Annotated in this window: 46 protein-coding genes and 2 pseudogenes (2 of these 48 running past the window's edge); 21 read left to right on the top strand and 27 right to left on the bottom strand. The window is 73.4% G+C overall.

All coding sequences use genetic code 11. The features are described from left to right. The 10 genes from ACFYNX_RS04440 to ACFYNX_RS04395 form a co-directional block, all read left to right on the top strand. Positions 1 to 2418, top strand: partial view of a nitrate- and nitrite sensing domain-containing protein gene (locus ACFYNX_RS04440; RefSeq protein ID WP_388657522.1) — the 3' portion only. It extends 885 nt beyond the left edge of the window; only the last 2418 of its 3303 coding nucleotides appear in the window; its start codon lies off the left edge, out of view; its stop codon occupies positions 2416 to 2418. Positions 2419 to 2425: 7 nt separating this feature from the next. Next, the gene (locus tag ACFYNX_RS04435; protein WP_026057603.1) at positions 2426 to 2839 is read left to right on the top strand and encodes a roadblock/LC7 domain-containing protein; all 414 of its coding nucleotides are present in this window, start codon (positions 2426 to 2428) and stop codon (positions 2837 to 2839) included. Positions 2840 to 2945: 106 nt separating this feature from the next. Then, positions 2946 to 3494 carry a DUF742 domain-containing protein gene (locus ACFYNX_RS04430; protein ID WP_388657520.1) on the top strand — a complete coding sequence of 183 codons (549 nt, stop codon included), beginning with the start codon at positions 2946 to 2948 and terminating at the stop codon, positions 3492 to 3494. Then, entirely contained in the window at positions 3475 to 4056 is a 582-nt protein-coding gene (locus ACFYNX_RS04425) for an ATP/GTP-binding protein (protein ID WP_015036414.1), read from the top strand. The genes ACFYNX_RS04430 and ACFYNX_RS04425 overlap by 20 nt, the downstream gene beginning before the upstream one ends. 151 nt (positions 4057 to 4207) lie before the next feature. Beyond that, positions 4208 to 5248, top strand: a complete 1041-nt coding sequence (locus ACFYNX_RS04420) for a serine/threonine-protein kinase (protein ID WP_388657517.1) — start codon at positions 4208 to 4210, stop codon at positions 5246 to 5248. Continuing rightward, entirely contained in the window at positions 5238 to 5714 is a 477-nt protein-coding gene (locus tag ACFYNX_RS04415) for a hypothetical protein (RefSeq protein ID WP_388657515.1), read from the top strand. The genes ACFYNX_RS04420 and ACFYNX_RS04415 overlap by 11 nt, the downstream gene beginning before the upstream one ends. Before the next feature lie 526 nt (positions 5715 to 6240). Then, positions 6241 to 6813, top strand: coding sequence for a hypothetical protein (locus tag ACFYNX_RS04410; RefSeq protein ID WP_388657512.1), 573 nt, complete (start codon positions 6241 to 6243; stop codon positions 6811 to 6813). A 96-nt stretch (positions 6814 to 6909) separates the two neighbouring features. Beyond that, the gene (locus ACFYNX_RS04405; RefSeq protein ID WP_365549293.1) at positions 6910 to 7698 is read left to right on the top strand and encodes a hypothetical protein; all 789 of its coding nucleotides are present in this window, start codon (positions 6910 to 6912) and stop codon (positions 7696 to 7698) included. 32 nt (positions 7699 to 7730) lie between these two features. Then, positions 7731 to 8582, top strand: a complete 852-nt coding sequence (locus ACFYNX_RS04400; protein WP_388657509.1) for a PP2C family serine/threonine-protein phosphatase — start codon at positions 7731 to 7733, stop codon at positions 8580 to 8582. Continuing rightward, the gene (locus tag ACFYNX_RS04395) at positions 8579 to 10147 is read left to right on the top strand and encodes a protein kinase (RefSeq protein WP_388657506.1); all 1569 of its coding nucleotides are present in this window, start codon (positions 8579 to 8581) and stop codon (positions 10145 to 10147) included. The genes ACFYNX_RS04400 and ACFYNX_RS04395 overlap by 4 nt, the downstream gene beginning before the upstream one ends. 70 nt (positions 10148 to 10217) lie before the next feature. On the opposite strand, the gene ACFYNX_RS04390 is transcribed toward ACFYNX_RS04395, so the two are convergent. From ACFYNX_RS04390 to ACFYNX_RS04375, 4 genes are all read right to left on the bottom strand, one after another. Next, positions 10218 to 10421, bottom strand: a complete 204-nt coding sequence (locus ACFYNX_RS04390) for an acyl-CoA carboxylase subunit epsilon (protein WP_125663683.1) — start codon at positions 10419 to 10421, stop codon at positions 10218 to 10220. 16 nt (positions 10422 to 10437) lie between these two features. Next, complete coding sequence (locus tag ACFYNX_RS04385; protein WP_388657504.1) at positions 10438 to 12021, bottom strand: acyl-CoA carboxylase subunit beta; 1584 nt, start codon at positions 12019 to 12021, stop codon at positions 10438 to 10440. 257 nt (positions 12022 to 12278) lie between these two features. Further along, entirely contained in the window at positions 12279 to 16148 is a 3870-nt protein-coding gene (locus ACFYNX_RS04380; RefSeq protein WP_388657501.1) for an endo-alpha-N-acetylgalactosaminidase family protein, read from the bottom strand. A 130-nt stretch (positions 16149 to 16278) separates the two neighbouring features. Next, positions 16279 to 16788, bottom strand: a complete 510-nt coding sequence (locus ACFYNX_RS04375) for a hypothetical protein (RefSeq protein WP_125663676.1) — start codon at positions 16786 to 16788, stop codon at positions 16279 to 16281. A 226-nt stretch (positions 16789 to 17014) separates the two neighbouring features. Between ACFYNX_RS04375 and ACFYNX_RS04370 the strand changes: the two genes are divergently transcribed. Then, positions 17015 to 17626 carry a YceI family protein gene (locus ACFYNX_RS04370; protein ID WP_388657498.1) on the top strand — a complete coding sequence of 204 codons (612 nt, stop codon included), beginning with the start codon at positions 17015 to 17017 and terminating at the stop codon, positions 17624 to 17626. A gap of 108 nt (positions 17627 to 17734) precedes the next feature. Here ACFYNX_RS04370 and ACFYNX_RS04365 read toward each other — a convergent pair whose 3' ends face one another. Next, positions 17735 to 18892 (bottom strand): serine hydrolase domain-containing protein, encoded by a 1158-nt coding sequence (locus tag ACFYNX_RS04365; protein ID WP_365549276.1) that lies wholly within the window; start codon positions 18890 to 18892, stop codon positions 17735 to 17737. A 168-nt stretch (positions 18893 to 19060) separates the two neighbouring features. On the opposite strand from ACFYNX_RS04365, the gene dnaN reads away from it, so the two are divergent. Next, positions 19061 to 20164, top strand: coding sequence for a DNA polymerase III subunit beta (dnaN, locus tag ACFYNX_RS04360; RefSeq protein WP_388657496.1), 1104 nt, complete (start codon positions 19061 to 19063; stop codon positions 20162 to 20164). Positions 20165 to 20241: 77 nt separating this feature from the next. Here the strand turns inward: dnaN and ACFYNX_RS04355 are convergent, their stop codons facing one another. From ACFYNX_RS04355 to ureA, 7 genes are all read right to left on the bottom strand, one after another. Further along, positions 20242 to 21597 (bottom strand): hypothetical protein, encoded by a 1356-nt coding sequence (locus tag ACFYNX_RS04355; RefSeq protein ID WP_388657493.1) that lies wholly within the window; start codon positions 21595 to 21597, stop codon positions 20242 to 20244. A gap of 51 nt (positions 21598 to 21648) precedes the next feature. Beyond that, positions 21649 to 23265 (bottom strand): citramalate synthase, encoded by a 1617-nt coding sequence (cimA, locus tag ACFYNX_RS04350; protein WP_388657490.1) that lies wholly within the window; start codon positions 23263 to 23265, stop codon positions 21649 to 21651. Between the two features lie 282 nt (positions 23266 to 23547). Then, positions 23548 to 24879, bottom strand: a complete 1332-nt coding sequence (locus ACFYNX_RS04345; protein ID WP_388657487.1) for an MFS transporter — start codon at positions 24877 to 24879, stop codon at positions 23548 to 23550. A gap of 75 nt (positions 24880 to 24954) precedes the next feature. Next, entirely contained in the window at positions 24955 to 25500 is a 546-nt protein-coding gene (locus ACFYNX_RS04340; RefSeq protein WP_388657841.1) for a TetR/AcrR family transcriptional regulator, read from the bottom strand. A 125-nt stretch (positions 25501 to 25625) separates the two neighbouring features. Beyond that, on the bottom strand, positions 25626 to 26642 hold the full coding sequence (locus tag ACFYNX_RS04335; protein ID WP_388657484.1) for an agmatine/peptidylarginine deiminase: 1017 nt from the start codon (positions 26640 to 26642) through the stop codon (positions 25626 to 25628). 12 nt (positions 26643 to 26654) lie between these two features. Continuing rightward, positions 26655 to 28337 carry an urease subunit alpha gene (locus ACFYNX_RS04330; RefSeq protein ID WP_365549259.1) on the bottom strand — a complete coding sequence of 561 codons (1683 nt, stop codon included), beginning with the start codon at positions 28335 to 28337 and terminating at the stop codon, positions 26655 to 26657. Continuing rightward, complete coding sequence (gene ureA / locus ACFYNX_RS04325) at positions 28337 to 29065, bottom strand: urease subunit gamma (RefSeq protein WP_388657481.1); 729 nt, start codon at positions 29063 to 29065, stop codon at positions 28337 to 28339. The genes ACFYNX_RS04330 and ureA overlap by 1 nt, the downstream gene beginning before the upstream one ends. Before the next feature lie 158 nt (positions 29066 to 29223). On the opposite strand from ureA, the gene ACFYNX_RS04320 reads away from it, so the two are divergent. Further along, the gene (locus ACFYNX_RS04320) at positions 29224 to 30648 is read left to right on the top strand and encodes a cytosine permease (RefSeq protein ID WP_365549253.1); all 1425 of its coding nucleotides are present in this window, start codon (positions 29224 to 29226) and stop codon (positions 30646 to 30648) included. Positions 30649 to 30651: 3 nt separating this feature from the next. Here ACFYNX_RS04320 and ACFYNX_RS04315 read toward each other — a convergent pair whose 3' ends face one another. The 4 genes and pseudogenes from ACFYNX_RS04315 to ACFYNX_RS04300 all read right to left on the bottom strand — a co-directional run. Continuing rightward, positions 30652 to 31740: a branched-chain amino acid aminotransferase gene (locus tag ACFYNX_RS04315; protein WP_365549250.1), complete on the bottom strand. Its 1089-nt coding sequence runs from the start codon at positions 31738 to 31740 to the stop codon at positions 30652 to 30654. Between the two features lie 261 nt (positions 31741 to 32001). Continuing rightward, positions 32002 to 33042, bottom strand: coding sequence for a 3-isopropylmalate dehydrogenase (locus ACFYNX_RS04310; protein ID WP_388657477.1), 1041 nt, complete (start codon positions 33040 to 33042; stop codon positions 32002 to 32004). Positions 33043 to 33123: 81 nt separating this feature from the next. Then, positions 33124 to 33261, bottom strand: coding sequence for a hypothetical protein (locus ACFYNX_RS04305; RefSeq protein WP_365549309.1), 138 nt, complete (start codon positions 33259 to 33261; stop codon positions 33124 to 33126). 333 nt (positions 33262 to 33594) lie between these two features. Continuing rightward, a pseudogene (locus ACFYNX_RS04300) lies at positions 33595 to 33705 on the bottom strand (LysR family transcriptional regulator); the annotation flags it as partial. 53 nt (positions 33706 to 33758) lie between these two features. Between ACFYNX_RS04300 and ACFYNX_RS04295 the strand changes: the two are divergent. Together ACFYNX_RS04295 and ACFYNX_RS04290 are read left to right on the top strand one after the other, a co-directional pair. After that, positions 33759 to 34100 carry a PadR family transcriptional regulator gene (locus ACFYNX_RS04295; protein WP_383433645.1) on the top strand — a complete coding sequence of 114 codons (342 nt, stop codon included), beginning with the start codon at positions 33759 to 33761 and terminating at the stop codon, positions 34098 to 34100. Then, on the top strand, positions 34097 to 34882 hold the full coding sequence (locus tag ACFYNX_RS04290; protein WP_388657474.1) for a hypothetical protein: 786 nt from the start codon (positions 34097 to 34099) through the stop codon (positions 34880 to 34882). Before ACFYNX_RS04295 ends, ACFYNX_RS04290 begins: the two co-directional genes overlap by 4 nt. Positions 34883 to 34913: 31 nt before the next feature. Here ACFYNX_RS04290 and ACFYNX_RS04285 read toward each other — a convergent pair whose 3' ends face one another. Next, entirely contained in the window at positions 34914 to 35450 is a 537-nt protein-coding gene (locus ACFYNX_RS04285; RefSeq protein ID WP_365549238.1) for a GNAT family N-acetyltransferase, read from the bottom strand. 117 nt (positions 35451 to 35567) lie between these two features. Here ACFYNX_RS04285 and ACFYNX_RS04280 point away from each other — a divergent pair, with 117 nt between their 5' ends. Next, positions 35568 to 36446, top strand: coding sequence for an alpha/beta fold hydrolase (locus tag ACFYNX_RS04280; protein WP_388657471.1), 879 nt, complete (start codon positions 35568 to 35570; stop codon positions 36444 to 36446). Positions 36447 to 36533: 87 nt separating this feature from the next. Then, positions 36534 to 37334, top strand: a complete 801-nt coding sequence (locus tag ACFYNX_RS04275; protein ID WP_388657468.1) for an inositol monophosphatase family protein — start codon at positions 36534 to 36536, stop codon at positions 37332 to 37334. A 481-nt stretch (positions 37335 to 37815) separates the two neighbouring features. On the opposite strand, the gene pruA is transcribed toward ACFYNX_RS04275, so the two are convergent. Beyond that, positions 37816 to 39447, bottom strand: coding sequence for an L-glutamate gamma-semialdehyde dehydrogenase (pruA, locus tag ACFYNX_RS04270; RefSeq protein ID WP_365549229.1), 1632 nt, complete (start codon positions 39445 to 39447; stop codon positions 37816 to 37818). Between the two features lie 34 nt (positions 39448 to 39481). After that, entirely contained in the window at positions 39482 to 40408 is a 927-nt protein-coding gene (locus tag ACFYNX_RS04265; RefSeq protein ID WP_388657465.1) for a proline dehydrogenase family protein, read from the bottom strand. Between the two features lie 190 nt (positions 40409 to 40598). On the opposite strand from ACFYNX_RS04265, the gene ACFYNX_RS04260 reads away from it, so the two are divergent. Next, complete coding sequence (locus ACFYNX_RS04260) at positions 40599 to 41711, top strand: helix-turn-helix domain-containing protein (protein WP_365549225.1); 1113 nt, start codon at positions 40599 to 40601, stop codon at positions 41709 to 41711. Positions 41712 to 41792: 81 nt separating this feature from the next. Here ACFYNX_RS04260 and ACFYNX_RS04255 read toward each other — a convergent pair whose 3' ends face one another. The 7 genes from ACFYNX_RS04255 to ACFYNX_RS04225 all read right to left on the bottom strand — a co-directional run bounded on the left by ACFYNX_RS04255 (position 41793) and on the right by ACFYNX_RS04225 (position 52337). Beyond that, entirely contained in the window at positions 41793 to 42368 is a 576-nt protein-coding gene (locus tag ACFYNX_RS04255) for a TetR/AcrR family transcriptional regulator (RefSeq protein WP_388657461.1), read from the bottom strand. A 92-nt stretch (positions 42369 to 42460) separates the two neighbouring features. Further along, a complete protein-coding gene (gene serA / locus ACFYNX_RS04250) occupies positions 42461 to 44050 on the bottom strand; it encodes a phosphoglycerate dehydrogenase (protein ID WP_365549219.1) in 1590 nt (529 codons plus the stop codon). 236 nt (positions 44051 to 44286) lie between these two features. After that, on the bottom strand, positions 44287 to 45288 hold the full coding sequence (ilvC, locus tag ACFYNX_RS04245) for a ketol-acid reductoisomerase (protein WP_365549216.1): 1002 nt from the start codon (positions 45286 to 45288) through the stop codon (positions 44287 to 44289). Between the two features lie 95 nt (positions 45289 to 45383). Next, positions 45384 to 45911, bottom strand: a complete 528-nt coding sequence (gene ilvN / locus ACFYNX_RS04240) for an acetolactate synthase small subunit (RefSeq protein ID WP_125663775.1) — start codon at positions 45909 to 45911, stop codon at positions 45384 to 45386. 37 nt (positions 45912 to 45948) lie between these two features. Continuing rightward, complete coding sequence (locus ACFYNX_RS04235) at positions 45949 to 47790, bottom strand: acetolactate synthase large subunit (protein WP_388657456.1); 1842 nt, start codon at positions 47788 to 47790, stop codon at positions 45949 to 45951. A gap of 246 nt (positions 47791 to 48036) precedes the next feature. Beyond that, positions 48037 to 50874 carry a putative bifunctional diguanylate cyclase/phosphodiesterase gene (locus ACFYNX_RS04230; RefSeq protein WP_388657453.1) on the bottom strand — a complete coding sequence of 946 codons (2838 nt, stop codon included), beginning with the start codon at positions 50872 to 50874 and terminating at the stop codon, positions 48037 to 48039. A 497-nt stretch (positions 50875 to 51371) separates the two neighbouring features. Then, positions 51372 to 52337 (bottom strand): 2-hydroxyacid dehydrogenase, encoded by a 966-nt coding sequence (locus ACFYNX_RS04225; RefSeq protein WP_388657451.1) that lies wholly within the window; start codon positions 52335 to 52337, stop codon positions 51372 to 51374. Between the two features lie 75 nt (positions 52338 to 52412). On the opposite strand from ACFYNX_RS04225, the gene ACFYNX_RS04220 reads away from it, so the two are divergent. The 3 genes and pseudogenes from ACFYNX_RS04220 to ACFYNX_RS04210 all read left to right on the top strand — a co-directional run. Continuing rightward, positions 52413 to 53414, top strand: a complete 1002-nt coding sequence (locus ACFYNX_RS04220) for an aldo/keto reductase (protein ID WP_365549206.1) — start codon at positions 52413 to 52415, stop codon at positions 53412 to 53414. Between the two features lie 227 nt (positions 53415 to 53641). Then, positions 53642 to 54784, top strand: a complete 1143-nt coding sequence (locus ACFYNX_RS04215) for a PQQ-dependent sugar dehydrogenase (RefSeq protein ID WP_388657448.1) — start codon at positions 53642 to 53644, stop codon at positions 54782 to 54784. A gap of 26 nt (positions 54785 to 54810) precedes the next feature. Further along, a pseudogene (locus tag ACFYNX_RS04210) lies at positions 54811 to 54885 on the top strand (DUF6191 domain-containing protein); the annotation flags it as partial. A 156-nt stretch (positions 54886 to 55041) separates the two neighbouring features. Here ACFYNX_RS04210 and ACFYNX_RS04205 read toward each other — a convergent pair. Then, positions 55042 to 57381, bottom strand: the 3' portion of a protein-coding gene (locus tag ACFYNX_RS04205; protein ID WP_388657445.1) for an ATP-binding protein. The gene runs 702 nt beyond the window's last position; the window shows 2340 of its 3042 coding nt (coding positions 703-3042); the start codon falls outside the window, past its right edge; it ends in the stop codon at positions 55042 to 55044.

Below are 57381 nucleotides of genomic sequence, written 5' to 3'. Positions count from 1 at the left end.
GAGGGCGCCAAGCAGATGCAGGCCGCCGACGTCGAGCCGCCCAAGGGCAAGGACGGCTCCGTCTACTCCGGCGTGGCCGCCGCGATCGGCACGGCCAAGAGCCCCGAGGGCATCAGGGACCTGAAGGCCAGGGGCATCACCCCCGAGACCTGGATGGCGATCGCCACCGCCAAGTTCGAGGGCTACAGCGAGGTCGAGAAGGCCCTCGTCGACAAGGCCGTGACCGAGGCCGTCGCGATCTCCGACGACGCCAAGTCCGACGCCTGGCTCAACGGCGCCGTCGTCGTCGTCGCCCTGCTCGCCGCGTTCGTCCTGGCCGGGATGATGGCCCGCCAGATGAGCCGCTCGATGCGCACCCTGCGGACCGCCGCCTTCGGCATCGCCGAGCAGCGCCTGCCGATGCTGGTCGACCAGCTCTCCCGCACCGAGCCGGGCCGGGTCGACACCCGCGTCCAGCCGATCCCGATCGACTCCCAGGACGAGATCGGCGAGGTCGCCCGCGCGTTCGACCAGGTCCACCGCGAGGCCGTCCGGCTCGCCGCCGAGCAGGCCATGCTCCGGGGCAACGTCAACGCGATCTTCACCAACCTCTCGCGCCGCAACCAGTCGCTGATCGAGGGCCAGCTCACCCTCATCACCGACCTGGAGAACAACGAGGCCGACCCGGACCAGCTCGAGAACCTCTTCAAGCTGGACCACCTGGCGACCCGCATGCGCCGCAACGGCGAGAACCTCCTCGTCCTCGCCGGCGAGGAGCCCGGCCGCCGCTGGGACCAGCCGGTCCCCCTGGTCGACGTCATGCGCGCCGCCTCCTCCGAGGTGGAGCAGTACGAGCGCATCGAGCTGGCGGGCGTCCCGGAGGCCGAGATCCACGGCCAGGCCGTGACCGACCTCGTGCACCTGCTCGCCGAGCTCCTGGAGAACGCCACCACGTTCTCCTCCCCGCAGACCAAGGTCCGCGTCACCGCGACCCGTCTCCCCGACGGCCGCGTGATGGTCGAGATCCACGACAAGGGCATCGGCCTCACCGCCGAGGACTTCGCGGACATCAACCACAAGCTGGCCAACCCGCCGACCGTGGACGCCGCCGTCTCGCAGCGCATGGGCCTCTTCGTGGTCGGCCGGCTCGCCGACCGGCACGGCATCCGGGTCCAGCTCCGCCCCTCGGGCGAGCAGGCCGGGACGACCTCGCTCGTCATGCTGCCGGACGCGATCACGCACGGCGGTGGCGGCGAGCAGCCGATCCAGGACGACTTCACCGTCTCCCAGATCATCCCGGAACAGCAGCAGCAGCCGCAGAACGCCTTCGAGGCCGCTCCCGCGCAGCCGATGCTGACCGCGGCCGACCTCGGCTTCGACGACTCCCGCTACGAGCAGCAGCCGGACGGGGAGCAGCCGACCCTCGACCCGGTCAACCGCTCGCTGCGGCGCGAGGGGCGGCGTGCCGCCCTGGGCGACCGGGCGCAGAACGGCGACCGTCCGCTCTTCCGCGACGAGGCGGAGCAGCCGCAGGGCGAGTACGGCCAGGCCCGGGAGTACGGGCAGGAGCAGGCCGTCCAGGGCCAGGAGTACGCCCAGGAGCAGCCGCAGGGCCAGGAGTACGCGGCGGAGTACGCCCCCGCGCAGGAGTACGGCCACCAGCAGCCGCAGCAGGAGTACGGCCAGGAGTACGCGGCCGGCTACCCGCAGCAGGACGGCTACGGCGGCACCCCCCGGGCCGACGGCTACGGGAGTCCTCAGCAGGGCTACGAGGCGTACCCTCAGCAGGGCTATGCGGAAGCTTCGTACGGAACTCCGGAAGCCGAACACCAGCAGTACGAGCAGGCGTTCGATCCCCAGTCCCACCAGGCGGAGTGGCCGGACCAGAACGCCTATCAGGGCGGTTACGCGCAGGAGTACCGGACCGAACCGGAATCTGCCCAGGCCGCTCCCGAACAGGCCGCCGACCGCGTAGGCTTCGACCGTCCGGGTCCGACTCCTCCGAATCCCGCCCCGGACGCCGGCCACGCGCTGACCGACGCCGGACTGCCGCGCCGCGGCAGCGTCGCCCCGCCGACGCAGCGGACGCCGCAGCCGGCCAAGCCCGCGCAGCCGGAACAGCAGCAGAACGAAGCCACCGGTCCCGACGCATGGCGCTCGACCAACGACGAGCGCTGGCAGCGGGCCGGAAAGCTCAAGGACCCGAAGGCGGGCGGGGTCACCTCGTCCGGTCTCCCCCGACGCGTCCCGAAGGCCAACCTGGTCGAGGGCACGGCTGAGCAGACCCCGCAGGGCGGCCCCCAGGTCTCCCGCGCACCCGAGGACGTACGGGGCAGGTTGAGCAACCTGCGCCGGGGCGTTCAGCAGGGACGCAACGCGGGAACGGACACGAACGGATCGGGCCTCGGCCCGGGCAGTACCTACAACCAGGAGCGTTAGTGTGAGCATGAGCCAGGCGGCGCAGAATCTGAACTGGTTGATCACCAACTTCGTGGACAACACCCCCGGGGTGTCCCACACGGTGGTGGTCTCCGCCGACGGACTCCTGCTGGCGATGTCCGAGGGCTTCCCCCGGGACCGCGCCGACCAGTTGGCGGCCGTCGCGTCCGGACTGACCTCGCTGACCGCGGGCGCGTCCCGGATCTTCGAGGGCGGTGCGGTCAACCAGACCGTGGTGGAGATGGAGCGCGGCTTCCTCTTCATCATGTCGATCTCGGACGGCTCCTCGCTGGCCGTCCTCGCCCACCCCGAGGCGGACATCGGCCTCGTGGGCTACGAGATGGCCCTGCTCGTGGACCGCGCGGGCACCGTCCTGACCCCCGATCTCCGGGCGGAACTCCAGGGCAGTCTCCTCAACTGACCGTTCTCAACCAACAGACAGATCGTGCGTTTCGCGCCACCGCCCCGTAAGGTGCGGTGGCGCGGCTCCAAGGGACATGGACCGCGAGGCAGTCGGAGGAGGAAACGTGGGAACACCCCCGGGCGGGAGCCCTTACAACGGTTATGACGCGCACCAGGCGCCGCTGGGCGACGCCGCGCAGAACCGGTTCAACTTTCCCTCCGCACCGAGCGGACAGGGTGTGGCACAGCCCTACCGGCAGCCGCACGCCCCGTCGGCACCCGCAGGCCCGTCCGCCTCGCGCGGCCCGTCCGCCCAGGGCGGTTCGGGCGGGCACAACCCGCTGGTGCGTCCGTACGCGATGACCGGCGGCCGGACCAGGCCGCGTTACCAGCTCGCCATCGAGGCGTTGGTCAGTACGACGGCCGATCCGTCCCGGCTGCAGGGGCAGTTGCCCGAGCACCAGCGGATCTGCCGGCTCTGCTTCGAGATCAAGTCGGTCGCCGAGATCTCGGCACTTCTCTCCATCCCCCTCGGCGTCGCCCGAATCCTCGTCGCCGACCTGGCCGAGGCCGGACTCGTCGCCATCCACCAGCCCGGCGGCGACGAGGCCGCCGGCGGTCAGCCAGACGTGACACTGCTCGAAAGGGTGCTCAGTGGACTTCGCAAGCTCTAGCGGCGGCGCGGCCCGTTCAACCACCAGCGCGAAGATCGTGGTGGCGGGTGGCTTCGGCGTGGGCAAGACCACGTTCGTCGGCGCGGTCTCGGAGATCAATCCGCTGCGTACCGAAGCCGTCATGACGTCCGCCTCGGCGGGCATCGACGACCTCACGCACACCGGCGACAAGACGACGACGACCGTCGCCATGGACTTCGGCCGCATCACGCTCGACCAGGACCTGATCCTGTACCTGTTCGGCACCCCCGGACAGGACCGCTTCTGGTTCATGTGGGACGACCTCGTCCGCGGTGCCATCGGCGCCGTCGTCCTCGTCGACACCCGACGCCTCGCCGACTGCTTCCCGGCGGTGGACTACTTCGAGAACTCGGGCCTGCCGTTCGTCATCGCCCTCAACGGCTTCGACGGCAACCAGCCCTACCAGCCCGAGGAGGTGCGCGAGGCCCTCCAGATCGGCCCCGACACCCCCATCATCACCACCGACGCGCGCCACCGCGCCGACGCCAAGAGCGCGCTCATCACCCTCGTCGAGCACGCCCTCATGGCCCGGCTGCGGTAGCTGTCCCCCCGCGTCGTACGCCGAAGGCCGCGTTCCCCGCCCGGGACGCGGCCTTCGGCGCGTTCCGGCATATGCCGCCATGTGCGGAAAGCCTCCCGGGAACAGGCGTCTCCACTACGTTGTGCGGACGGGGACCTCGGGGGAGGAAGACATGGGCCTTCGTGACGGCACGCGCCGGATCGGGCAGTTCACCGTCGTCCGCACGCTCGGCGGCGGCGGCATGGGCAAGGTGTACCTCTGCCGGACGCCCGCAGGACAGCGGCTCGCGGTCAAGGTGATCCGCCGGGAGCTGGCGGACCTGCACGACATCAGGCTGCGGTTCGCCCGCGAGGTGAAGGCCCTGCGCGCCGTGCACAGCCCGTACACCGTCCCGGTCTACGACGCCGAGACGGCCGTCCCGCCGCTCTGGCTCGCCACCCGGTACGTGGACGGCCCGACCCTGGAGGCCCGGGTGTCCACGGCGGGCCCGCTGCCGCTGCCGGAGGCGGCCGGACTGGGCGGGATGCTCGCGGAGGCCCTGTCGGAGGTGCACGCGCGCGGGGTGATCCACCGCGACCTCAAGCCGAGCAACATCATCCTGGAGCGCGGCGAGCCCCGGCTCATCGACTTCGGGATCGCCCGGTCGGCGACGGCGCGGGGGCTGACGCTCCCGGGAACCGTGCTCGGCACCCACGGCTACATGGCGCCCGAGCAGCTCCTCGGGCGGGAGCCGACGCCCGCCGTGGACGTCTTCGCGCTCGGCGCCGTCCTCACGTACGCGGCGACGGGCCGGCCGCCGTTCGGCACCGGCACGGCCGCGAGCGGGCGCATCGCCCGGGGCGACCGGCCCCGGCTCGCCCGGGTCCCGGCCCCGCTCGCGGAGGTCGTCGCCGCCTGCCTGGCCGGCGACCCGGCCGCCCGTCCCCTCCCCGCCGACCTCACGACCGCCCTCGGCGCCCTCCTGGCGGAGGAGCCCACCGCCGGCCGCGTCCCGGAGCCGGGGCCGGTGCCTGTGCCCGGGCCGGTGCCGGGCCCGGTTCCGGTGCCGCGCCGGCGCACCGAGCCGGTGTCCGATCCGCCGCATCGCTGCCACGTGCCCGCGCCGGGCGGGGCCGCCGATCCGTGCGCCCTGCGCCCGGTCGCCGCCCGGCTCCTCGGCGCCGGGATGACCCGCTCCCTGATCCGGAAGGCGGTGGAGCACGGTGCCCGCTGAACAGGTCGTCGAACTGCGCGACGGCTGGGAGACGCTGGTCCGGGAGTGGGCCCGCCGCCGCGGCGAACCCGTCACCGGCGAGGACGGCGCCCTGTGGCTGGAGACGCAGGCGGGCGGCCCGTCCGGCCTCCGGCTCACCGTGGACATCAGCCGCGCCGCCGGTTCGCTCGTGGTGGCCGTCACGGACGGGACCCTCGTTCCGGCCGACCGGCTCGCGCCGACGGCGGCGGCCGCGACCGCCTGGAACTCCCGCGAGGTGACGCCGACGGCGGTCCTGGGGGACGCCCGCAGCGAGACGCCGCTGCTCTCCTCCGTCCTCGCGCTGCCCCTGGCCGCCCACCTGTCTCCCACCGGCCTCGCGACGACGCTGGACACGCTGCTCGACCGGTCGGTCCGGCTGCTGCGCGAGTGCCACGACCTCGGATTCGTCCTGCGGAGCGGCGATGACCTCACCACGCGGGGGTGAACGGATGGAATGGCTCGCCGTTCTCCTGACGGTCACGGTGGTCCCCCTGGGCCTGGCGCTCGTCGCCCTGTGGACGAGCACGGCTTCCTGGCTCCCGGGGTCCCGGCGCACGAAACGGGACCGGGAGCGGGAACAGAAGCAGGATTCCGGGCGGTCCGAGGCCGGACGACAGACCGGTCGCGGACCGGGGCACGGGCGCGAGCCCGAGTACGGGCGCGAGCCCGAGTACGGGCGCGAACCGGACCGGCAGCACCGGGGGACGTCCGGGCGGGAGCCCGCTCCCGGGTCCGGGCCCGCGCGGAAGCCGAAGCCGGTGTCCGGGCGGGAACCGGCGCTCGGCCGGGACCCCGTACGAGGGCGGGAACCGGAAACCGCACAGAGGCCGGAGCCGGAGTCCCGGCAGTCAGGGTCCCCGGGATCCGGGTCCCGGCAGCAGCCCGATGCCCGGCGGTCGCCGGAGTCCGGCGCCGGTGGTCCCGGCCGCCCCCGGGAGACCGGAGGGCCCGGACGGCCGGTTCCACCGCCCGTGCCGCCGCCTCGGCTGCGGGACCACGTGGAGCGGCTGAGGGACGTCGGGCGGTCGCTCCTGGACAGCGCCGCCCACGTCCTGCCGTACCGCGGCGGCCCGGAGCCGCACGAGGAGCCGCCCCCGCACGCGGCCCCGCGCCCCGCCCCGCACGCGCGGCCGTTCCCCGAGGAGCAGCCCCGGACGGCGGCCCCTTTCACCGCGCACCGGCCCGAGCCGGAGAACGACGCCGCGACCCGGGCCGTCCCGGCCGCACCCGTCGCACCGGCCCTCCCGGTCGCCCGGGCCGCTCCGGCCGTCCCCGCTCCCGCCGCCGCTCCGGTCGCGGGACCGGACGAGCCGGGCAACGGGGACCGGGACCTCGACACCCTCGCGCTCGCGCCCGGACGCAGGGCCGTGGCGACCGCCGCGACCTGGCTGCGGCCCCACGGCTACGTGGAGTGGGACGGGGCCCTGTGCCGCGCCCACTGGCAGGGCGCCGCGTCGGCCTACCCGCGTCCCGGCGACATGGTCCGCGTCACGGAGCACCCGGAGTCCGATCCGCCGCTCCTCCGGGCCCTCCCGCTCCACTGAACCCTCCCGCTCCACCGACCCTCCCCTCCCGGCCGGCCGCGCACCGCCGCACCGCGCCGCGACGCCCACCCGTCCCCACCGCTCCACGGAGTAGCCGTGTCTCCCACCAGCAGTTCCGACGAAGTCCCGCTCCCCGTGCCGTACATGGGGTTCGAGTTCGACAGCGCCCAGCGGCTGCCGCTCCTGCTCTGCCTGGACACCTCCTCCTCGCTGAGCTCGAACGGTGCCATCGGGTCGCTCAACTCGGCCCTCGCCTCGTGGGCGACGAGCCTCACCGAGGACATGGCGCTCAGCGCCGCCGTCGACGTCGCCGTCATCACGTTCGGCGGCAGCGACGGCATCACCGTCTGGCAGGGGCCCGTACCGCTCGGGTCCACCGCCCCGGAATGGCCGCACAGCCCGTTCGTGCCCGCCCACGAGTTCAAGCCGCCGACGCTGCGCGCCCACGGCGTGACCCTCCTCGACCGGGCGCTGCGCCTGGCGATGGAGGTCGTCACCGACTACAAGGCGGGGCTGCGCGCCGAAGGCCTGACCTACTACCGGCCGCAGATCTGCGTCGTCACGGACGGCGCCCCCAGCGACGAGCGGGGCAGCTTCTCGTACGCCTACCGCGAGCTGCTGCCCGAACTGCGCAAGGCGGAGGAGGAGCGCCGGTTCCGGCTCTTCGCGGTCGGGGTCGGGGAGCGGCGCGAGGGCGCGGAAGGGGTGCTGCGGGAGCTGGCCCCGCACTACCACGCGTGGCTGGACGGCTTCCCCTTCACGGAACTGCTCACCGCCATGTCGCACAGCGCCAAGGCCACCCAGGGCGGCGCGGCGGAGGCCGAGTTCCAGGAGATCTTCGCCCGGCTGAAGCGCCGGCGCGGCGGCGGGCAGGTCCCCGCGTGACGGCGGCGGGCGGGCCGCCCGGGGACTGGCGGGTGCACGGGATCAGGTCGACCGGTTACCGGCACCTGCGGGAGGGGACGCCCTGCCAGGACGCGCTGCGGTACCGGCGGACCTCCTCGGGCGGCCTCGTCCTCGCGGTGGCGGACGGCGCCGGGAGCGCGCCGCGCTCCCGGGAGGGGGCCGAGAAGGCCGTGCGGCTCGCGACGGACGCGTTCGCCCCGCTGGTGACGCCGTGGCGGCTGCTGCCGGACGCGCGGGCGCGCAAGGAGGAGCTGACCGGGGCGTTCCGGAAGGTGCGGGACGCGTTCCTGGACTGGTGCGCCGGTCCCCCCGGCCCGTACGCGACCACGCTGACGGTGGTGGTCGTCGCCGAGGGGTGGCTGGGACAGCTCTCGATCGGCGACGGCCTGGTCCTGGTCCGCGCGGAGGAGGCGCGGGGGGCGGGGCCCGGGGAGCCGGGACCCGGCGACGCGGGGTCCGGCGACGCGGGTCGCGAGGCCGCCGGTCACGGGTCCGCGAGGGAGCCGGCCGCCTCGTACCACCTGCTGCCCCGGACGCACACCGGCAGCGAGTACGCGAACGAGACCGTCTTCGTCGGCTCGCCCCGCGCCCTCGACCAGCTCCGGGTGGACTGCGTCCGGGACGACGCGATCGGCGGCGTGCTGCTGTCCACGGACGGGCTGACCCACGCCCTGCTCCGGCGCTCCCCGACCGGCCCTCCGCTGCCGCACGACGCCTTCCTCGGCCACCTCTTCGACCGGCTCGCCCGGCCCGACTACGACCACGACGAGGAGCAGGACCGGCTCTCGGCCTTCCTCGCCTCCGACCAGATCACCCGGGTGACCGGGGACGACAAGACTCTCCTGTGGGCGATACGGACATGACATCCACCGACGGCACCGACGAGCACGGCCCCGCCCTGGTGCTGGGGGACGGCACCCGCGTCACCCGGGGGGCGAAGCCGCTGGGCACGGGCGGCCAGGGCAGGGTGTGGGGCATCGAGGAGCGCGCCGACCTCGCCGCCAAGATCTACGACCGTTCCCCGGAACCCGCGCAGTTGCGCCGGCTCGCGGCCATGCTGCGGGCCGATCCGCTCGCCGGGGAGCGGCTCGCGCCCGGTCAGCCGCCGATGCTGGTGTGGCCGGTGGTGCTGGTCGAGGCGGGCGGGCGCCCGGTCGGGTACGGGATGCCGTACCTGGACCCGGCGGCGCACACGCCGCTGAGCGGGCTGCTCCAGAAGCAGGTGCGGCTGCGCCGGTTCAACGGCCGGGCGCACTGGAAGTTCCTGCTCGGGGTGGCGACGAACCTCGCCTACATGACGGCGGAGCTGCACCAGCAGCGCTTCGTGGTGGGCGACCTGTCCAGCGCCAACGCGGTCGTGGACACGAACGGGTACGTCACCTTCCTCGACTGCGACTCGTTCGCCTTCACCGACTCCCTGACCGGGGAGTCCTTCGGCTGCGACGTCTTCACGGACGACTACGCGAGCCCCGAGCGGCAGCGCGGGGAGCAGCCCACCCGGCAGTCGGACGACTTCGCGCTCGCGGTCCTCGTCTACCAGCTCCTCACCGCCGGGAACCACCCGTTCGACGGGGCGCCGCTGTACGGCTCCGAGGAGTCCACCCGCAAGGACAGCATCATGGCCGGCACGTCCTTCCTCGTCCATCCGGACCGGGTGCGGGTGCCGGCGCAACTGCTTCCGGCCGAGGTGCTGCCGCCCCGGCTGGTGGAGCTGGCGCGGCGGACGTTCGGTCCGGGGCTGCGGGACCCCCGGCGGCGGCCCTCGTCGGCCGTGTGGCTGGACGCGCTCGACGAGGCCCGCGAGGGGACCGTGCAGTGTGCCGACGTACCGGAGCACCACTTCGGCGGGCACCTGGTCGACTGCCCGTGGTGCGGGCGCCGGGCGGACGGGCAGCCCGATCCGTTCGTCCCGGGCCCGGGGCGGTCGCCGGGGGGCGGGGCGGGGGCGTCGAGCAGGGCGAGTACGGGGGGTGCGGCAAGCAGGGCGGGCGCGTCGGCCGGTCCGTCGGGCCGGGCCTCCGCCAAGGCCTCCTCGTCCCCGCCCCCTCCCCCGCCGACATCCCGTCCGAACCCGAGCCCGAACACGAGTCCGAAGTCCGACCCGGGCCCGAACCCGAAACCGGCCCCGAAGCCGACCGCTCGGGGAACGGCGAACGCGCCCGGTGCGAAGGGCACGGCGCGTACGACGGGCGCGGCACGTACGAAGAGTGCGACGGGCACGAAGAGTGCGACGGGCGCGGCGGGTACGACGGGCGCGGCCGCCGAGAAGCCGGAGTCCGGGGCCGGAGCCGCCGCCTCCTCCTCGTCCTCCCCTCCCCTCACCAAGGGCGAGGTCGCGTTCGCCTGCGCGGCGCTCCTGATCCTCATCGGCATCGTGGTGGCGGTGATCTGGGGGATCGTGGCGCTGGTCCAGGTCCTGATCAACTGACGTCCGGGCAGCGCGAAGGGCCGGAACCCGGTCTCCCCGGGTTACGGCCCTTCGGCGTGTTCGGCGGCGGTCAGCGCCAACTGTGCGGGGCGCGGAAGCCGTGCTCGCGCTCCAGGCGGCGCCAGCCGGCGGCGGTGCGGCCGCGGTGGGCGCCGGCGGTGTCGGCAGCGGGCTGGGCGGCGGCGCGGGCGAGGAGGACCGCGGTGATGGCGGCGAGCTCCTCGGGGTCGGCGTGGCCCTTCTCGACGCGCAGGAGATTGGCGGGAGTGGTCATGGGAAGCGGGCTCCTCTTACTGCGGCGGGTTGCCGTGCTTGCGGGAGGGCAGGTCGGCGTGCTTGGTGCGGAGCATGGCCAGGGAGCGGATGAGGACCTGGCGGGTGTCGGCGGGGTCGATGACGTCGTCGACCAGGCCGCGCTCCGCGGCGTAGTACGGGTGCATCAGCTCGGCCTTGTACTCCTTGACCATGCGGGTGCGCATGGCCTCGGGGTCCTCGGCCTCCGCGATCTGCTTGCGGAAGATCACGTTGGCGGCGCCTTCGGCGCCCATGACCGCGATCTCGTTGGTGGGCCAGGCGTACGTCAGGTCGGCGCCGATGGACTGGGAGTCCATCACGATGTACGCGCCGCCGTAGGCCTTGCGCAGGATCAGGCTGATCCGGGGCACGGTCGCGTTGCAGTAGGCGTAGAGCAGCTTGGCGCCGTGCCGGATGATCCCACCGTGCTCCTGGTCGACCCCGGGAAGGAAGCCGGGGACGTCCAGAAGGGTGATGATCGGGATGTTGAAGGCGTCGCACATCTGGACGAAGCGGGCGGCCTTCTCGCTCGCCTCGATGTCCAGGACGCCGGCCAGCGTCTGCGGCTGGTTGGCGACGATGCCGACGACCTGGCCGTCGAGCCGGGCCAGGGCGCAGATGATGTTGCGGGCCCAGCGCTCGTGGACCTCCAGGTAGTCGCCGTCGTCGACGAGCTCCTCGATGACCTTGTGCATGTCGTACGGGCGGTTGCCGTCGGCCGGGACCAGGTCGAGCAGGACGTCGGAGCGGCGGTCGGCCGGGTCCTCGGAGGGGGCGGCCGGGGGGTTCTCGCGGTTGTTCTGCGGGAGCATCGACAGGAGGTAGCGGACCTCCGCGATGCAGGTCTCCTCGTCGTCGTACGCGAAGTGCGCCACGCCGCTCGTCCCGGCGTGCACGTCCGCGCCGCCCAGGCCGTTCTGGGTGATCTCCTCGCCGGTGACCGCCTTGACGACGTCCGGGCCGGTGATGAACATCTGCGAGGTCTCGCGGACCATGAAGACGAAGTCCGTCAGGGCGGGGCTGTAGGCCGCGCCGCCGGCGCACGGGCCGAGCATGACGCTGATCTGCGGGATGACGCCCGAGGCGCGGGTGTTGCGCTGGAAGATGCCGCCGTATCCGGCGAGGGCGGAGACGCCCTCCTGGATGCGGGCGCCGGCGCCGTCGTTCAGGGAGACCAGCGGGGCACCGGCCGCGATGGCCATGTCCATGATCTTGTGGATCTTGGTGGCGTGGGCCTCGCCGAGGGCGCCGCCGAAGATCCGGAAGTCGTGGGCGTAGACGAAGACCGTGCGGCCCTCGACCGTGCCCCAGCCGGTGATGACGCCGTCTGTGTACGGCTTCTTCGCCTCCAGGCCGAAGCCCTGCGCGCGGTGCCGGCGCAACTGCTCGACCTCGTTGAAGGAACCAGGGTCGAGGAGGAGCTCGATGCGCTCGCGCGCGGTCAGCTTGCCCTTGGCGTGCTGCGCCTCGGTCGCCCGCTCGCTCGGGCCCGCCAGGGCCCGCTCGCGCAGGACGTGCAGCTCGGCCACGCGGCCACGGGCGTCGGCGGGCTCGCTCGAGATCTGGTCCACAACGGTCATGTACCGACCCTACGAAGTCGGACAAGAAAACCTTGCCGTCGACTCCGTACAGTCTCGCGTGTCGATTCCTGGCGGGGCCGGACAGAAACGTGCCCTGTACGTCCTAAGTCAACAGCCGGACACCCCTTGTGTTTGTAGGGGTTCGACATAGACCTCGACGGGGGACGCGCGTCGGCGGGCGGCACCCACCGTACCGGGGTGCCGCCCGCCTTCTTCGCTTCCCTACAAGTCCCCTCCGCCGGAAGGGGCCGTACGGGCTACCCGCCGCAGTGGAAGCGGGCGCTCCCCCAGTCGGCGTGGTCGTTGCCGTTGCCGTCGCCGCCGTCGTCGGCCACCAGGTCGACGTAGGACGCGCCGGTGACGTCGGCGGTGAGGGACCAGGCGGGGTCCGCGGCCTTGAGGACCGGGGACTTCGCCTTCTCCGCGCCGTCGGCGAGGACGGTGAACCGGACGCTGCCCCGGCCGGTCTGGGTGTCGTCCACGCCGACCTCGGCGGTGAAGGAGGCGCACCGGCCGCCGAGGTAGTAGCGGACGGTGGCGGGGGCGTGGGTGCCCAGGCCCTTGGCGTGGGGCACTCCCCCGATCCTCAGCGGGGAGCCGTCCCCGGCGGCGGTCCCGCCGTTGGAGAGGTCGCGCTCGACGGGTCCCCAGCCGCTGGCCGCCGAGGTCCAGTCGTGGTCGCTCGCCCAGGTGTCGGCGGTGGGCGGCGGGGGCAGGGTGCGGACGGTGGCGGCGGCGGTCAGCCTCCGCCCGCTCCCGCCGGCGGTGTACGCGAGGGAGGCGGTCAGCGGGTACGACCGGTGGGCGGCGTCCACCGGCGGGGTCACCTGCCAGGTGGCGGTGGCCTTCGCGCCCGCCGCGACCGTGCCGAGGTCGACGGGCGCGGCCGGTTCGGCGGTCCAGCCGTCCGGCAGGGCGAGGGCGGCCCGCGCGCCGGTGACCCCGTCGGCCTCGTCGTTGCCGAAGGTGACCGTGACCCGGTTCGGGCGGCCGGGCTCCAGGGTCTCGGGCGCGGCGACGGCGAGGGTGCCGCAGGCGGCGCGTTCGGGGGCCGGGCCGAGGTCGGTCACGGTGAAGTCGTCGAGGACGAAGTCGGCGCCGTCGGGGGCGTCGGCGCGCTTGCGCAGACCGGTCCAGGTGTCGCCGCAGCCCGCCGTGACGGTCTCGGTGAAGTGCCCGGTGGTCCGCTGCTGTCCGAGGGGGGTGCGCCGGGTCTCGACGGCCGCTCCGGTGCCGGTGGTGCGGTCGTAGCCGGTGACCCACTCGTACGCGCCCGCGTGGCTGGACTGGTAGGCGTACTCCACGCGGTACTGACGTCCGTCCTTCAGGGGGACGGTCCAGGGCGCGGTCCGGTAGACGAGGCCGCTGTTCTCGTCGTGCGACTTGAGGGACTCGGCGCCGCCGATGACGTCGTCGACGAGCTTCCCGTTCCAGCCGGCCCGGGTGTAGGGGGCGTGGAGCTGGGCGATGTGGGTGCGCGGGTCGTTCGTGCCGCCGGCGTCGCCCTTGAGGAAGGGGCCCCAGCCCTGGTCGACGGCCTCGAAGTCCTCGTACGCCGTGGTCCCCTCCCTGGCGGCGGGGTCGTTGGCGACGATCCGGACGTCGTCGATGCGGACGGTGGCGGGGCTGCCGCCCGCGGCCCCGATCCTCAGGGTGGTGGCGCCGCGCGGCGCGGTGAAGGTGACCTTGGCGCGCTGGAGGCGGGTGTCGTTCCAGTCGGAGGCGGCGATCCGGTTCTGGAGCGGGGAGCGCTCGACGGTGACGGACGCGCCGCCGACGGAGAGGGTGGTGGGGCGGGTCTTCCCGGGTTCGACCTCGATCAGGGCGGAGGCGGTGTACCGCTCGCCAGGGGTGAGGCCGGTGAGCCGCTGGCCGATCGAGGCGGCGGCGGTGCCGGTGAGCTTCGCGCTGGTGCGGCCCTGCCCGTCGGTGTCGCGGGCGACGGTGCCGGTCTTCGTCCAGGCGGTGAGCTCCGCGTCGTTGAAGCCGGGGTCCTTCACCGGGGTGCCCCGGCCCCACCGCGGGTCGGCCTGGGCGGGGGCCTTGCCGGGGTAGAGGACGTAGGCCTGTCCGGCGGCGGCCTCCAGGGTGACCTTCCCTCCGGCGGGCCGTACGGTGGCGGTCTTCACGCGCCCGTTGTCGGTGAGCCGGTACACGGTGTACGAGCGGGTGCCGGGCGGGACCTGCCAACTGGTCGTGCCGCCGGACTCGTTGTAGTGGTAGAGCTTCTCGCCGCCGTCCCAGGGGAGCAGGTAGCTCTTGCCGTCGAGGACCTTGCGGCCGTTCTCGTAGAAGGTGCGGCGGCCGTCCTCGACGGTGCCGCGGACGCCGCCGGTGAAGGTGATGTCGTCGCCGTTCCAGCGGGTGATCTTCTGCTGCTGGAGGTACTTGGCGGGCAGGTTGCGCTGCCAGACGTTGGCGGTGAAGGCGTTCCAGTCGGTCTCGCCGGTCCAGCCCTCGAAGTCGACGAGGGCGGTCTGGCCGAGGACCGGGTGGTCGTTCCAGACGTCCTTCTCGCCGTTGCGGATGAAGCGGATGATCTGCGAGTTGAGGCCCTTGTTGGTGGCGCCGCCGTAGTCGAGGTCGTTGGCCCAGTGGGACCAGAGGGAGGAGCGCTCGAACTTGTCCGCCCACTCGGTGGCGACGTTCCAGCCCTGCGCCCGGACGGCCCGCATCGTCTTGTCGGCGATCCAGCCGTGCGTGTAGTAGACGTCGATGTAGAGCGTGGAGAGGTTGGGGTCGGTCTCGTCGCGGAGCTGCTGGAAGCGGCGGGCGAGGTCGCCGCTGTTGATGTCCCGGCGCTGGTCGATGTAGTAGCTCTGGTTGAGCCAGTTCCAGCCGGGCTTGGTCCTGTCGACGAGCGTCTCGCTGAAGTTCTTCGCCTCGGGGTAGGACTCGGTGGCGTTCACGTGGACGCCGAAGCCGGCGTTCCACTTCTTGCCCTCCTTGAGGAGGGTGTTGAGGTCGGCGAGGCCGCCGGCACGCTGGTTGTAGTTGCCGCCGTAGTCGGGGTGGGCGGAGTCGTGGCCCTCGGAGCCGTACCCCTTGAGCAGGGCGAACTGGCCGAGTCCGTCGGTGGCGAGCGAGATCCGCTTGACGTCGTCGAGGGTGCGCAGGAAGGGGTGGGTGGCCTGGGAGGCGAAGTTGAACGGGATGTGGGCGACGACCCGGCCGGGGGTCCGCTCGCTGCCGGGGGCCTTGATCCCGATCGTGCGGAAGGCGACGGCGCCGTCCTGCCAGTCGACGGTGCCGTCGGCGTTGGCGTCGGGGGTGACGACGACCTTGGCCCAGGGCAGGTCGTCGCCGCTCTCGGGCTCCGGGGCGCCCTCGCCGCGGTGGGTCCACTGGCCGGACCAGACGCCGACGCGGGTCTCGGTGCCGTTCTTGCGGGCCTGGTGCCAGAAGCGGGCGCCGTCGCGGGCGGAGGCGCCGGAGGGCTTGTCGTAGCTGGAGTTGGACTCGACGGCGGCGGCGAGGCGGCCGGTGTGGACGATCGCGTACGAGGCGCCGGCGGGGCCCGCCTCGGCCGGGGTGGCGTCGGTGACCCGCGTGAAGACGTCGGCGGTGCGGGTGGAGTCCGGGTCGAGGCGGGTGAAGGCGGTCGCGGCGCCGCCGGCGTCCGAGGAGCCCACGGAGACCAGGTCGTGGCCGGGTATGTCGATCGTCCCGACCCGGAAGGCCTCGGTGTCGCGGACGGCGGTGATCCGGAAGGTGGTGGTCCGGCCCTCGACGCCCAGCCGCGCGTCGATCTCGACGCCGGGCAGGTCGGGGAAGACGAGGGTGTACGCGGCGGAGGCGGGCTTCAGGACGGGGGCGGCCTTGGTCCGGACGGGGCGGGCGGTGCCGTTGAGGACCACCTCGGTGACCGGGGCCGTACTGCCGAGGAGGCGGGCGCCGCTCGCGCGGTCGGTGTACGAGAGGACGCGGGGGAAGTCCTCGGCGACGGCGACGGAGAGCTGCCGGGAGGCGAGGACGGCGCCCGTGGAGGTGTCCGCGGCGGTCCCGGCGGGCGGGGTCCGGGGGTCGGCCAGGGCGGGTCCCGCCAGGGCGAACACGGCGGAGGAGGCGACGGCGAGCGCGCAGGCCGCACGGATCCTGCGGCCTCGTGGCGAGTGAGGGAGGGGCATGCGCACCAGTTGGCCCCGGGCCCGGCGGCACCGTCAACGAGATCGCGCCGCACGGGCCCCTCCAGTCCAACAACCCCCTTCGGTTAGTCCAAGTGGACTCCGGAGGGGGCACGTCGGGCCGCGTACGGGGTCAGCAGCCGCCGCAGTTGTAGAAGGTCACGTCCCAGTGGTTGCCCTCGTCGGCGTAGACGTTGCCCGCGCCGGACTTCCACTGCGGGGCCCCGTCACCGCGCACCCCGATGTAGGCGAAGGTGTTCTTGACGTAGTTCGTGAGGCAGGTGGCCTTGCCGAAGTCGAGCTTGTAGCCGTTCCAGTGGGAGTACGTGCCGCTCGCGTGCCCGGTCTCGGTGCCGCCGGTGATGTTGAGGGCGCAGCCGCTGGCGCTCTTGAGGGTCTGGGCGCCCTGGGCGCTGGCGAGGTTGAGCTGGTCGAAGGACGTGCAGGTCGCGACGTTGCGGTTGGAGCAGCCGCCGGACGAGGACCAGGTGATCCCGGAGGACCGGAACATCGAGGTCGCGGTGGCGTGGCTGATCTTGGTGACCGCGTGGGCCTCGCCGGCGGAGGCGAGGACGCCGACGCCGGGCGCGAAGAGCGCGCCGAGGACGAGGGCGAGGGCGGTCAGGACGGAGCGGAGCTTCATCGGGGGTTCCTCCTGCTGGTGACCGTGAGGGGGTGGGGACGGCGGTGCAGGTGGTGCGGAGGGCGCAGGGAGATGGTGCCGCAGTTCTACGCGCGTCCGGAAGGGGGCCTCGGCGCTTTCCCGGGGACTTCCGGGTGAACATCTTCCGGAGATGTTGAAAGTTGAACGGAAGGGGGTTACAGTCATTCTCGTTGAAGGTTCAACCAATTCCGAGCAAGGAGCAGTCATGGGTCTCTTCGGCCGCAAGAACACCGAGTCCGCCACCGCCGTCGCCACCCTCCCGGTGGACCCGGCCCTGGCCGCCCTGACCGGCGACTACACCATCGACCCCGCCCACAGCAGCATCGGCTTCACCGTCCGCCACGCCATGGTCACCAACGTCCGCGGCACCTTCGCCGAGCACGAGGGCACGCTGAAGCTGGACGGGACGGACCCGGGCGCCTCCACCGCCTCGATCGACGTGCGGATCGCCTCCGTCGACACCGGCATCGCCGACCGCGACGGCCACCTGCGCGGCGGCGACTTCTTCGACGCCGAGCGGTTCCCGCTGATGACCTTCCGCTCCACCCGGGCCGAGCAGCTCGGCGGCGACGCGTACCGGATCACCGGCGACCTGACCATCAAGGACGTCACCCGGCCGCTCTCCATCGACCTGGAGTTCAACGGCACCGCGAGGGACGTCTACGGCAACGAGCGCGTCGGCTTCGAGGGCTCCGCCGAGATCCTGCGCTCCGAGTGGGGCCTGACCTGGAACGCGGCCCTGGAGACCGGTGGCGTCATGGTCAGCGACAAGGTCAAGCTGAGCTTCGACATCTCCGCGATCAAGAACGCCGCCTGATCCCCCGGCCCCGAGGCCGCACGAGCGCGCCCGCCCTCCGCAGCGGTACGGCGGACGGCGGGCGCTCGGCGTCTCCGGGCCCCGGCGCCCCTACGGCCCGGGGTCCCTTCAGGCGGCCTTCGCCGCCGCCTCCACCACCGCCGGAACCAGGCGGTCGTTCTCCGGCGCGCCCGGGCCCGCCATGAAGGCGAAGCGGCGGCGGGCATAGCCGTAGGCGAGGCCGGTGGACGGGTCCGCGAAGGCCTGGGAGCCGGGGGCGCCGCTGTGGCCGACCGCGCCCGCGCCCAGCGACGGGTAGCGGGTGGCGAGCGGGACGAACCCGAGCCCGAAGGCGTTCTCCGAGCCCGTGACGAGGTCGGTGCCCGCCGAGTGGATCCGGGCGAACTCGGCCAGGGTGCCGGGGGCCAGGAGCGGGGGCCGGCCGTCCAGCTCGCCCGCGATCGCCGCGTACATCCGGGACAGGCCCCGGGCGGAGCCGACACCGCCGCCGGAGAGCGGCGCCCGCGCCCGTACGGCACGGCTGTTGGCGTACGCGACGTCGTCGAACGGCGGGTCGGCGTGCAGGTCGAAGGCGACGGCGAGGAGGCTGTCGGGCGCGACCGGGTGCTCCGCGAGGAGCGCCCGCTGCTCGGGGGTGGGGACCAGCGGCAGGGCCGTGCGGAAGCGGGGTTCGAGCTCCTCGGGCAGGCCCAGGTGGTAGTCGAGGGCGTACGGGGCGCGGACCCGCTCCTCGAACAGCTCCCGGACCGTCCGGCCGGTGGCCCGCAGGACCACCTCGCCGACCAGGGCGCCGAAGGTGAGGGCGTGGTAGCCGTGCCCGGTGTCCGGCTCCCAGAAGGGGCGCTGGCCCGCGAGGCGGGCGGCGGTCCCGCGGTCGTCGGCGAGCTCCTCCAGGGAGAGGCCGCCGTCCGCGCCGATCACCCCGGAGCGGTGGGCGAGGAGCTGGCGCAGGGTGATCTCCCCCTTGCCCTCGGCGGCGAACTCGGGCCACCAGGAGGCGACCGTGCGGTCGAGGTCCAGGGCGCCGTCCTGGACGAGGAGGGCGACGACCAGGGCCGTGGCGCCCTTGGAACAGGAGTAAAGGGCGAGCAGCGAGTCCCCGTCGACGCCGTCGCCGCCCCAGAGGTCGACGACGAGGCGGCCGCGGTGGTGGACGGCGAGCTGCGCGCCGCCGTCCCGCGCCTCGTCCGCGGCGATGCCCGCGAACACCTCCCGTACGGACTCGAAACCGGGCTCCACCGTGCCGTGGACGTGGACGTCGTTCATCGCGCCTCTTCCCCTGCGGGCCGCCGCCGCGGCCGTGGTCGTGTCGGTCGTGCCAGTCGTCTCCTCCGACCGTAACGGCCGCCACTGACAACGGAGTCGGCGCCGGGACGGCCGGGAGCGGACCCGCGGGCCGGGGCGTTGTCAGTGGCGGCCGTTAGCGTCGGCGCCATGGAATTCCGTATCGACAGCGCCGTGTTGACCGACGCCGTGGCCCGGGCCGCGCGCGTCCTGCCGGCCCGCTCCCCGATGCCCGTCCTCGGGGGCCTGCTCCTGGAGGCGACGGAGGACGGGCTGCGCGTCTCGGGGCTCGACCACGAGGCCTCGGCGCGGATCGAGGTCGGGGCCGAGACGGTCGCCGGGGGCCGGGCGCTGGTCCTGGGCCGGCGGCTGCTCGACATCTGCAAGGTGCTCCCCCGGGGCCGCGCCGGGCTGGCCGTGGAGGGCGCCCGCCTCTCGGTGACCTCGGGCGACGCCCGGTTCGGCCTCTCGCTGCTGCCGCTCGACGACCATCCGGCCCCGCCGCCGCTGCCCGAGGTGCTCGGCCTGGTCGACGGGGACGCCTTCGCGGCGGCGGTCGGCCAGGTGGCGGTGGCGGCGGGCCGGGACGACTCGCTGCCCGTCCTCACCGGGGTGCGGCTCTCCCTGGACGGGCCGGTCATGACCCTCGCCGCCACCGACCGCTACCGGTACGCCGTCCGCACCCTGGAGTGGAAGCCCGGGGCCGGGGCGGAGGCGGCGGACGCCGACGTGGTCGTCCCGGCCCGGCGCCTGGCCGAGATCGCCCGCTCCCTCGCGGGCGCGGGCCCGGCCCGGATCGCGCTCGACTCCGGCTCCCTGGGCTTCGAGAGCGGCGGCATGCGGACCACCACCCGGCTGCTCGACGGTCGGCTCCCCCGTCACGACAAGCTCTTCGCCCTCGGCGAGCACGCCCTCGCGGTCACCGGGCGGGTCCCGCTGACCGAGGCCGTGAAGCGGGTCGCGGTCGTCGCGGAGGGCGACAGCCCGGTCCAACTGGCCTTCTCCCCCGGGGGGCTGCACCTGCGGGCGGGGTACGAGGACGACGTGGCGTCCCAGCGGCTGCCGGCCTCCCTCACCGGGGCGGACGCCCTGACGGTCGCCTTCAACCCCGGCTACCTCCTGGACGCCCTGACCTCCCTGGACAGCCCGGAGGTCCGCTTCCACCTCCTGGGCCCCGGCCAGCGGGCCCTGCTCACCGACGGCCCGGACCCGGCCCACCGCCATCTGCTGATGTCGGTCAAGCCGCTGGTCTGAGCTCCCCCGACCGGCCAGGGGGTGTCTCGCCGGTCATGCCGGGCTCGCGGTGTCCGGCCCGGTCGACAAGACACCCCCTAGAAGCCGCCCCCGCCGTCGAAGCCGCCGCCCCCGCCGAAGTCCCCGCCGCCGCCGAAGCCGCCTCCGTCGAAGCCGCCCCCGCCGTCGAAGCCACCGGACCCGAAGTCCCCGGCGGAGAAGTCGCCGCCCTGGAAGTCGCCGCCGCCGTACTCGGAGGCGTAGGCCGGGGTGGAGAGCATCGAGCCGAGGACGGTGCCCATGAGGAGGCCGGGGAGCAGGCCGCCGCCGAAGTAGCCGCCGGCCCAGGGGCCGTAGGCGGGTCCCGCCTCCCAGTAGGGGCGGCGGCCGGCCTCGGTGTCGACCGTGCGGACGGCGGGGTCGAGGCCGTCGTCCAGGCGGGCCGCGTCGGCGGCGCAGACCGGGACCTCGCGGGCGGTTCCGCCGGCCGGGGTCCAGAGCCGGTCCCCGGTGGAGGGGCCGTGGCGCGGGTCGAAGAAGCAGGGGGCGCGCCGCTCGGGCAGCGGGCGGTGCTCGCGGCGGGAGGCCAGGACGGCGAGGGAGAAGCGGCCGTCCTCCAGGGCCTCGGTCACCCCGCGCACGTCGTGCGGGCGGGTGGCGGAGCCCATGAGGGACTTGGCCCGGTCGTAGGCGTCGAGGGCGCGCTCGTAGTCGCCGCGCATGGCGTCGTCGGCGCCGGCCTCGGCGGGGTGGAAGTCGAGGCGGTCGAGCTCCTCGCCGAAGGCGGTGATGTCCTCGTCGACGACGACCCGGAGCTTCTCCAGGGCGGCCCGCTCCTCGGCCTCCTTGCGGAGCCGGTTGCGGCGGACGACCGCGTAGGCGCCCGCGCCGCCCGCGACGACCACGCCGGCGAGGACGGCGAGTCCGGCGACCGGCACTCCCGAGTCGGAACCGGCGGAGCCCCAGGAGGAGGGGGCGGAGCCGCGCAGGGCGGGCAGGGCCTGGTCCACGAAGGCGTTCAGCTCGGTGGCCGCGTCCACGCCCGGCGTACGGACGGAGGCGGCGAGGTTCCGGACGGCCGCCGGGGACATCACGCGGGGATCGACCCCGGCGTCGAACCGGTCGCCGAGCCGCACGGCGTACAGACCGGTGGCGCCGGTCTGGGCCCGCAGGTTGTCGATGAGCCCCTGCGGCGGGAACTGGGCGTTCGCGGGCAGCACGGCCACGAAGAGCGGCTTGTCCGCGTCCTCGATCTTCCGCGCGAGGGCGTCCGCGTCGGCCTTGGAGAGCTGACCGGCGGCGCCGGGGTCGACGTAGACCGGGCCCTGGCGCAGGGCGGCGGCCGCGTCGGACACGCCCGTGGCCCTGGCACCCGCGGCGGGCACCAGGACCAGGAGCAGCAGCAGTATCAACCCGCCGAGAGCCGCGGGGCGGGCGAGCGACCTGGTCCTCATACGTCGACGCTACCCGAACGGCGTCGAACAGAACATAAAAGGCCAAGGCGACTATTCGGCGGGATCGACTCCCGCTCTCAGCAGGCCGTAGGTGAAGGCGTCCTCCAGGGCCTGCCAGGAGGCGGCGATGACGTTCTCGCCGACGCCGACCGTGGACCAGTCGCCGTTGCCGTCGCTGGTGGTGACCAGGACCCGGGTGGTGGACTCGGTGCCGTGGCGGCCTTCCAGGATGCGGACCTTGTAGTCGGTCAGCTCGAACTTGGCGAGCTGCGGGTAGATCCGCTCCAGGCCGACCCGGATCGCCCGGTCGAGGGCGTTGACCGGGCCGTTGCCCTCGGCGGTGGCGACGATCCGCTCGCCCTTGGCCCAGAGCTTCACGGTGGCCTCGTTGGCGTGGGTGCCGTCGGGGCGGTCCTCGACGATCGCCCGCCAGGACTCCGTACGGAAGTAGCGGCGGGCCCGGCCCTCGGCCTCCTCGCGCAGGAGCAGCTCGAAGGAGGCGTCGGCGGCCTCGTACGTGTAGCCCTGGAGCTCGCGCTCCTTGACCCGCTCGACGACCCGGGCGACGAGCGCCCGGTCGCCGCCGAGGTCGACGCCCAGCTCCTTGCCCTTGAGCTCGATGGAGGCGCGGCCGGCCATGTCGGAGACCAGCATCCGCATGGTGTTGCCGACCAGCTCGGGGTCGATGTGCTGGTAGAGGTCGGGGTCGACCTTGATGGCGGAGGCGTGCAGTCCGGCCTTGTGGGCGAAGGCGGAGACGCCCACGTACGGCTGGTGGGTGGAGGGGGTGAGGTTGACGACCTCGGCGATGGCGTGCGAGATCCGGGTCATCTCGGCGAGGGCGCCCGCGGGCAGCACCCGCTTGCCGTACTTGAGCTCCAGGGCCGCGACGACGGGGAAGAGGTTGGCGTTGCCGACCCGCTCGCCGTAGCCGTTGGCGGTGCACTGGACGTGGGTGGCGCCCGCGTCGACGGCGGCGAGGGTGTTGGCGACGGCGCAGCCGGTGTCGTCCTGGGCGTGGATGCCGAGGCGGGCGCCGGTGTCGGCGATGACGGTGGCGACGACGGCCTGGACCTGGGCGGGGAGCATGCCGCCGTTGGTGTCGCAGAGGACGACGACGTCGGCGCCGGCCTCGTGGGCGGTGCGGACGACGGCCTTGGCGTAGTCCGGGTTCGCCTTGTAGCCGTCGAAGAAGTGCTCGCAGTCGACGAAGACGCGGCGGCCCTGCTCGCGCAGGTGGGAGACGGTGTCGCGGACCATCTCCAGGTTCTCTTCGAGGGTGGTGCGCAGGGCCAGTTCGACGTGCCGGTCGTGCGACTTGGCGACCAGGACGACGACCGGGGCGCCGGAGTCGAGGAGGGCCTTGACCTGCGGGTCCTCGGCGGCGGTGCCGCCGGCCCTGCGGGTGGCGCCGAAGGCGACGAGCTGCGCGTTCTTGAACGCGATCTCCTGGCGGGCGCGGGCGAAGAACTCCGTGTCGCGGGGGTTGGCGCCGGGCCAGCCGCCCTCGATGAAGCCGACGCCGAAGTCGTCGAGGTGCCGGGCGATGGTCAGCTTGTCCGCGACGGTGAGGTTGATGCCCTCGCGCTGCGCCCCGTCGCGCAGCGTCGTGTCGAAGACGTGGAAACTGTCGTCGAGGGGTGAGGCCTCGGCGTTCTCCGTGGTCATGGCTGTCATGGCTCCTGTCGGATGTGGCTCCGGAAGGTCTGGCTCCACTTGCCCCCATTCTCGCGCCGCCTCCGTCTCCGGCGTGGGTGGGGCCGGAAAACGAAAAAACCCCTCGCGGGTGCGAGAGGTCTGCGCGCGGGTCTGGGGCACGGTGTCCGCCGGCGTGGGGGTCGTTCCACGCCTCAGCGGCCACTGCGGACCGGCGCGCCGCTGCCGATAATCATCGTGGTAGCAGGCACGCCGGAAGTCTGGCACAGGTGGCCGCCCCGCGGGGCGGGGATCTCACGATACGGGCAGGCTGTCCGGTTTCCGTCCGGTCGCCGCGCCGTCGCCGCCCTTCCCCACCCGGCCGAGGTCGATGTCGCGGGTCTCGCGCATCGTGAGGTAGACGACCAGGGAGACGGCCGCGCAGCCGGCCACGTACCAGGAGAAGCCCGACTCGATCCCGGCGTTCTTGAACCAGAGGGCCACGTACTCGGCGGTGCCGCCGAAGAGGGCGTTGGCGACGGCGTACGGGAGGGCGACGCCGAGGGCGCGGACGCCGGTGGGGAAGAGCTCGGCCTTCACGCAGGCGTTGATCGAGGTGTAGCCGGTGACGACGAGGAGCGCGAGGAGGGAGAGGCCGAGGGCCGGCCAGAAGGAGCCCGCGTGCCGGAGCATCGCCATGATCGGCACGGTGAGGAGGGTGGAGCCGACCGCGAAGGTGATGAGGAGGGGGCGGCGCCCGATCCGGTCGGAGAGCCGGCCGGCGAGCGGCTGGAGGCAGGCGAAGACGATCAGGGCGCAGAAGGAGACCAGGGTGGCGGTCCGCTTGGGGAGCCCGGCGGAGTTCGAGAGGTACTTGGTGAGGTAGGTGGTGTACGTGTAGTACGCCACGGTTCCGCCCATGGTGAGCGCGACGACGAGGAAGGCCTCGCGGCGGTGCGCCCAGAGGGCCCTGAGGGTGCCCTGCTGTCCGCGCTCGACGCCGTCGCCCGCGGACTCCTCGTAGACCTCGGTCTCCAGCATGGTGCGGCGCAGGTAGAAGACGACGGCCGCGCCGAGGGCGCCGACGACGAAGGGGATCCGCCAGCCCCAGGAGTGCAGGGCCGCGTCGGAGAGGGCCTGCTGGAGCAGGAGCAGCAGGCCGAGGCCAAGGACCTGGCCCGCGGTCATCGACACGTACTGGAAGCTGGAGGCGAAGCCGCGGTGCTCGGGGGCGGAGGCCTCGGTGAGGTAGGTGGCGCTGGCCGCGTACTCGCCGCCGACGGAGAGGCCCTGGAGGAGGCGGGCGACCAGGAGGACGGCGGCGCCGCCGTATCCGGCGACGGCGTAGGTCGGGGCGACGGCGATGAGGACGGCGGAGGCGGACATCAGGGTGACGGTGAGGGTGAGGGCCGCCTTGCGGCCCCTGCGGTCGCCGACGCGGCCGAGGAGCCAGCCGCCGACCGGGCGCATGAAGAAGCCGACGGCGAAGATGCCGGCGGTGTTCATGAGTTTGGCGGTGTCGTCGCCCTCGGGGAAGAACGCCCCCGCGAAGTAGGTGGCGAAGCTCGCGTACACGAACCAGTCGAACCACTCGACCATGTTGCCGGCGGAGCCGACCCAGATCTTCTTCCAGTGCTCTCGTCCCATGGGCAGGAACCGTGCCGGAGCACCGGCCCGGCCAACAAGGGTGCCGGGGACAACGATCCTGTGTACTTGCGTGCGTTACGGTCGCGCGAGCAGCTCCTGCTCGACGAACTCCCTTACGTGTTCGAGGACTTGGCCCCTGCCCGTGCCGGGGATGCCGACGGCGACGTGCACGCTGAAGCCGTCGAGCAGGGCCCGCATCCGGGTGGCGAACCGGTCCGGGTCGACCGGCCGGAACTCGCCGCGCGACACGCCCTCGGCCAGGATCGCGACCAGGTCCCGGTGCCAGGCGCCCTCGACGGCGGCCTGGCGGGCGCGGGCGTCGCCGTCGGCGTTCCGCGAGCGGTTCCAGACCTCCAGCCAGAGCGTCCAGTGCGGGTCGCGCGGCCCCTCGGGCACGTACACGTCCACGTATCCGTCGAGCCGCTCGCGGACGGTCCCGGGCCGGGAGAGCAGGGCACCGCGCCGGGCCCCGAGCCGTCCCTCGCTCCACTCCAGGGTCTGGAGCAGCAGCTCGTCCTTGGTGCGGAAGTAGTACAGCAGGTGCCCGCTGCTCATCCCGACCTGCCGCCCGAGCCCGGCCATGGTGAGCCCGTCGAGCCCGCGCTCGGCGATGGTCCCCATGGCGGCGGCGAGCACCTCCTCGCGGGGAGGCGCGGCCTGGTTGCGGCGACGGGGGTGGGACGGCGGGCTGCTGCTCTGACTCACTCGTACGTTCTACCTGATGACGGGCCCGGGAGGTCCGGCCGTCAGACCTTCGGCTGCTGCTGGGTGATGCAGTGGATGCCGCCGCCGGCCGCGAAGATCGTGCGGGCGTCGACCGGGACGACCTCGCGGTCGGGGAAGAGGCGGCGGAAGATCTCGGCGGCGAGTTCGTCGTGGGGGTCGTCGAAGGCGCAGAGGACCACGGCGCCGTTGCACAGGTAGTGGTTGATGTACGAGTAGTCGACCCAGTCGCCCTCCTCGTCCTTGAGGACGGTGGGGGCCGGGACCTCGATGACCTCCAGGGGGCGGCCCTGGGCGTCGGTGGCGGCGCGCAGGACGCTCGCGTGGGTCCGGGAGCGCTCGTAGTCGGGGTGGGCCGGGTCCTGCTGGCTGTGGACGAGGACGGTGCCGGGGCGGGCGAAGGCGGCGACGATGTCGACGTGGCCCTGGGTGCCGTACGTGCCGTAGTCGGCGGTGAGGCCGTGCGGGAGCCAGATCGCCTTCGTGGTGCCCAGCCTGGTGTGGATCTCGGCCTCGACCTGCTCGCGGGTCCACTCCGGGTTGCGGCCGGAGCCGAGCTGGACGGTGTCGGTGAGGAGGACGGTGCCCTCGCCGTCGACGTGGATCGCGCCGCCCTCGTTGACGAGCGGGGAGGAGAGGACGGGGACGCCGACGGCGTCCGCGACGTGGCGGGCGATCTTGGAGTCGTGCTCCCAGCGAGCCCAGTCCTGGGCGCCCCAGCCGTTGAACACCCAGTCCACGGCGGCCAGTCGGGTGCCGTCCGTGACGAAGGTCGGGCCGATGTCCCGCATCCAGGCGTCGTCGAGGTCGCGCTCGACCAGGTCGACGTCCTCGCCGAGGAGCGCGCGGGCGCCCTCCGCGTCGCCGGGGGCCACGACCATGGTGACCGGCTCGAAGCGGCGGACGGCGCGGGCCACCGAGGCCCAGGCGGTGCGGGCGGCGGCCAGCTCCTCGTCGTCGGTGAAGGTGGGGTTCGGGCCGGGCCAGGCCATCCAGGTGCGCTCGTGGGGCGTCCACTCGGCGGGCATGCGGTACGTCATGGTCAGCGGGTCCTAGAGGAAGTAGAGGCGGTTGAGGGAGACGGACTCGACCGCCTCGGAGCGGATCGGGGAGCCGTCGAGCGAGACGAGGCCGGTCCGGTCGTCGACCTGGACGTCGCCGACGCGGGAGTTGAGCCGCAGGTCGGCCGGGCCGATGCCGCGCGTGCCGCGCACGGCGACGCGCCGGCGGCGGGTCGGCATCCGGTCGGCGCCGAGGTCGACGGCGGCCTGCGCGACGAACGCCACGGAGATGTCGGCGGCGGTGGCGCCGTGGGCGCCGAACTGCGGGCCGAGGACGAGCGGTTCGCAGGTGTCGGTGGCGGCGTTCGGATCGCCCACGACCCCGTACGCGGGGAAGCCCGCCTTGAGGACGAGCTGCGGCTTGGCGCCGAAGAACTCGGGCCGCCACAGCACGATGTCGGCGAGCTTGCCGGCCTCGATCGAGCCGATCTCGTGCGCGAGGCCGTGGGCGATCGCCGGGTTGATGGTCAGCTTGGCCATGTAGCGCAGGACGCGCGCGTTGTCGTCGTGCGCGCCGTCGCCCTCCAGGGGGCCCAGCTCTGCCTTCATCTTCCCGGCCATGGCGAAGGTCCGGCGTACGGTCTCGCCGGCCCTTCCCATCCCCTGCGCGTCGGAGGAGGTGATCCCGATCGCGCCGAGGTCGTGCAGGACGTCCTCCGCGCCCATCGTCCCGGCCCGGATCCGGTCGCGCGCCATGGCGGCGTCGCCGGGGAGGTCGGTCTTCAGGTCGTGGACGGAGACGATCATCCCGTAGTGCTCGGCGACCGCGTCGCGGCCGAAGGGCAGGGTGGGGTTGGTGGAGGAGCCGATGACGTTCGGCACGCCCGCCATCTTCAGGACGTTGGGGACGTGTCCGCCGCCGCAGCCCTCGATGTGGAAGGCGTGGATCGTGCGCCCCTCCAGGACGCGCAGGGTGTCCTCCACCGACAGGCACTCGTTGAGGCCGTCGCTGTGCAGGGCGACCTGGACGTCGTGCTCCTCGGCGACCCGCAGGGCGGTGTCGAGGGCGCGGGTGTGGGCGCCCATGTCCTCGTGGACCTTGAAGCCGGACGCGCCGCCCTCGGCGAGCGCCTCGACCAGGGGCGCGCCGTCGGAGGACGAGCCGCGGGCGAGGAAGCCGATGTTGACGGGCCAGGCGTCGAAGGCGTTGAAGGCGTGCTTGAGGGCCCAGGGGGAGTTGACGCCGACGCCCCAGACGGGGCCGAACTCCTGGCCGATGACGGTGGTGACGCCGGAGGCCAGGGAGGCCTCCATGATCCGGGGCGAGAGGAGGTGGACGTGGGTGTCGACGGCTCCGGCGGTGGCGATCATGCCCTCGCCGGAGACGATCGAGGTGCCGGTGCCGACGACGACGTCGACGCCGTCGAGGGTGTCGGGGTTGCCGGCCCGGCCGATCGCGTGGATCCGGCCCTCGCGGATGCCGATCGACACCTTGCGGATGCCCTGGACGGCGTCGATGACCAGGACGTTGCTGATGACGACGTCGCAGGTCTCGCGGACGGCGGCGGCCTTGAGGTGGAGTCCGTCGCGGGCGGTCTTGCCGAAGCCGGCGAGGAACTCGTCGCCCGGCTTCTGGGAGTCGGACTCGACCCGGACGACGAGGCCGGAGTCGCCCAGGACGACGCGGTCGCCGGCGCGGGGGCCGTGCACGGAGGCGTACTCGTAGGGGTCCATCAGTTGTCCCCGCCCTTCTCGTCGGTCTTCTCGCCGGCCCCCCGCTCGTGCGGGACCCCCAGGTAGCCGCAGGCCGCCGCGCGCCGCAGGGCCTCCTCCTTGGCGCCGGGCGCGTCCAGCGGGCCGTCGACCAGGCCCGCGAAGCCGATGGCGACGCGGGCGCCGCCGATCGGCACGAGCCCGACCTCGGCCGCGCCGCCCGGGTCGAAGCGGAAGGACGCGCCGGCCGGGATGGCGAGCCGCATGCCGTAGGCGGCGGCCCGGTCGAAGTCCAGGCGCGGGTTGACCTCGAAGAAGTGGAAGTGGGAGGTGACGCTGACCGGGACGGTCGCGGTGTTCCGTACGGGGAGGGTGAGCGCGGGCTCGGTCTCCGGGTGGGCGGGGCCCGGCCGCAGCGCGCCGGGCGCGTCCGGGCCGAGGCCGCCCCCGCCGATCGGGTCGGAGACCACCGCGAGGCGGGAGCCGTCGTCGAAGACGGCCTCGACGTGGATCTCGGTGACCACGTCGGCGACGCCGGGGAGGACGTCGTCGGGGCCGAGGACCGAGCGGGCGGCCTCGATCGCCTCGGCGAGTCGCTTGCCGTCGCGGGCGGCCTCGCAGACCGTGTCCGCGACGAGCGCGGTCGCCTCGGGCACGTTGAGCCGCAGCCCGCGGGCCCGGCGGGCCCGGGCGAGCTCGGCGGCGCCGAAGAGCAGCAGCCGGTCGCGTTCCGTGGGGGTCAGTCGCACGTTCCGAACACCTCCTGTTTGAGCGACACTCTAAATGTTGAGACGCCGGGTTCCAAGCATTGACGCGGGGTACGGGCACAGGTCACATTGAGCGCCACTCTAAAAGCCGCCCGCCAGTCCCCTCTTTCCGCTCTCCCCCCAGCTCCCCAGGAGGCGCCATGCCGATAGAACAGCGCGGAGTCGACACCGTCCCCGAGGCCGAACGCACCAGCGGCCCCCGCGACCTCGTCTCGATCCTGCTCGGCTCCAACCTCTGCCTGGGGGTGATCGTCTTCGGCTGGCTCCCCGTCTCCTTCGGCCTGGGCCTGTGGGCCTCGGTCACCTCCGTCGTCACCGGCACCCTCGTCGGCGTCGCGGTCACCGCCCCGCTCGCGCTGGTCTCCCTCCGCACCGCGACCAACCTCTCCACCTCCTCCGGCGCCTTCTTCGGCGTCCGCGGCCGGCTCGTCGGCTCGGTGGTGGGGCTGCTGCTCTCGCTCGGCTACACCGCCCTGACCCTCTGGATCGGCGGCGACGTCGTGGTGGGGACCCTCGCCCGGCTGACCGGCCTGCCCACGGGCGGCGCCGCCCACGCCGTCGTCTACGCGCTGCTCGCCGCCTGCACGGTGGTCGGCGCGGTGTACGGCTACCGGCTGCTGCTGCGGCTGAGCAAGGCGCTCGCGGTCGTCATGACCGCGCTCCTCGCCGTCGGCCTGGTCGCGTACGCCGGGGACGTCACGACGGCGGCGGTGCCGGACACCCCGTACCTCCTGGGCTCCTTCTGGCCGACCTGGCTGCTCTCGGCGGTGGCGGCGGGCCTCAGCGGGCCGGTCGCCTTCATCACCCTGCTCGGCGACTACACCCGGTACGTCTCCCCCGAGCGGTACAGCCCCCGGACCGTGTGGCGGGCGACCTGTCTGGGCCTGGTCGTGGGCCTGCTCGTCCCGCAGCTCTTCGGCACGTACACGGCGCTCGCGGCCCGCGGGGCGCTCGACTACGCCGGTCCGCTCGTCGCCGCCTCGCCCGGCTGGTACCTGGTGCCGCTGCTCGTCGCGGCCACGGCCGGCACCGTCGGCAACGCCGGTCTGATGCTGTACTCCATGGGGCTCGACCTGGACGCGATCCTGCCCCGGGCCACCCGGGCGCGCGCCACCCTCGTGGTCGCGGCGGTGGCCACGGCCTTCGTGTTCCTCGGCCACTTCGCCTCGGACGCGCAGACGGCGATGACCTCGTTCGTGCTGCTGCTCACCGCGATCGGCACCCCGTGGGCGGTGATCACCCTGATCGGGCACGCGCGCTGCGGGGGCGTCTACGACCCGGAGGCGCTCCAGGTCTACAACCGGCGCTCGCGCGGCGGGATCTACTGGTTCTCGGCGGGCTGGCACCCGCGCGCCACCGCCTCCTGGGCGATCGGCGCGGCGGTCGGCCTGGCCGCGGTGTCGACGCCGCTCTACGAGGGGCCGCTGCTCGCCCTGACGGGCGGGATCGACTGCAGCTTCGTGCTCTCGGGGATCGCGGGCGGCGCGCTGTACGCCGTACTGACGCCGAACGGGGCCCCCGGGACCGTGACGGCCCCGGAGACCCCGGTGCGGGTGGAGCCGTAGGGACTAGCCCAGCTCGTGCATCCAGCCGTGGGTGTCCGCGGCCCGGCCGGTCTGGACGGCGAGGAGCGCCTCGCGCAGCTTCATCGTGACCGCGCCGGGCTCGCCGCCCGACTGGGTCCACTCGCCGCGCTCGGACTTGACCGTGCCGACGGGGGTGATGACGGCGGCGGTGCCGCAGGCGAAGACCTCGGTCAGGGTGCCGTTCTCGCTGTCGGCCTGCCACTGGTCGATGGAGACGCGGCCCTCCTCGGCCTCCAGGCCCAGGTCGGCGGCGAGCCCGAGCAGCGAGTCGCGGGTGATGCCGGCGAGCAGCGAGCCGGTCAGGGTGGGGGTGATCAGCTTGTTCCCGTACACGAAGTACAGGTTCATGCCGCCGAGCTCCTCGACCCACTTGTGCTCGACGGCGTCGAGGTAGGCGACCTGGTCGCAGCCCTTGGCCGCCGCCTCGGCCTGCGCGAGCAGGGAGGCCGCGTAGTTGCCGCCGGTCTTGGCGTCGCCCATGCCGCCGGGGACGGCGCGGACGCGGTTCTCGGAGAGCCAGATGGAGACGGGCTTCACGCCGCCGGGGAAGTACGGGCCGGCCGGGGAGGCGATGACGACGAAGAGGTACTCGCTCGCCGGGCGGACGCCCAGGCCGACCTCGGTCGCGATCATGAACGGGCGCAGGTAGAGCGAGGCCTCGCCGCCGTGCTCCGGGACCCACGCCTTGTCGTGCTGGACGAGGACGTCACAGGCCTCGACGAAGGTCTCGACGGGCAGCTCGGGCATGGCCAGGCGGCGGGCGGAGGCCTGGAAGCGGCGGGCGTTGGCGTCGGGACGGAAGCTGGCGACCGAGCCGTCGGGACGGCGGTAGGCCTTCAGGCCCTCGAAGATCTCCTGCGCGTAGTGCAGGACGTTGGTGGCCGGGTCGAGTGCGAGCGGGCCGTACGGGACGAGCTGGGCGTCGTGCCAGCCGCGGCCCTCGGTCCACCGGATGGTGACCATGTGGTCGGTGAAGTGGCGGCCGAATCCCGGGTTGGCCAGGATCGCCTCGCGCTCCGCGTCGGACAGCGGGCTGGAGGAGGGCTTGAGCTCGATCGTGGGCGTCGTCATGAGTGCGTGTCCTTCACCGGTCGTGTGGGGAGGACCGCGCGCGTACGCCACCGTCGGAGACGTTCGTCCCCGGCGGGGTGGACGTCCGGGCATGCCCGCATGCCGCGGCCCCACGTTCGATTATCGCTCGCGGGGACCGGTGCGGGAAACGGGTGTGCGCGGTCCGGGAGGGAAGAGGGTGCGCTCCCGGTGGCCGCGCAGGAGACAGCCGCCGGGCGCCGTGCGACCCGGCGGCTGCTGTCTGGTGTCAGTCGGCGCGGGTCAGCTCGCTACTCGCGCGGCGAGCGCGTCGCCGATCTCGTCCGTGGTGCGGACGGCGTCGCCGCGCTCGGTGAGGTCGGCGGCGACGGCCTCCTCGACGCGGACGGCCTCGGCCTCGTGACCGAGGTGGCGCAGGAGGAGGGCGACGGAGAGGACGGTGGCCGTGGGGTCGGCCTTGCCCTGGCCCGCGATGTCCGGCGCGGAGCCGTGGACCGGCTCGAACATGGACGGGAAGTCGCCGCTCGGGTTGATGTTGCCCGAGGCGGCGACGCCGATGCCGCCGGAGACGGCCGCGGCGAGGTCGGTGATGATGTCGCCGAAGAGGTTGTCGGTGACGATCACGTCGAAGCGGGCCGGGTCGGTGACGAGGAAGATCGTCGCGGCGTCGACGTGCAGGTAGTCGGTGGTGACCTCGGGGAACTCGGCGGCCACCCGGTGGAAGGTGTCCGTCCAGAGGTGCCCGGCGAAGGTCAGCACGTTGTTCTTGTGGACCAGCGTGAGCTTCTTGCGCGGGCGGGCCTGGGCGCGGGCGAAGGCGTCCCGGACCACGCGCTCGACGCCGAAGGCGGTGTTGACCGAGACCTCGGTGGCGACCTCGTGCGGGGTGCCCTTGCGGATGGTGCCGCCGTTGCCGGTGTACGGGCCCTCGGTGCCCTCGCGGACCACGACGAAGTTGATCTCGGGCTGGCCGGCGAGCGGGGTGGCGACGCCGGGGAGCAGCTTCGAGGGACGCAGGTTCACGTGGTGGTCGAAGGCGAAGCGGAGCTTCAGGAGGAAGCCGCGCTCCAGGACGCCGGAGGGCACCGACGGGTCGCCGATGGCGCCGAGCAGGATGGCGTCGTGCTTCTTGAGGGAGTCGAGGTCGGCGTCGGTGAGGGTCTCACCGGTGGCGTGGTAGCGCTCGGCGCCGAAGTCGTACTCCTCGGTCTCCAGCTTCACGTCCTGGGGAAGCACGGCCGAGAGGACCTTGAGGCCCTGGGCCACGACCTCCTGGCCGATGCCGTCGCCGGGGATGACTGCGAGATCGATGCTGTGAGACATGTCGGCACCCTACTGGTCGTCCCATCGTCTGACACGTCACGTCCACCATGTGGACGAACGTCCGAGGCGGGACGCCGTGGTTCAGTGACCGGTGGAGCCGCCGTTGTCGCGGCGGTCGAGGGCGCGCTGGAGGGCGGCGGCGGCGTTCTGGCGGGCCTCGTCGGCGGGACGGGCGGAGTGGCGGACGCGGCGGGCGGCCTGGGCGGCGATGGGGGCCATGGGGATCGACTCCTTGAGATCAGTGGTGATCCGACGTGCGGAGATCTGCGACGTACGGGACCGGCGGTGGACCGCGACCGGTGACGGCCGGAGACCTGCGACGGCCGGAGACCGGTGAAGGTCGGCGACGTGCGGGGATCAGTGGTGATCGAAGGCGCCGGAAGGGGCGGGGAGCGCCGCCGCGGGGGTTGCCCGCACGAAGGCATCGCGCTCTCGACCGCCATTCGCTGATGGAGCGAGACGTTCGGCTCCTACAAAGCTAGGGCAGGGCGCCGCATCTGTCTCCACAATTACTCGGACTTCCTACTATCTGAGACGGTGGGGCACCGAGGGTCACTCCCCGACGGCCCGCAGCTCCCGGATCAGGGCCCGCACGGCGGGGGAAGAGGCCGGCTCGGGCGTGGTGACGCAGCCCACCGCACGCGTCGGGCGGTCCGGTCCGACTCGGCGCACCCACCTAGGTTGTTTTCCTATCTAGGTAGTGATGAGATGTGCCCATGGCCGCAGACCGCAGATCCAGTTGGCTCAAGGGAGTCCTCGACCTGCTCGTCCTCTCCTGCCTGACCGACGGCGAGAGTTACGGGTACGAGATCGCGAAGGCGCTCGCCGGGGCGGGCCTGGGCGAGATCAAGGGCGGGACGCTCTACCCCGTGCTGAACCGCCTGGAGGAGGCCGGTCTGGTGGAGGCCGAGTTCCGCGCCGCCGAGCGCGGGCCGGGCCGCCGCTACTACCGGCTCACCGGGCCGGGCCGGGAGCACCTGGCGGCCGAGGGCGCGGCCTGGAGCGAGTTCCACCGGGCCGTACGGACGCGACTGCACGCAGGGGGAGCAGCACCATGACCACCGACGCCTACTTCGAGGAGCTGACGGGCGCGCTGCGCGCGGCGGACGTGCCCGGGGAGCAGATCGACCGGACCGTCGCCGAGCTGCGCGGGCACCTCGCGGAGACGGGGACCGCGCCGGAGGAGGAGTTCGGGCCCGCCGCGCGGTTCGCGGCCCGGCTCGGCGGGCTCGCCCCGGCCCCCGGGGAGCCGGACGGGGCGGCGGAGCACTGGACGTGGACCGCGGACCTCTTCAACGACCGCCGGATGCTGGCCGTCCACGGGGACCAGGGGTGGGAGGTGGAGTCCCTGGACGCGGTCGGCCGGTTCGTCTGCCGCCGGGTGCCGGGGGCCGCGCTCGCCTGGGAGTACCGGCGCGAGGTGGTCACGGACCGCCGCCGCGCGCAGGTCCTGGAGGAACTGGAGCCGGAGGGCTGGGAGTTGTGCGGCGAGTGGCTGACGTACGGCTACTTCAAGCGCCCGAAGGCGGCGACCACGGGTCCCGAAGGGGGCCTGGAGGCGCTGCCGGCCCGCCCGCACGGATGGCTGTTCCTCAGCCGTCGGGGCAAGGCGTTGCTGGCGGTCTGGGCGCTCGCCGTCCTCGCCTGCCTGGGGGTGGCCCTGAGCGGCCTCGGACTGCCGGGCTACACGATCGCGCTGCTCGGCTTCGGCTGCGCGATCGGCATGACGTACACGGCGAAGAAGGAGACGGAGAAGGGCCGGGTGCACGCGGACCGCACGGCGGCGGAGAAGGGCCGGGTCCACGCGGACCGCACGGCGGCGGAGCGCGACGGGATCTGACCCCCTCCCTCCTGTCACCCCCTCCCCCTCCTCACGTCACATCGCCGTCCCGCCAGTCGAAGACGAGCGGGGCGGCGGGGTCCGGCAGGGGCCCCGCGCCCGCCGGGCGCAGGAAGACGCCCCCCTCCTCCTCCGGGAGGTGGACGATCCCGTCGGGCGTGAACGCCTCGACGCGCCCCTCCCAGAGCTGCCAGCCGCGCCCCCGGTAGAGGGCGGCGCCCGCGTCCGAGGCGGCGAGCGCCCCGAAGGCGTACGCCCCGTCGATCACGCGCTCCAGCTCGGCCATCACCGCTCCGCCGAGCCCCTTGCGGCGCAGGTCGGCCCGGACGGCGACCCCTTCCACGTACCCGACGCGGTGCGAGCGGCCGCCGTGGAGCAGCCGGCGCATGACGACGGCGCCGTGGGCGGCGATCCCCCGCTCGTCCTCGATCCAGGCGTGGAAGCCGCCGAGGGTGTGGTCCCAGTCCTCGTCGTCGAAGTTCCCCTCGAAGGCGAGGTCGAGCATCTCGCGTACGGAGCGGAGCCGGGCGGCTCCGAGTTCATGGGTGGGCGCGGTCCTCACGGTCATGCGCTTCACCCTTCCACAACCGCCTAACTACCGAAAGCGAATTGACAGGTTACTCACGGCCTGCTGGAATCGTCCCGTCGAGACCTAACCACTAAACCGATCTCAAGGGGTTAGAAGATGTCCGTACTGCCGACCCACCACCGCACCGTCGCCGTCCGGGGACACGAGATCGCCTACCGGGAGGCGGGCCCGACCGACGCCCCCGCGCTGCTCCTGCTGCACGGCTTCCCGACCAGCTCGCACATGTTCCGCGACCTGATCCCGCTCCTGGCCGACCGCTACCACCTGATCGCCCCCGACCACCTGGGCTTCGGCCGCAGCGCCGCGCCCTCCGCCGACGACTTCGCCTACTCCTTCGCCGAACTGGCCTCGCTCACGGCCGAGTTCACGGAGGCCGTCGGCCTGGACCGGTTCGCGCTCTACGTCCAGGACTACGGTGCCCCCATCGGCCTCCGGCTCGCCCTCGCCCACCCCGAGCGGATCACCGCGATCGTCACCCAGAACGGCAACGCGTACGAGGAGGGGCTCGGCACCGAGGCCTGGGCCCCGGTCCTCGCCCTGATCGAGGAGCGCACCCCGCAGACCGAGGAGCCGGTCCGCGCCCTCCACTCCCCCGCCGGCATCCGGTGGCAGTACGAGACGGGCGTCCCCGCCGAGTACCGCGACCTCCTCAGCCCCGACGCCTGGCACCACGACGCCGCCCTGATGGCCCGCGAGGGCCAGGACGGCGTCCAGTTGGACCTGATCGCCGACTACGGCTCCAACTTCGCCCTCTACCCGGCCTTCCAGGAGTACTTCCGCACCTCCCGGGTCCCCCTCCTCGCCGTCTGGGGCGAGGGCGACCGGGTCTTCGTCCCGGCGGGCGCCGAGGCCTTCCGCCACGACCTCCCGGACGCGGAGGTCCACCTCCTGCCCACCGGGCACTTCGCCCTGGAGACCCACGCGCCGGGGATCGCCGCGCTGATCGACGACTTCCTGGCCCGGCGGGTGGGTTGAGAACCGCCTCCGGACGGGCAGGAGCCCCGGTGCTCCGGCCGGAAAGCTCCGCCGGACCGGCGGCTTCGCCTCGCTAGGCTGCGCGGCATGATCGACTCATACGCGGGTTCCGACGACGCCGCGGTCGCGATGGCCGGGGCGCGGGCCGGCGCGGACGTGGTCCGCAGCCTGTACGGCCGGCGGCTCGACCGCATCGACAAGGGTGCCGGGGACTTCGCCACCGCCGCCGACGTGGAGGCCGAGAGGAGGATCCTCGACGTCATCCGTGCCGCGCGGCCCGACGACGCGGTGCTCGGCGAGGAGGGCGGGCGGCAGGGCGCCGCCGACGCCGCGCGCCAGTGGCTGGTGGACCCCCTGTGCGGCACGCTGAACTACGCCGTCGGCACCATGCTGGTGGCCGTCAACGTGGCGCTGCGCGACGGGGCGGCGGCCGTGGCCGATCCGTTCGGCGGCGAGGTCTTCCTCACCGACGGGGAGGGCGCCTGGGTGCGGCGCGACGGAGCCGCTGACGCGCCGCTGACGCCCACGGCCGCCACCCGGCTGGTGGACGTGAATCTGGATCCGCCGTTTCCGAGTGCGCCGGACTTCCGGGCCGTGGACCTGCTGGCCCACCCCGCCTTCGTCGAACGGTTCCGGCCGCGCGTCGTGTCCACGACCCTGGCCCTGGCCTGGGTCGCCGCCGGCAAGCGCGCCGCGTACGTCACCGACGGCGGCGACCTCTCCGGAAGCGTGCACTTCGCGGCCGGCATCGCCCTGTGCCGGGCCGCCGGCTGCGTCGTCACCGGGATCGACGGCGCCCCGCTCGGCGAGGCGGGCCGCGGACTCGTGGCCGCCGCGGACGACGAGACCCACGGGCTGCTGATGTCGGTGATCCGCGGCCGGGGCTAGGGCCGCATCGTGGCGGCTCCGAAGGATGATCGACGCCGGAGGCCCGGTCCGCGGGCACCTGCTGAAGGTGACGACGTCCTGGCGCCGTTTCAGGGGCCCTGTTCACGTCCCCCGGCATGCGAGAGGCTGCCGGACATGATCGACCGTGACCTCGCGGTCCGGGCGGCCCAGGAAGATCCGGACCGCGCGCACCGCGGTGGACGAGCTGCACGGAGAGGTGTGCCGGACGGCGGCGGCCGAGGGCCAGGATCACCGTCATGCGCCTGCTGCGGCAGCGGGTCCGGACGCTCACGCACGCGCAGGCCTCCGACGTGACGCGCGCACGAGTCCGACCGGAGCGAGCGGCGGGTCCCGGACATGGAAACCGCCCCCGACCTCGGTTGGGGGACCGAGGTCGGGGGCGGTGTCAGGAGCCTGCCCGCGAGGGGCAGGTGCCCGCCCCGGCAGGGGCGGAGGGGGCCGCTCGCGCGGCGGAACGGCGTCAGCCCATGTGCGGGTAGCCGTACTCGGTCGGCGGGACCAGGGTCTCCTTGATGGCGCGGGTCAGCGTCCAGCGCATCAGGTTCTGCGGGGCGCCGGCCTTGTCGTCGGTGCCGGAGGCGCGGCCGCCGCCGAAGGGCTGCTGGCCGACGACGGCGCCGGTCGACTTGTCGTTGATGTAGAAGTTGCCCGCGGCGTAGCGGAGCTTCTCCATCGTGTACGCGGCGGCGGCGCGGTCGTTGGCGATGACCGAGCCGGTGAGCGCGTAGTCCGAGACCGACTCCATCTGGGTCAGCATCTCGTCGTACTTGTCGTCCTCATAGACGTGCACCGCGAGGATCGGGCCGAAGTACTCGGTCGTGAAGACCTCGTTCTCCGGGTCGGTGCACTCGATGACGGTCGGGCGGACGAAGTAGCCGACCGAGTCGTCGTAGGTGCCGCCGGCGACGATCGTGCAGCTCGGGTCGGACTTGGCGCGGTCGATCGCCGCCTTGTTCTTGGCGAACGAGCGGTCGTCGATGACGGCGCCGATGAAGTGCGACAGGTCGGTGACGTCACCCATGGTGATGCCGTCGACCTCGGCCGCGAACTCCTCCTTGAAGCCGTCGTTCCAGATCGAGGCCGGGACGTACGCGCGCGAGGACGCGGAGCACTTCTGGCCCTGGTACTCGAAGGAGCCGCGGGTCAGCGCGGTCTTCAGGACGGCGCGGTCGGCGCTGGGGTGGGCGACGACGAAGTCCTTGCCGCCGGTCTCGCCGACGATCCGCGGGTACGAGCGGTAGTTCTCGATGTTGTTGCCGACCGTCTTCCACAGGTGCTGGAAGGTCTTGGTCGAGCCGGTGAAGTGGATGCCGGCCAGGTCGCGGTGGTTCAGGGCCACCTCGGAGACGGCGATGCCGTCGCCGGTCACCAGGTTGATGACGCCCTTGGGCAGGCCGGCCTCCTCCAGGAGCTCCATGAGGAGCACGGCGGCGTGGGTCTGCGTCGGGGACGGCTTCCAGACCACCACGTTGCCCATGAGGGCGGGGGCGGTGGGCAGGTTGCCCGCGATGGCCGTGAAGTTGAACGGCGTGATCGCGTAGACGAAGCCCTCGAGCGGGCGGTGGTCCAGGCGGTTCCAGACGCCCGGCGAGTTGGCCGGGGGCTGCTCGGCCAGGATCTGGCGGGCGTACGCCACGTTGAAGCGCCAGAAGTCGACGAGCTCGCACGGGGTGTCGATCTCGGCCTGCTGGGCGGTCTTGGACTGGCCGAGCATGGTGGACGCGGCCAGCGTCTCGCGCCACGGACCGGCGAGCAGCTCGGCGGCGCGCAGGATGATCGCGGCGCGGTCGTCGAAGGACATCGCGCGCCAGGCCGGGGCGGCGGCCAGGGCGGCGTCGATCGCGTCCCGGGCGTCCTGCTGGGTGGCGCCCCGGAAGGTGCCGATGACGGCCCGGTGGTTGTGCGGCTGGACGACCTCGAACTCCTCGCCGCCGCCCAGGCGCTTCACGCCGCCGATGGTCATCGGCAGCTCGCGCGGGTTCTCGGCCAGCTCCTTGAGCTTGAGCTCCAGACGGGCGCGCTCGGGGGAGCCGGGGGCGTAGCCGTGCACCGGCTCGTTGACGGGAGTGGGGACCTGGGTCACAGCGTCCATGAGTCTCTGTACTCCTTCGGAGGGGTGGTGGGGCTCAGCCATTGGTGAGGATGGAGCGGACGAAGAAGAGGAGGTTGGCCGGCTTCTCCGCCAGGCGGCGCATGAAGTAGCCGTACCAGTCGGTGCCGTACGCGGTGTAGACGCGCATGCGGTGCCCCTCGGCGGCGAGGCGGTTCTGCTCCTCGCTCCGGATGCCGTACAGCATCTGGAACTCGTACTCGTCCGGCTTGCGCCCGGCGCGGCGGGCCAGCTCCTGGCCGACGGAGATCAGGCGGGGGTCGTGGGACCCGATCATCGGGTAGCCCTTGCCCTCCATCAGGATCTTCATGATCCGGACGTACGCCTTGTCGATCTCGGGCTTGTCCTGGATCGCGACGGAGGCGGGCTCCTTGTAGGCACCCTTGACGATCCGGACGCGGGAGCCGTTCGCGGCGAGGCGGCGGGCGTCGTCCTCGGTGCGGAAGAGGTACGCCTGGATGACGCAGCCGGTCTGCGGGAAGTCCTTCCGCAGCTCCTCGTGGATGGCGAACATCGAGTCGAGGGTGGTGTGGTCCTCGGCGTCCAGGGTGACGGTGGTGCCGATCGCGGCGGCGGCCTCGACGACCGGCCGGACGTTGGCGAGCGCCAGCTCGTGGCCGTCGTCGAGGGACTGGCCGAACATCGACAGCTTCACGGACATCTCGGCGCGCTCGCCGAGGCCCAGCTCCTTCAGGCGGCCGATGAGCTCCAGGTAGGCGTCCCGGGCGGCGTGCGACTGCTCGACGGTGGTGATGTCCTCGCCGACGACGTCGAGGGTGACCTCCAGGCCGCGCTCGCTCAGCTCCCGCACGATCGGGACGACGTCGTCGACCGTCTCGCCGGCGATGAAGCGTGCCACGACCTGCTTGGTCCCGGGCGCGGCCGACACGAAACGGCGCATCTTGTCGCTGCGCGACGCGGCGAGGATCACGGGACCCAGCACGGGGCACCTCCAGAGGGCAAGGGTAGAACGGGGCCGTACCCGGACGAAGGCCATGAGGCGAACGAACCGGAACAGCACGGATAACCACTGTGAAACCTACGAATCGCTCCGATCGTCCGCCACCTACACCTGTCACGCATCCGTGGCCCGCCTCTCATACATCTGTCTGAGAGGGTGCGAGAATGGGTCGGTGAAGGGCGATTACCAAGACCTGGTGGACGAGATCTCCGCGCTCCTCGGGGCCCCGGCGACCCTGGAGAACCGCGACTTCGGCCTGATCGCCTTCGGCGCCCACGACAGCGACGACGACACCGCGATGGACCCGGTCCGGACGCGGTCGATCCTGACCCGGCGGTCCACCCCGGCGGTCCGCGCCTGGTTCGAGGGCTTCGGCATCACCCGGGCGGAGGGCCCGGTCCGCATCCCCGCCTCCCCGGACGCGGGCGTCTTCCGGGACCGGATCTGCCTTCCCGTACGCCATCGGGGGGTCGTCCTCGGGTACGTGTGGCTGCTCGACGCCGAGCCGGGGCCACCGCCCGAGCGGCTGGCGGCGGCCATGGAGGTGGCCGCCCGGATCGGCGGGCTCCTCGCGGACGAGGAGCGGGCGGGCGCGGACCTCTCGCGCGAGTTCGCCGCGGCCCTGACCGCCGGGCGCGGCTGGCAGAGCGACATGGCCGTCGCGGCCCTGCGGGCGGCCCTGGGGCCCAGCGCGGACGGGCTGCACGCCGTCGTCTGCGTGACCCCGTGGCAGGGCGAGGCCCCCTCGGTACGGGCCGTGCCCGGCGCGGCGGCGGTGGCCGTCCTCCCGGACGCCGCGTCCCTCGCCGTCCTCGTACGGCTGCGCACGGCCGAGGACCCCTCCCCCGCCCGCGCGGCCGCCGAGCGGCTGCGGGGGGACGCCCCGGCCGGGATCGCCACCCCCCGGCGGGGCCTCGGGGAGCTCCCGGCGGCCTGGCGGGAGGCCAGCACGGCGGCCCGTGCCGCGACGGCGCAGCCGAGGCTGGGCCCGGTCGCGGAGTGGGCGGGCATCGGCCCGTACCGGCTCCTGGCCGCGCTCTACCACCCCGAGGTCGACCCGGTCGTCGCGCCGCTGCTCGCCCCCGCCCACACGGAACTGGCCCGCACGGCCGAGGCGTACCTCGACCACGCGGGCCAGGCGGGGCGCACGGCGGCGGCCCTGGGCATCCACCGGCAGACCCTCTACTACCGGCTGTCCCGGGTGGAGCAGCTCACCGGCCTGGACCTCGACGACGGCGAGGACCGGCTGCTGCTCCACATGTCCCTGAAGTCGGCCCGGCTGTAGGCGTCCGGGCCCGCCGGAGCGACGGGGGCGGGTGCGCGGGGCGGCCGCGCGGGGTACGGCCGGGGCGGCGGAGGCGCCTCGTCAGCCCCGCTCCCCCAGCAGCACCTTGAGCCCCTCCGTGAGGTCGTCCGCCGTCGGGGCCGTCTCCGGGTCGACCATCCACTGGATCATGACGCCGGCCGCCAGGGCCTGGCAGAGCAGTCCGGCCACCCGGGCCTTCTCCGGGTCTTTCTCGGGGTCGATGCCGAGAAGCCCCTCGGCCATGCCGAGCCGGCCCTCCCGCTGCGGCTCCTTGATCGCCTCGCGCAGCCGCTCGTCGTCGTCGAGCCGGGTGACGACCTCGGTCTGGAGCCTCCAGACCGGGCGGCTCGCCTCCGCCGTCGCGACGACCCGCTCCCAGACGGCGTGGAAGCGCCCGTACGGATCGGCCGGGAGTTCGTGCCCGGCGGCCTCCGCCGGGCCGATCCGGTCGCCCCACTCCTCGGTGAGGGCGAGGAAGGCCTGCTGGAGCAGGGCGTCCTTGGAGCCGTAGTGGTAGCCGATGGAGGCGAGGTTGGTGCCCGAAGCGGCGACGACGTCGCGCGCGGTGGTCCGTCCGTACCCCTTCTCCAGGAGACAGCGCTTGGCGCCTTCGAGGAGGTCTTCCTTGTGTCCCATGAACAGCACTGTACCCGGCCGCTAGACGCTCGTATAAGACGAGCGTCCAACGACCGGGTACGGGCCGTACGGGGACGGACGGCGCGGGCGCGTCAGATCAGGTTGACCGAGCGGGCCGAGTTGGCGCCGATCTCCGCCGAGATCTCCGAGAGCACGGCCACCGGGACGGTGTCGTCCACGGTGAGCACGACGAGCGCCTCGCCGCCCTCCTCCGCGCGGGAGACCTGCATGCCGGCGATGTTCAGACCGGCCTCGCCGAGGATGCGGCCGACCGTGCCGACGACGCCCGGGCGGTCCTCGTAGCGCAGGACGACCATGTGGTCGGCGAGCGCCAGGTCCACGTCGTACTCGCCGACGGCGACGATCTTCTGGAGGTGCTTGGGGCCGGCCAGGGTGCCGGAGACCGAGACCTCCTCGCCGCCGGCGAGGGTGCCGCGCACGGTGACCACGTTGCGGTGGTCGGGCGACTCGGAGCTGGTGGTCAGGCGCACCTCGACGCCGCGCTCCTGCGCGAACAGCGGGGCGTTGACGTACGACACGGTCTCGTCGACCACGTCCTCGAACACGCCCTTGAGCGCGGAGAGTTCGAGCACCTTCACGTCGTGCTGGGTGATCTCGCCGTAGACCTCGACGTCGAGCCGGGCCGCGACCTCGCCCGCGAGGGCGGTGAAGATCCGGCCGAGCTTCTCGGCGAGCGGCAGACCGGGCTTGACGTCCTCGGCGATGACGCCGCCCTGGACGTTGACCGCGTCCGGGACCAGCTCGCCGGCGAGCGCCAGGCGCACCGAGCGGGCGACGGCGACGCCGGCCTTCTCCTGGGCCTCGTCCGTGGAGGCGCCGAGGTGCGGGGTGCAGACGACCTGGTCGAGCTCGAAGAGCGGGGAGTCCGTGCAGGGCTCCTTCGCGTACACGTCGAGGCCCGCGCCGGCGACCCGGCCCTCCTTGAGCGCCGAGTACAGCGCCTCCTCGTCCACGATCCCGCCGCGCGCGGCGTTGACGATGCGGACGGAGGGCTTGACCTTGTGCAGCGCCTCGTCGCCGATGAGACCGAGGGTCTCCGGGGTCTTCGGCAGGTGGACGGTGATGAAGTCCGCGACCTCCAGGAGCTCGTCCAGGGTCAGCAGCTTCACCCCCATCTGGGCGGCGCGGGCCGGCTGCACGTAGGGGTCGTACGCGACGATCTTCATGCCGAAGGCGGACATGCGCTGGGCCACCAGGACGCCGATGCGGCCGAGGCCGACGACGCCGAGGGTCTTCTCGCTCAGCTCGACGCCGGTGTACTTGGAGCGCTTCCACTCGCCGTTCTTCAGCGCCGTGTTGGCCTGCGGGATGTTGCGCGCGGTGGCGACGAGCAGGCCGCACGCGAGCTCGGCGGCGGTGACGATGTTCGACGTCGGGGCGTTGACGACCATCACGCCGGCCTTGGTGGCGGCGGAGACGTCGACGTTGTCCAGACCGACGCCGGCGCGGGCGACCACGCGCAGCTTCCGCGCGGCGGCGATGGCCTCGGCGTCGACCTTGGTGGCGGAACGGACCAGGATCGCGTCCACGTCCGCGAGGGCGGGGATCAGCTCGGCGCGGTCGGCGCCGTTGCAGTGCCGGATCTCGAAGTCCGGGCCCAGCGCGTCGACGGTGGCGGGCGACAGCTCTTCAGCGATGAGTACGACAGGTTTCGAGCTCACGTGAGTCCTCACAGGTCCAGTGCGGACGGCCGTCCCGACGGCCGCAGGCGGTGGAGGGGGCTTGCCGCGTGAAAGCGCACGACGCTGTGGGCCTGACGCGTATGTTGTTGAGAAGTGTAGTGGTGCGCGGGCGCCGTTCGTGCGCCTCGTCGGCAGGATCACCCGTCCGTGTTGGACGGTGTGTCCAACGACGCGGAACGGGGCCGGACAGCACGTCCGGCCCCGCCCCGGAAGGCTTACGCCTCCTCGTCGTTCACCCAGCTCATGAGCTTGCGCAGCTCCTTGCCGGTGGTCTCCAGGAGGTGCTGCTCGTCCTGGGACTTGTACTCGTTGTACTTCTTCAGGCCGCCGTGGTACTCGTCCATCCAGTTCTTGGCGAAGGTGCCGTCCTGGATGTCGGTGAGGACCTTCTTCATCTCGGCCTTGGTGGCGTCGGTGATGATGCGGGGGCCGGTGACGTAGTCGCCCCACTCGGCGGTCTCGGAGACCGACCAGCGCATCTTCTCCAGGCCGCCCTCGTACATGAGGTCGACGATCAGCTTCAGCTCGTGCAGGCACTCGAAGTAGGCGATCTCCGGCTGGTAGCCGGCCTCGACCAGGGTCTCGAAGCCGGCCTTGACCAGCGCCGAGGCACCGCCGCACAGGACGGCCTGCTCGCCGAAGAGGTCGGTCTCGGTCTCCTCGGTGAAGGTGGTCTTGATGACACCGGCGCGGGTGCCGCCGATGGCCTTGGCGTACGAGAGCGCCAGGGCGAAGGCGTTGCCGGTCGCGTCCTGCTCGACGGCGGCGATCGCGGGGACGCCGCGGCCCTCCTCGTACTGACGGCGGACCAGGTGGCCCGGGCCCTTCGGGGCGACCAGGGCGACGTCGACGCCGGCCGGGGGCTTGATGAAGCCGAAGCGGACGTTGAAGCCGTGCGCGAAGAAGAGGGCGTCGCCGTCGTTCAGGTTCGGGGCGATGGACTCCTCGTAGACCTGGGCCTGGATCGGGTCCGGGATGAGGATCATGATGACGTCGGCCTCGGCGGCGGCCTCGGCGGGCGTGACCACGCGCAGGCCCTGCTCCTCGGCCTTGGCCTTGGACTTGGAGCCCTCGTGCAGACCGACGCGGACGTCGACACCCGAGTCACGGAGCGACAGCGCGTGGGCGTGCCCCTGGCTGCCGTAACCGATCACCGCGACCTTGCGGCCCTGGATGATGGACAGGTCGGCGTCGGCGTCGTAGAACAGCTCGGCCACTGGGATTCTCCTTGGTGTGCTGGTGTTGCGTCCCACCGTACGGCGGGCGGGGGAAGGGAGGTCGTGCGGTCTCGTCAGGCGGAACGGGCGACGGCTCAGGCGGAGCGGTCGAGGGACCGCAGGGACCGGTCCGTGATGGACCGGGCGCCGCGCCCTATGGCGATCGTGCCGGACTGGACGAGTTCCTTGACGCCGAACTGCTCCAGCATCTTGAGCATGGCGTCCAGCTTGTCACTCGAACCGGTGGCCTCGATGGTGACGGCCTCGGGCGAGACGTCCACGGTCTTGGCGCGGAACAACTGGACGATCTCGACGATCTGGGAGCGGGTCTCGTTGTCGGCGCGGACCTTCACCAGGACGAGTTCGCGCTGGATCGCGGCGCTGGGCTCGAGTTCGACGATCTTCAGGACGTTGACCAGCTTGTTGAGCTGCTTGGTCACCTGCTCCAGGGGCAGGCCCTCGACGTTGACCACGATGGTGATGCGGGAGATGTCGGGGTGCTCGGTGACGCCGACGGCGAGCGAGTCGATGTTGAAGCCGCGACGGGAGAACAGGGCGGCGATCCGGGCGAGGATGCCGGGCGTGTTCTCGACGAGGACGGAGAGCGTGTGCTTGGTGGACATGTCTGGGTCTCTTCCTTTTCGCTGTCGCTCTTCGTGCTCAGTCGTCTTCGCCGTCGCCGAAGTCGGGGCGGACGCCCCGGGCGGCCATGACCTCGTCGTTGGAGGTGCCGGCGGCCACCATCGGCCAGACCTGGGCGTCCTCGTGGACGATGAAGTCGACGACGACCGGACGGTCGTTGATGGCGTTGGCCTCGGCGATGACCTTGTCCAGGTCGGCCGGGTCCTCACAGCGCAGGGCGACGCAGCCCATGGCCTCGGAGAGCTTGACGAAGTCGGGGACGCGGGTGCCCCTGTTCGCCTTCTGCTCGTCCGGGCCGGAGTGCAGGACGGTGTTGGAGTAGCGCTGGTTGTAGAAGAGGGTCTGCCACTGGCGGACCATCCCGAGGGCGCCGTTGTTGATGATGGCGACCTTGATCGGGATGTTGTTCAGGGCGCAGGTGGTGAGTTCCTGGTTGGTCATCTGGAAGCAGCCGTCGCCGTCGATCGCCCAGACGGGGCGGTCGGGCATGCCGGCCTTGGCGCCCATCGCGGCGGGGACCGCGTAGCCCATCGTCCCGGCGCCGCCGGAGTTCAGCCAGGTGGCGGGCTGCTCGTAGTCGATGAAGTGGGCGGCCCACATCTGGTGCTGGCCGACGCCCGCGGTGAAGATCGTGTCGTCGGGGGCGAGCTGTCCGATGCGCTGGATGACCTGCTGCGGCGAGAGGCTGCCGTCCTCCGGCAGGTCGTAGCCGAGCGGGTAGGTCTCGCGCCAGCGGTTCAGGTCGCTCCACCAGGCGCTGTAGTCGCCCTTGTTGCCCTCGCTGTGCTCGGCCTGGACGGCCTGGACCAGGTCGGCGACGACCTCGCGGGCGTCGCCGACGATCGGGACGTCGGCGGCGCGGTTCTTGCCGATCTCGGCCGGGTCGATGTCCGCGTGGACGATCTTGGCGTACGGGGCGAAGCTGTCGAGCTTGCCGGTGACGCGGTCGTCGAAGCGGGCGCCGAGGGCGACGATCAGGTCGGCCTTCTGGAGCGCGGTGACGGCGGTGACCGAACCGTGCATGCCCGGCATGCCCACGTGCAGCGGGTGGCTGTCGGGGAAGGCGCCGAGGGCCATCAGGGTGGTGGTGACCGGGGCGCCGGTGAGCTCGGCCAGGATCTTCAGCTCGGCGGTGGCGCCGGACTTGATGACGCCGCCGCCGACGTACAGGACGGGCCGCCTGGCGGCGCTGATCAGCTTGGCGGCCTCGCGGATCTGCTTGGCGTGCGGCTTGGTGACCGGGCGGTAGCCGGGCAGGTCGGTCTGCGGCGGCCAACTGAAGGTGGTCTTCGCCTGGAGGGCGTCCTTGGCGATGTCGACCAGGACCGGGCCGGGGCGGCCGGTGGAGGCGATGTGGAAGGCCTCGGCGATCGTCCGCGGGATGTCCTCGGCCTTGGTGACCAGGAAGTTGTGCTTGGTGATGGGCATCGTGATGCCGCAGATGTCCGCCTCCTGGAAGGCGTCCGTGCCGATGGCCTTGGAGGCGACCTGGCCGGTGATCGCGACGAGCGGGACGGAGTCCATGTGCGCGTCGGCGATCGGGGTGACCAGGTTGGTGGCGCCGGGGCCGCTGGTGACCATGCAGACGCCGACCTTGCCGGTCGCCTGGGCGTAGCCGGTGGCGGCGTGGCCCGCGCCCTGCTCGTGGCGGACCAGGATGTGGCGCACCCTCTGCGAGTCCATCAGCGGGTCGTAGGCCGGGAGGATGCAGCCACCGGGGAGACCGAAGATGGTGTCCGCGCCCACCTCTTCGAGAGAACGGATGAGGGACTGCGCGCCCGTGACGTGCTCGACGGGGGAGGTCGTCGCGCCGTTGCGGGGCCGCGGCTGCGGATGGTGCCCGGTGGCCTGCTCGGTCATCAGCATCTCTTCTCGAAGCAGAGGGTTGGTGCGAGGGTTTTTGCGAGGTGTTTTACGAGGGTTTAAGGCGATTTCAAGGTGAGCCGGTGCAACAAAAAACCCCTCGTGCCGTGAGGCAAGCGAGGGGAGCGCGTCGGGTGCGTTCTAAGCCGGGCCTACGGTGGCCCTGCTTCAGCCGACGCGCTGTCCAAGTACGAGAATTCGGGTGCGCATGGCACTGACCCTCTCCCTCAGCCCGCCGCACTGTCAAGTGGGTGGGACGGGCGTCTCACTATGCGAGCCGATCGGGGGTCGGTTTCCGACCGGCACGGGGACCGCTCCGGGCAGCGGGTACTCGTCCCTGACCAGGGCCCTGCGCAGCCGGTACTCGTCGAGCGGGCCCGAGAAGGCCATGCCCTGGGCGTGGGTGCAGCCCATGGCGCGCAGGGCGACGACCTGCTCCGGGACGTCCACGCCGTCGGCCACGGTCCGCAGGCCCAGGTCGCCGGCGAGGCGGAGCACCCCGCGGGTGATCTTGCGGAGCCGGGCGGACTCCACCACGCCCTCGACGAGCCCCCGGTCCAGCTTCAGCATGTCGACGGGGAGCCGCCGCAGGGCGTTGACCGCCACGTGTCCGCTGCCGAAGCCGTCGAGCGCGATCCGCACCCCGAGCCTGCGCAGGGCGGCCAGGCGCTGCTCCAGCTCGTCGAGCGGGATCCGGGGGTCGCTGTCGGCGAGTTCGACGATCAGCGAGCCGGACGGGAGGCCGTGCCGGGTGAGCAGGGACTCGACGGAGCCGAGCGGCAGCGAGCGGTCCAGGAGGCGGCGGGCGGAGAGCCGGATGGAGACCGGGGTGCGATGGCCGATTCCCGCCCGTTCGGCGGCCTGTTCCACGGCCTCTTCGAGGAGCCAGCGGCCGAGCTCGGCGGTGCGCTCGCCGTCGTCGGTGACGCGGAGGTACTCGGCGGAGGTGAAGAGGATCCCCTGGGCGGAGCGCCAGCGGGCCTGGGCGCTGACGGCGGCGATCCGGCCGGTGGCGAGGTCGACGACCGGCTGGTGGAGCAGGGCGAACTCGCCGTCGTGGAGGGCGGTGCGCAGCCGGGCGGCCAGCTCGGTCCGCCGGACGACCTCGGCCTGCATCTGGGGGGCGTAGAGCTCGACGCGGTCCTTGCCGGCGGCCTTGGCGCGGTACATGGCGAGGTCGGCGTTGCGCAGCAGGTCGCCGGCGTCGGTGCCGGGCTCGGCGAAGGCGACGCCGATGGAGGCGGCGACCCGCACCTCCTGGCCGCCGTCCAGGCGGTACGGCCGGGAGAGCGTGAGCCGCAGCCGGTCGGCGATCTCCTGGACCTGGTTCCTGCGGGCCGTGCGGTCGCGGCCGCCGTCGCCCAGGATGAGGGCGGCGAACTCGTCGCCGCCGAGCCGGGCGGCCGTGTCCCCGGACCGTACGGAGTCGTGGAGGCGGCGGGCGGCCTGGACGAGGAGGTCGTCGCCGGCCTGGTGGCCGAGGCGGTCGTTGACCGCCTTGAAGCCGTCGAGGTCGATGAAGAGCACGGCGGTGCCGGGGTCGGAGGCGCGGCGGCCGCCGAGGGCCTGGCGGACCCGCCGGGTGAAGAGGGCCCGGTTGGGCAGGTCGGTGAGCGGGTCGTGCTCGGCGTTGTGCTGGAGCTGGGCCTGGAGCCGGACGCGCTCGGTGACGTCCCGGCTGTTGAAGAGCAGGCCGCCCTGGTGGCGGTTGACGGTCGACTCGACGTGGAGCCACTCCCCCCCGCGGCCGGAGCGGAAGCGGCACTCGATCCGGGTGGTGGGCTCCTCGGCGGGCGAGGCGGCCAGGAACCGCCGCACCTCGTGGACGACGGCGCCGAGGTCGTCGGGGTGGATGAGGGCGGCGAGCTCGGTGCCGACGAGGTCGTCGGCGTCCCGTCCGTACACCCCGGAGGCGGCGGGGCTGACGTAGTGGAGCCGGCCGTTGGGCGCGGCGATCATGATGACGTCGCTGGAGCCCTGCACGAGCGACCTGAAGTGGTTCTCCTTGTGGGCCAGCTCGTGGGTGAGGGCGATGTTGTCCAGGAGCATGATGCCCTGCCGCACGACGAGGGCGAGCACCACCGCGCAGCCGGTGAGGACGACGACGCGGTCGACCCGGCGCCCCTCCACCACGTTGTAGAGGATGCCGAGGGTGCAGACGGCGGCGGCGAGGTACGGGGTGAGGGCGGCGAGCGAGCCGGCGACCGGGCGGCTGTGGAGCCCCTGGCCGCGCGCGGCGGCCGCGGCGTCCGGGAGCCGGCGGACCCCCCAGGGCGCGTAGGCGAGCAGCAGGGAGCCGGCGAACCAGCCGGCGTCGAGGAGCTGGCCGGAGGCGTAGTTCTCGCGGAGCAGCGGCGAGGTGAACAGGGCGTCGCACAGGACGGTGAGCGCGAGGGCGGCGATCGCGGTGTTGGTCGCGGAGCGGTTCGCCTGCGCGCGCCGGAAGTGCAGGACGAGCACCATGCTGACCAGGACGATGTCGAGCAGGGGGTACGCGAGGGAGAGCGCGGCCCCGGCGACGGACTCGCCCTCGACGTGGGCGGTGCGGGCGAGGGCCAGGCTCCAGGAGAGGGTGAGCAGGGAGCCGCCGATGAGCCAGGTGTCGAGGGCCAGGCAGACCCAGCCGGCCCGGTTGGCCGGTTTCTTGGCCAGGACGAGGAGGCCGACGATGGCGGGCGGCGCGAAGAGCAGGAAGAAGAGGTTGGCGACGGAGAAGTCCGGCACCTCGGTGCGCAGGACGACCTCGTACCAGCCCCACACCGCGTTCCCCGCGGCGGCCATGAACGAGGAGAAGGCGAAGAGCAGCCAGGCGGGGCGGGCGCTGCCGCGGTGGGCCCGGGCGTAGAGGTAGCAGGAGATCGCGGCGGTGAGGGCGGCGGCGCTCAGTCCGAAGTCGCCCATGAAGAGCGCCGTCTCCGGCGAGCCCCAGCCGAGGGAGGCGCCGGTCGTGTAGCCCGCGCACAGCAGCCCCAGGGCGATCTGGGCGAGGATCGCCCCGGTGCCGGGGCGCGCGGCGGGCGGGGGCCCCGGGTCCTTGTCGGCGACGGGGCGGCGCGCGAGGACGGTCCCGGGCGCGCTCACCGGGCCCTCCGGCGCCGGGCTCCCGCACGCGGCCGCGTCGTGCGGCCGGGCGGGCGGCTCGTCGGCACTCCCGGGGGCGTGCCCGTCGCAGTCGTGGGGGCCGGGGGCGGCGCCGCGGCCCGGGGGCGCGACGCCGGCCACCGCGCGCCCAACGGGGTCCGGCGGCCCCGCGCGGTCCGGCGTAAGGCGCGGCGCGGCCTGGTCCGGCACCGCGCACACGAGGTCGGCGGCGAGGCGCGGAAGGCCGGCGGACGGCGGCGCCGTCGCGTCGGATCGTCGGTCCTCAGGCCGTGTTCCACCCGTCGCCCCCCTCGGAATCTGATGTCCCGTCACTTCGCTCCCCGGCGTCAGCCCGTACTCGACGCAGTCCCCCGCTCCGGGACGATACACCAGGTTGGTCACTCAGGGACAGGGTCGCAGTACTCTCCGTGACGGGCCCGGGAGTTGTGCCCGGATGCGCCCGGCGTGCGCCGGGCGGCCGCGGCGCACGGCGCGGCTCAGCCGGTGGTGAGGAGGACGTTGGCCAGGTCCTCCCCCGCCGCGAACCGCCGCAGTTGTCCCGCGATCAGCCGCTTCGCCCTCGGCATGAAGGCGGAGGTGGAACCGCCCACATGGGGACTGATCAGGACACCGGGAGCGTGCCACAAAGGATGCCCGGCCGGCAGCGGTTCCGGGTCGGTGACGTCGAGCGCCGCCGTGATCCTGCCGCTCTCTACCTCCTTGAGCAGCGCGTTCGTGTCGACGACGGGGCCCCGGGCGATGTTCACCAGGAGCGCCCCGTCCTTCATCCGCGCGAGGAACCCGGCGTCGGCGAGATGCCTGGTCGCGGGCGTGAGCGGGGTGGAGAGGACCACCACGTCCGCCTCCGGGAGGAGCGCCGGCAGGTCGGCCAGGGCGTGGACCGGGCCGCGCCCTGTGGTGCGTGCGGAGCGTGCGACGCGCGCCACCCGCGCGCATTCGAAGGGCGCGAGCCGGTCCTCGACGGCGGCGCCGATCGAGCCGTACCCGACGATCAGGACGGACTTGTCGGCGAGCGCCGGGTAGAAGCCGGCCCGCCACTCCTCGGCGTCCTGGCCGCGCACGAATCCGGGGATTCCGCGCAGCGAGGCCAGGATCAGGGCGAGCGCGAGTTCGGCGGTGCTGGCCTCGTGGACGCCCTTGGCGTTGCACAGGGCGACGCCGGGCCGCAGCGATCCGATGCCGGGGGTGACGTGGTCGATGCCCGCGGAGAGGGTCTGCACGACCCGGACCGAGGTCATCGCGGCCAGCGGCCGGACGGCGATCTCCGAGCCCTTCATGTACGGGACGACGTAGAAGGCGCAGTGCGCGGGATCGGCCGGGAACTCCGGTCCGCCGTCCCAGAAACGGTAGGTGAAACCCGACCCGCCCGGCTCGGGGAGATCCTCGATCTCGTCCGCGGGAACCGGAAGCCACACGTCGGCGGTGGTGTCTTCGCATCTCATGTCCGGGAGGCTATGCGAAGAATCCCGTGCCCCATTGGTTACTTTGGGGGGCGGCACAGGGAGGGGTACCGGCAGGTGGAGCGCAGGACTATCGGGGCGGCGGCGCTCGACGTGGGTGCGATCGGCCTGGGGTGCATGCCGATGAGCTGGGCGTACAGCCGTTCGCAACAGCGCGGGGACCGCTCGCTGCGGACCGTGCACGCGGCCCTCGACGCCGGGGTGAGCCTGCTCGACACCGCCGACATGTACGGCCCGTTCACCAACGAGCTGCTCGTGGGGCGGGTGTTGAAGGAGCGCCGGGCCGACGCGTTCGTCTCGACCAAGTGCGGGCTGCTCGTCGGCGACCAGCACGTGGTGGCCAACGGGCGCCCGGGGTACGTGCGTCGGGCCTGCGACGCCTCGCTGCGGCGGCTCCAGACCGACGTCATCGACCTGTACCAGTTGCACCGGGCGGACCCCGAGGTGCCGGTCGAGGAGACCTGGGGCGCGATGGCGGAACTGGTGTCGGCGGGCAAGGTGCGGGCGCTCGGGCTCTGCGCCGTCGGCGCCCGGCCGGGGCGCCGGGGCACGGGCCGCGACGCCCACGAGGGAACGATCCGGCAGTTGGAGCGGATCCAGCAGGTCTTCCCGGTGGCGGCGGTGGAGGCCGAGCTGTCGGTGTGGTCGCAGGAGGCGCTGGCGCGGCTGCTGCCCTGGTGCGCGGCCCGGGGCGTCGGGTTCCTGGCGGCGATGCCGCTGGGCAGCGGCTTCCTGACCGGGACGCTGACCCCGGGCGGCGGTTTCGAACCGGACGACCCGCGGGCCCGGCACCCCCGGTTCACGGCGGAGATGATGGCGGCGAACCAGCCCCTCGTGGCGGGCCTGCGGCGGGTGGCCGCGCGGCACGGGGCGGACGTCACCCCGGCGCAGGTGGCCCTGGCGTGGGTGCTCGGCCGGGGGCGGCACGTCGTGCCGGTGCCGGGGACGAAGCGGGAGCACTGGGCGGTGGAGAACGCGGCGGCGGCCTCGCTGCGGCTGACGGCGGAGGACCTGACGGAGATCGCGGCGCTCCCGGCGCCCCGGGGGTCGTGGGACTGAGGGGGCCGGGACCGGGTGGGCCAGGGCTGGGGGGACGGGCCGGAGCCGGGCCGGATGGGCCGGGACCGGCCGAGCGGGAGCCGGACAGGCCGGAGCCGGACGAGCCGGGATCGGACAGGCCGGGCCGGGTGGCCCGGCGGGAACCCCGTCGGGTCGGGAGGTGTTCTCAGGGTGGGGATGCCGTTCGACCCGTCGAGCCCGCCGGACCCTCCGAAGGGGAGCGCGCCATGAAACGTCCTGTCGTCGTGAAGGCCCTGGGAGGCGCCGCCGCGCTGGTCCTGGCGGCGGGCTGCTCCTCGGGGGACACCGCTTCGGAGAGCGCGCAGGAGCGCCCGGGAGCGGCCCCGTCGTCGGCCTCCGCGCCCGCCTCCCCCTCGCTCCCCACCACGGCCCCGGCCGCCGCCGGGGTGACGGTGGCGGGGACGCTGACCGAGGGCCTGAAGTCGCCGTGGGGGCTCGCGGAGCTGCCCGGCGGGGACCTGCTCGTCTCCTCGCGGGACGAGCGGACGATCACCCGGATCGACGGGCGGACGGGCGCGAAGACGCCGCTCGGCGAGGTGCCGGGGGTCGTGCCGGGCGGCGAGGGCGGACTGCTCGGCCTCGCGTTCCGGGACGGCCGGGTGTACGCGTACCTGACGGCGGCCTCGGACAACCGGATCGTGCGCATGGCGTACGGGGGCGGGGCCGGCGACCGGCTCGGCCCGCCGGAGCCGGTCCTGACCGGCATCCCGAAGGGGTTCACGCACAACGGCGGACGGATCGCGTTCGGCCCCGACGGAATGCTGTACGCGGGGACGGGCGAGACCGGCCGGACCGGTCTGGCGCAGGACCGGAAGTCGCTGGGCGGGAAGGTCCTGCGGATGACGCCGGAGGGCCGCCCGGCGCCCGGCAACCCCTTCCCGGACTCGGTCGTCTACTCGTACGGCCACCGGAACGTGCAGGGGCTCGCCTGGGACGCGGACGGGCGTCTGTGGGCGGCCGAGTTCGGCCAGAACACCTGGGACGAGCTGAACCTGATCGCGGCCGGGCGGAACTACGGCTGGCCGGAGGCCGAGGGGAGGGCGGGGCGGGAGGGGTTCACGGACCCGGTGGCCCAGTGGCCGACCTCGGAGGCCTCCCCCAGCGGGATCGCGTACGCGAAGGGCGCGATCTGGATGGCCGGGCTCAGGGGCGAGCGGCTGTGGCGGGTCCCGCTCTCCGGCGCGGAACGTTCCGGGGACCCCGAGGCGTTCCTCCGGGGTGACCACGGACGGCTGCGGACCGTGCTCGCGACGGGCGGCGACCGGCTCTGGCTGGTGACGAGCGAGACCGACACCCGGGGCACGCCCGGGCCCGGCGACGACAGGATCCTCCGCCTCCGGGTGGGGTGAGGGAGGCGGTGACCGTGTTCGGTCCGATGGCGGAGCTGTTCGCACCGGGGCGCAAGCACGCGGAGGACGAGCGGCAGCGGCTGGCCCTGACCCGGGAGGACCAGGGGGACGCGGATCCGGGGCGCGGGCCGATAGACCTGCGGTCGGGACGGGTGACGATACGGGTTCCCCGCGCGGAGGAGGACTCCGGCGCAGGGGCGGGATCCGGCCCCGGATCGGACTCCGGCGCAGGCTCCGGCTCCGGCCCCGGATCGGACTCAGGCTCCGGGGCGGAGGGGGACGTCGAGCAGGTGCAGGCGGTGGGCCAGGGCGGCGGCCTCGCCGCGGCCGGCGACCCCGAGCTTGGCGAGGATGTGGGAGACGTGGACGCTGGCCGTCTTCGGTGAGATGAACAGTTCCTCGGCGATCTGGCGGTTGGTGCGGCCGGCCGCCACCAGGCGCAGCACGTCCTGTTCGCGGCGGGTCAGGCCGAAGGCGTCGTCCCCGGGCTCCGCCGGTGCCGGGGGCCTCTCCTCGGGGGCGAGGGAGAGCCGGGCGCGGGCGGCGAGGAGCTCCACGTCCTCGCGGAGCGGGCGGGCGCCGAGGAGGTCGGCGGTGGCGCGGGCCTCGCGCAGCAGGGCGGCGGCCTCCTCGCGCCGGCCGCCCTCGACGAGCAGGGCGTCGGCGAGGCGGTAGCGGGCGCGGGCCAGTTGGGCGGGTCGGTCCAGCGGCTCGTAGGCGGCGACGACCTCGGCCCAGCGGGCGGCGGTCTCGCGGCCCTCGGCGCGGGCCAGCTCCTCGGAGACGTGCCGGGAGTGCGCCTCCCAGACGGGGACCGGGGCGGCCAGGGCGCGCAGGCAGCGGCGGACCAGGGCGAGGGCCTCGGCGCGGCCCTCGTCGGCGGCGGGCAGCCCCCGGCTGTCGGCCTCGGCGGTGACGACGGTGAGGACGAGCGGCCAGCCGTAGCGGTGGGTGCCGGGCGGGAAGCCGCCCCGCTCGGCGGCGGCCAGCTCGGCCCGTACGTCGGCGATGCGGCCCTCGGCGGCGGCCGCGGCGACCGCGACCTGGGCCATGGGCAGGGTGTACTGCGGGATCGGGTCGCGGGTGCCGTAGACGGCGCGGGCGGCGGCGAGGTGGTGGACGGCGGCGTCGGGTTCGCCCCGGGCGGCGGCGAGCTGGGCGAGGCGGAGGGAGGCGGAGCCCCGGGGCTTGGTGCTGCTCGCCGAGCGCAGCAGCCGCTCGGCGGCCTCCCGGACCTCGTCCCACCGGCCCAGGGAGAAGAGGGACTCGGCCCGGTTGGCCTCGACCCAGCCGATGCTGTCGACGAGCCCGTAGGCGCGGGCGAGGCGGAGACCGGCCTCGGCGGTCTCGACGGCCTCGTGGGAGCGGCCGAGGAACTCCAGGGCGGAGGAGATGTTGATGTGGGCGCGCGCGGCCTCGGTGAACTGGCCGAGGACGGTGGTCCGTTCCCGTACCTCGTGCATCTCGGCGAGGCCGGTCTCCACGTCGCCGGCCGCGACCATGATGGTGCCGAGGGTCAGACGGGCGTTGAGCTCGATCGCCTCGGCCTTGACGAGGCGGGCGTACTCGACGGCGCGTTCGGCGGCGGTGAGGGCCTCGGGGCCGGGGTCGCGGAGCATGCCCCAGCCGGCGGCGCCGACGAGGACGACGGCGTGCACGGCGGAGGGCGGGAGGCCCTTGACGAGCTCCTGGGCGCGGGCGATCTCCTCGCGGCCGTCGCCCCGGCCGAGGTTGGACTGGAGGCGGGCCCTCTCGGTCCAGAACCAGGCGGCGCGCAGGGGGTCGTTCTCCTCCTCGCCGCCGAGGATCCGCAGTGCCGTCCTGCCGATCTTGAGGGCGCGTTCGCGTTCGCCGCTGAGCCGGGCCGCGACGGCGGCCTCGGCGAGCAGGTCGAGGTAGCGCAGCGGAGTGGTGTCGGGGTCGCAGCCGCAGGGCGGGTAGGCGTCGGCGTAGTCGATGGGGCGCAGCGCGGCCCGGACCTCGGCGGGGGCCTCGTCCCAGAGTTCCATGGCCCGTTCGAGGAGCCGGAGCTGCTCGGCGTAGGCGTGGCGCTTGCGGGTGGCGACGGAGGCCCGCAGGACGGCGGGCAGCGCCTCGGCCGGATCGTGGGCGTGGTACCAGTACGTGGCGAGCCGGGTGGCGCGCTCGTCGGCCCGCACCAGGGCCGGGTCGGCCTGGAGGGCCTCGGCGTAGCGGCGGTTGAGGCGGGAGCGCTCGCCGGGCAGCAGGTCGTCGCTGACGGCCTCGCGGACGAGGGAGTGCCGGAAGCGGTAGCCGTCGCCGTCGGGCACGGCGAGCAGGATGTTGGCGCCGACGGCGGCCCGCAGCGCCTCGATGAGTTCGTCCTCCGTGAGCCGGGCGACGGCGGCGAGCAGGCCGTACTCGACGGTGGAGCCGCCCTCGGCGGCGATCCTGACGACCCGCTGGGCGTCCTCGGGGAGGGCCTCGACCCGGACCAGGAGGAGGTCGCGCAGGGAGTCGCTGAGCTGTCCGGGGGCGCAGCCGGCCTCGTGGGAGACGACGAGCTCCTCGACGAAGAAGGCGTTGCCGTCGGAGCGTTCGAAGACCTCCTCGACGAGTCCGGGGTCGGGTTCGGC

This window comes from Streptomyces sp. NPDC007872 (assembly GCF_042868165.1).
Lineage (GTDB): Bacteria > Actinomycetota > Actinomycetes > Streptomycetales > Streptomycetaceae > Streptomyces.
Note: the sequence above shows the minus strand (reverse complement) of the source record. Positions and strands in the feature narration are given on the sequence as shown.

Coding starts and splice junctions, on each gene's coding strand:
- ACFYNX_RS04335 (WP_388657484.1), bottom strand. CDS start 26,642: ATGACGTACCGCATGCCCGCCGAGTGGACGCCCCACGAGCGCACCTGG.
- ACFYNX_RS04385 (WP_388657504.1), bottom strand. CDS start 12,021: ATGACCGTTGTGGACCAGATCTCGAGCGAGCCCGCCGACGCCCGTGGC.
- ACFYNX_RS04330 (WP_365549259.1), bottom strand. CDS start 28,337: ATGGACCCCTACGAGTACGCCTCCGTGCACGGCCCCCGCGCCGGCGAC.
- ACFYNX_RS04285 (WP_365549238.1), bottom strand. CDS start 35,450: ATGACCGTGAGGACCGCGCCCACCCATGAACTCGGAGCCGCCCGGCTC.
- ACFYNX_RS04315 (WP_365549250.1), bottom strand. CDS start 31,740: ATGACGACGCCCACGATCGAGCTCAAGCCCTCCTCCAGCCCGCTGTCC.
- ACFYNX_RS04255 (WP_388657461.1), bottom strand. CDS start 42,368: ATGGGACACAAGGAAGACCTCCTCGAAGGCGCCAAGCGCTGTCTCCTG.
- ACFYNX_RS04380 (WP_388657501.1), bottom strand. CDS start 16,148: ATGCCCCTCCCTCACTCGCCACGAGGCCGCAGGATCCGTGCGGCCTGC.
- ACFYNX_RS04320 (WP_365549253.1), top strand. CDS start 29,224: ATGCCGATAGAACAGCGCGGAGTCGACACCGTCCCCGAGGCCGAACGC.
- ACFYNX_RS04280 (WP_388657471.1), top strand. CDS start 35,568: ATGTCCGTACTGCCGACCCACCACCGCACCGTCGCCGTCCGGGGACAC.
- dnaN (WP_388657496.1), top strand. CDS start 19,061: ATGGAATTCCGTATCGACAGCGCCGTGTTGACCGACGCCGTGGCCCGG.
- ACFYNX_RS04345 (WP_388657487.1), bottom strand. CDS start 24,879: ATGGGACGAGAGCACTGGAAGAAGATCTGGGTCGGCTCCGCCGGCAAC.
- ACFYNX_RS04395 (WP_388657506.1), top strand. CDS start 8,579: ATGACATCCACCGACGGCACCGACGAGCACGGCCCCGCCCTGGTGCTG.
- ACFYNX_RS04310 (WP_388657477.1), bottom strand. CDS start 33,042: ATGTCTCACAGCATCGATCTCGCAGTCATCCCCGGCGACGGCATCGGC.
- ACFYNX_RS04355 (WP_388657493.1), bottom strand. CDS start 21,597: ATGAGGACCAGGTCGCTCGCCCGCCCCGCGGCTCTCGGCGGGTTGATA.
- ACFYNX_RS04340 (WP_388657841.1), bottom strand. CDS start 25,500: ATGGGGACCATCGCCGAGCGCGGGCTCGACGGGCTCACCATGGCCGGG.
- ACFYNX_RS04235 (WP_388657456.1), bottom strand. CDS start 47,790: ATGACCGAGCAGGCCACCGGGCACCATCCGCAGCCGCGGCCCCGCAAC.
- ACFYNX_RS04370 (WP_388657498.1), top strand. CDS start 17,015: ATGGGTCTCTTCGGCCGCAAGAACACCGAGTCCGCCACCGCCGTCGCC.
- ilvN (WP_125663775.1), bottom strand. CDS start 45,911: ATGTCCACCAAGCACACGCTCTCCGTCCTCGTCGAGAACACGCCCGGC.
- ACFYNX_RS04305 (WP_365549309.1), bottom strand. CDS start 33,261: ATGGCCCCCATCGCCGCCCAGGCCGCCCGCCGCGTCCGCCACTCCGCC.
- ACFYNX_RS04365 (WP_365549276.1), bottom strand. CDS start 18,892: ATGAACGACGTCCACGTCCACGGCACGGTGGAGCCCGGTTTCGAGTCC.
- ACFYNX_RS04390 (WP_125663683.1), bottom strand. CDS start 10,421: ATGACCACTCCCGCCAATCTCCTGCGCGTCGAGAAGGGCCACGCCGAC.
- ACFYNX_RS04215 (WP_388657448.1), top strand. CDS start 53,642: ATGAAACGTCCTGTCGTCGTGAAGGCCCTGGGAGGCGCCGCCGCGCTG.
- ACFYNX_RS04275 (WP_388657468.1), top strand. CDS start 36,534: ATGATCGACTCATACGCGGGTTCCGACGACGCCGCGGTCGCGATGGCC.
- ACFYNX_RS04225 (WP_388657451.1), bottom strand. CDS start 52,337: ATGAGATGCGAAGACACCACCGCCGACGTGTGGCTTCCGGTTCCCGCG.
- ACFYNX_RS04290 (WP_388657474.1), top strand. CDS start 34,097: ATGACCACCGACGCCTACTTCGAGGAGCTGACGGGCGCGCTGCGCGCG.
- ACFYNX_RS04435 (WP_026057603.1), top strand. CDS start 2,426: ATGAGCCAGGCGGCGCAGAATCTGAACTGGTTGATCACCAACTTCGTG.
- ACFYNX_RS04375 (WP_125663676.1), bottom strand. CDS start 16,788: ATGAAGCTCCGCTCCGTCCTGACCGCCCTCGCCCTCGTCCTCGGCGCG.
- ACFYNX_RS04420 (WP_388657517.1), top strand. CDS start 4,208: ATGGGCCTTCGTGACGGCACGCGCCGGATCGGGCAGTTCACCGTCGTC.
- ACFYNX_RS04295 (WP_383433645.1), top strand. CDS start 33,759: ATGGCCGCAGACCGCAGATCCAGTTGGCTCAAGGGAGTCCTCGACCTG.
- pruA (WP_365549229.1), bottom strand. CDS start 39,447: ATGGACGCTGTGACCCAGGTCCCCACTCCCGTCAACGAGCCGGTGCAC.
- cimA (WP_388657490.1), bottom strand. CDS start 23,265: ATGACCACGGAGAACGCCGAGGCCTCACCCCTCGACGACAGTTTCCAC.